This is a genomic window from Streptomyces sp. NPDC047971 (genome assembly GCF_040653355.1).
GTDB lineage: Bacteria > Actinomycetota > Actinomycetes > Streptomycetales > Streptomycetaceae > Streptomyces.
Map to the genome: position 1 here is coordinate 113001 of NZ_JBEZNW010000016.1, position 51363 is coordinate 164363.

Annotated in this window: 55 protein-coding genes, 1 tRNA gene and 1 pseudogene; 10 read left to right on the forward strand and 47 right to left on the reverse strand. The window is 68.4% G+C overall.

Annotated features, from left to right (window positions below; translation table 11 throughout):
* Positions 1–78: 78 nt before the first annotated feature.
* The 26 genes from rpmJ to rpsJ all read right to left on the reverse strand — a co-directional run bounded on the left by rpmJ (position 79) and on the right by rpsJ (position 13395).
* Positions 79–192, reverse strand: a complete 114-nt coding sequence (gene rpmJ / locus AB0D99_RS17545; RefSeq protein WP_003956441.1) for a 50S ribosomal protein L36 — start codon at positions 190–192, stop codon at positions 79–81.
* 62 nt (positions 193–254) lie between these two features.
* Positions 255–476 carry a translation initiation factor IF-1 gene (infA, locus tag AB0D99_RS17550; protein WP_003956442.1) on the reverse strand — a complete coding sequence of 74 codons (222 nt, stop codon included), beginning with the start codon at positions 474–476 and terminating at the stop codon, positions 255–257.
* A gap of 161 nt (positions 477–637) precedes the next feature.
* The gene (map, locus tag AB0D99_RS17555) at positions 638–1474 is read right to left on the reverse strand and encodes a type I methionyl aminopeptidase (RefSeq protein ID WP_362362234.1); all 837 of its coding nucleotides are present in this window, start codon (positions 1472–1474) and stop codon (positions 638–640) included.
* Positions 1475–1571: 97 nt separating this feature from the next.
* Positions 1572–2219, reverse strand: a complete 648-nt coding sequence (locus tag AB0D99_RS17560; RefSeq protein WP_362362147.1) for an adenylate kinase — start codon at positions 2217–2219, stop codon at positions 1572–1574.
* A complete protein-coding gene (gene secY / locus AB0D99_RS17565; RefSeq protein ID WP_362362150.1) occupies positions 2219–3538 on the reverse strand; it encodes a preprotein translocase subunit SecY in 1320 nt (439 codons plus the stop codon). Before secY ends, AB0D99_RS17560 begins: the two co-directional genes overlap by 1 nt.
* A 211-nt stretch (positions 3539–3749) precedes the next feature.
* The gene (gene rplO / locus AB0D99_RS17570) at positions 3750–4205 is read right to left on the reverse strand and encodes a 50S ribosomal protein L15 (RefSeq protein ID WP_128985125.1); all 456 of its coding nucleotides are present in this window, start codon (positions 4203–4205) and stop codon (positions 3750–3752) included.
* A 1-nt stretch (position 4206) separates the two neighbouring features.
* Complete coding sequence (gene rpmD, locus AB0D99_RS17575; protein ID WP_005313525.1) at positions 4207–4389, reverse strand: 50S ribosomal protein L30; 183 nt, start codon at positions 4387–4389, stop codon at positions 4207–4209.
* The gene (gene rpsE, locus AB0D99_RS17580) at positions 4389–4991 is read right to left on the reverse strand and encodes a 30S ribosomal protein S5 (protein WP_015035588.1); all 603 of its coding nucleotides are present in this window, start codon (positions 4989–4991) and stop codon (positions 4389–4391) included. Before rpsE ends, rpmD begins: the two co-directional genes overlap by 1 nt.
* Before the next feature lie 46 nt (positions 4992–5037).
* Entirely contained in the window at positions 5038–5421 is a 384-nt protein-coding gene (gene rplR, locus AB0D99_RS17585) for a 50S ribosomal protein L18 (protein ID WP_015035587.1), read from the reverse strand.
* 3 nt (positions 5422–5424) lie between these two features.
* Positions 5425–5964 carry a 50S ribosomal protein L6 gene (gene rplF, locus AB0D99_RS17590; RefSeq protein WP_361667570.1) on the reverse strand — a complete coding sequence of 180 codons (540 nt, stop codon included), beginning with the start codon at positions 5962–5964 and terminating at the stop codon, positions 5425–5427.
* Between the two features lie 21 nt (positions 5965–5985).
* Positions 5986–6384: a 30S ribosomal protein S8 gene (rpsH, locus tag AB0D99_RS17595; RefSeq protein WP_158989430.1), complete on the reverse strand. Its 399-nt coding sequence runs from the start codon at positions 6382–6384 to the stop codon at positions 5986–5988.
* Positions 6385–6593: 209 nt separating this feature from the next.
* Positions 6594–6779 carry a type Z 30S ribosomal protein S14 gene (locus AB0D99_RS17600; protein WP_003948630.1) on the reverse strand — a complete coding sequence of 62 codons (186 nt, stop codon included), beginning with the start codon at positions 6777–6779 and terminating at the stop codon, positions 6594–6596.
* A 5-nt stretch (positions 6780–6784) separates the two neighbouring features.
* The gene (gene rplE / locus AB0D99_RS17605) at positions 6785–7342 is read right to left on the reverse strand and encodes a 50S ribosomal protein L5 (protein ID WP_260229393.1); all 558 of its coding nucleotides are present in this window, start codon (positions 7340–7342) and stop codon (positions 6785–6787) included.
* A complete protein-coding gene (gene rplX, locus AB0D99_RS17610) occupies positions 7342–7653 on the reverse strand; it encodes a 50S ribosomal protein L24 (RefSeq protein ID WP_015035583.1) in 312 nt (103 codons plus the stop codon). Before rplX ends, rplE begins: the two co-directional genes overlap by 1 nt.
* Positions 7654–7655: 2 nt before the next feature.
* Positions 7656–8024, reverse strand: coding sequence for a 50S ribosomal protein L14 (rplN, locus tag AB0D99_RS17615; RefSeq protein WP_003956455.1), 369 nt, complete (start codon positions 8022–8024; stop codon positions 7656–7658).
* A gap of 100 nt (positions 8025–8124) precedes the next feature.
* A complete protein-coding gene (gene rpsQ, locus AB0D99_RS17620; RefSeq protein ID WP_362362156.1) occupies positions 8125–8406 on the reverse strand; it encodes a 30S ribosomal protein S17 in 282 nt (93 codons plus the stop codon).
* A complete protein-coding gene (rpmC, locus tag AB0D99_RS17625; protein ID WP_361445390.1) occupies positions 8406–8630 on the reverse strand; it encodes a 50S ribosomal protein L29 in 225 nt (74 codons plus the stop codon). The genes rpsQ and rpmC overlap by 1 nt, the downstream gene beginning before the upstream one ends.
* Positions 8630–9049 carry a 50S ribosomal protein L16 gene (gene rplP, locus AB0D99_RS17630; protein ID WP_015035580.1) on the reverse strand — a complete coding sequence of 140 codons (420 nt, stop codon included), beginning with the start codon at positions 9047–9049 and terminating at the stop codon, positions 8630–8632. The genes rpmC and rplP overlap by 1 nt, the downstream gene beginning before the upstream one ends.
* 5 nt (positions 9050–9054) lie before the next feature.
* Positions 9055–9891: a 30S ribosomal protein S3 gene (gene rpsC, locus AB0D99_RS17635; protein ID WP_260229395.1), complete on the reverse strand. Its 837-nt coding sequence runs from the start codon at positions 9889–9891 to the stop codon at positions 9055–9057.
* A complete protein-coding gene (gene rplV / locus AB0D99_RS17640) occupies positions 9891–10238 on the reverse strand; it encodes a 50S ribosomal protein L22 (RefSeq protein WP_041662774.1) in 348 nt (115 codons plus the stop codon). The genes rpsC and rplV overlap by 1 nt, the downstream gene beginning before the upstream one ends.
* A gap of 42 nt (positions 10239–10280) precedes the next feature.
* Positions 10281–10562 (reverse strand): 30S ribosomal protein S19, encoded by a 282-nt coding sequence (rpsS, locus tag AB0D99_RS17645; RefSeq protein ID WP_015035577.1) that lies wholly within the window; start codon positions 10560–10562, stop codon positions 10281–10283.
* Positions 10563–10574: 12 nt separating this feature from the next.
* Positions 10575–11411: a 50S ribosomal protein L2 gene (gene rplB, locus AB0D99_RS17650; protein ID WP_352188386.1), complete on the reverse strand. Its 837-nt coding sequence runs from the start codon at positions 11409–11411 to the stop codon at positions 10575–10577.
* Positions 11412–11450: 39 nt separating this feature from the next.
* Complete coding sequence (gene rplW, locus AB0D99_RS17655) at positions 11451–11774, reverse strand: 50S ribosomal protein L23 (RefSeq protein ID WP_352188385.1); 324 nt, start codon at positions 11772–11774, stop codon at positions 11451–11453.
* Positions 11774–12424: a 50S ribosomal protein L4 gene (gene rplD / locus AB0D99_RS17660; RefSeq protein WP_362362163.1), complete on the reverse strand. Its 651-nt coding sequence runs from the start codon at positions 12422–12424 to the stop codon at positions 11774–11776. Before rplD ends, rplW begins: the two co-directional genes overlap by 1 nt.
* Positions 12425–12428: 4 nt before the next feature.
* Positions 12429–13073, reverse strand: coding sequence for a 50S ribosomal protein L3 (rplC, locus tag AB0D99_RS17665; RefSeq protein ID WP_361965481.1), 645 nt, complete (start codon positions 13071–13073; stop codon positions 12429–12431).
* A 13-nt stretch (positions 13074–13086) separates the two neighbouring features.
* Positions 13087–13395 (reverse strand): 30S ribosomal protein S10, encoded by a 309-nt coding sequence (gene rpsJ, locus AB0D99_RS17670; protein ID WP_003948644.1) that lies wholly within the window; start codon positions 13393–13395, stop codon positions 13087–13089.
* Positions 13396–14039: 644 nt separating this feature from the next.
* Here rpsJ and AB0D99_RS17675 point away from each other — a divergent pair.
* From AB0D99_RS17675 to AB0D99_RS17695, 5 genes are all read left to right on the forward strand, one after another.
* Positions 14040–14630: a hypothetical protein gene (locus AB0D99_RS17675; protein WP_362362166.1), complete on the forward strand. Its 591-nt coding sequence runs from the start codon at positions 14040–14042 to the stop codon at positions 14628–14630.
* Positions 14627–15322 carry a hypothetical protein gene (locus AB0D99_RS17680; RefSeq protein ID WP_362362169.1) on the forward strand — a complete coding sequence of 232 codons (696 nt, stop codon included), beginning with the start codon at positions 14627–14629 and terminating at the stop codon, positions 15320–15322. Before AB0D99_RS17675 ends, AB0D99_RS17680 begins: the two co-directional genes overlap by 4 nt.
* Positions 15322–17559 (forward strand): putative T7SS-secreted protein, encoded by a 2238-nt coding sequence (locus tag AB0D99_RS17685; RefSeq protein WP_362362172.1) that lies wholly within the window; start codon positions 15322–15324, stop codon positions 17557–17559. Before AB0D99_RS17680 ends, AB0D99_RS17685 begins: the two co-directional genes overlap by 1 nt.
* A 477-nt stretch (positions 17560–18036) precedes the next feature.
* The gene (locus AB0D99_RS17690; protein ID WP_362362237.1) at positions 18037–19077 is read left to right on the forward strand and encodes an ADP-ribosylglycohydrolase family protein; all 1041 of its coding nucleotides are present in this window, start codon (positions 18037–18039) and stop codon (positions 19075–19077) included.
* Between the two features lie 15 nt (positions 19078–19092).
* On the forward strand, positions 19093–19779 hold the full coding sequence (locus tag AB0D99_RS17695; protein ID WP_362362174.1) for a toxin glutamine deamidase domain-containing protein: 687 nt from the start codon (positions 19093–19095) through the stop codon (positions 19777–19779).
* Between the two features lie 62 nt (positions 19780–19841).
* Here the strand turns inward: AB0D99_RS17695 and AB0D99_RS17700 are convergent, their stop codons facing one another.
* Entirely contained in the window at positions 19842–20558 is a 717-nt protein-coding gene (locus AB0D99_RS17700; protein WP_362362177.1) for a YoaK family protein, read from the reverse strand.
* Positions 20559–20713: 155 nt separating this feature from the next.
* Between AB0D99_RS17700 and AB0D99_RS17705 the strand changes: the two are divergent.
* Positions 20714–21505: pseudogene (locus AB0D99_RS17705) on the forward strand (RNA repair domain-containing protein); the annotation flags it as partial.
* A 128-nt stretch (positions 21506–21633) separates the two neighbouring features.
* Here AB0D99_RS17705 and AB0D99_RS17710 read toward each other — a convergent pair.
* A complete protein-coding gene (locus AB0D99_RS17710) occupies positions 21634–22575 on the reverse strand; it encodes a hypothetical protein (RefSeq protein ID WP_362362180.1) in 942 nt (313 codons plus the stop codon).
* Positions 22576–22897: 322 nt separating this feature from the next.
* Between AB0D99_RS17710 and AB0D99_RS17715 the strand changes: the two genes are divergently transcribed.
* A complete protein-coding gene (locus AB0D99_RS17715) occupies positions 22898–24901 on the forward strand; it encodes a PIG-L family deacetylase (protein ID WP_362362239.1) in 2004 nt (667 codons plus the stop codon).
* 107 nt (positions 24902–25008) lie between these two features.
* Here the strand turns inward: AB0D99_RS17715 and tuf are convergent, their stop codons facing one another.
* The 14 genes from tuf to AB0D99_RS17785 all read right to left on the reverse strand — a co-directional run bounded on the left by tuf (position 25009) and on the right by AB0D99_RS17785 (position 43071).
* Entirely contained in the window at positions 25009–26202 is a 1194-nt protein-coding gene (tuf, locus tag AB0D99_RS17720) for an elongation factor Tu (RefSeq protein WP_361965487.1), read from the reverse strand.
* A 151-nt stretch (positions 26203–26353) separates the two neighbouring features.
* Positions 26354–28483: an elongation factor G gene (gene fusA, locus AB0D99_RS17725; protein ID WP_355105089.1), complete on the reverse strand. Its 2130-nt coding sequence runs from the start codon at positions 28481–28483 to the stop codon at positions 26354–26356.
* Between the two features lie 39 nt (positions 28484–28522).
* Positions 28523–28993, reverse strand: a complete 471-nt coding sequence (gene rpsG / locus AB0D99_RS17730; RefSeq protein ID WP_003966970.1) for a 30S ribosomal protein S7 — start codon at positions 28991–28993, stop codon at positions 28523–28525.
* A 2-nt stretch (positions 28994–28995) separates the two neighbouring features.
* Entirely contained in the window at positions 28996–29367 is a 372-nt protein-coding gene (gene rpsL / locus AB0D99_RS17735) for a 30S ribosomal protein S12 (protein WP_003948652.1), read from the reverse strand.
* Between the two features lie 528 nt (positions 29368–29895).
* Positions 29896–33795, reverse strand: a complete 3900-nt coding sequence (locus AB0D99_RS17740) for a DNA-directed RNA polymerase subunit beta' (RefSeq protein ID WP_362362185.1) — start codon at positions 33793–33795, stop codon at positions 29896–29898.
* A gap of 107 nt (positions 33796–33902) precedes the next feature.
* Complete coding sequence (gene rpoB, locus AB0D99_RS17745; RefSeq protein WP_362362188.1) at positions 33903–37385, reverse strand: DNA-directed RNA polymerase subunit beta; 3483 nt, start codon at positions 37383–37385, stop codon at positions 33903–33905.
* A gap of 542 nt (positions 37386–37927) precedes the next feature.
* Positions 37928–38311, reverse strand: a complete 384-nt coding sequence (rplL, locus tag AB0D99_RS17750; RefSeq protein ID WP_352188357.1) for a 50S ribosomal protein L7/L12 — start codon at positions 38309–38311, stop codon at positions 37928–37930.
* 111 nt (positions 38312–38422) lie between these two features.
* On the reverse strand, positions 38423–38953 hold the full coding sequence (rplJ, locus tag AB0D99_RS17755; RefSeq protein ID WP_362362192.1) for a 50S ribosomal protein L10: 531 nt from the start codon (positions 38951–38953) through the stop codon (positions 38423–38425).
* A 268-nt stretch (positions 38954–39221) separates the two neighbouring features.
* Positions 39222–40136 carry a hypothetical protein gene (locus tag AB0D99_RS17760; protein WP_362362195.1) on the reverse strand — a complete coding sequence of 305 codons (915 nt, stop codon included), beginning with the start codon at positions 40134–40136 and terminating at the stop codon, positions 39222–39224.
* A 142-nt stretch (positions 40137–40278) separates the two neighbouring features.
* Positions 40279–41007, reverse strand: coding sequence for a 50S ribosomal protein L1 (gene rplA, locus AB0D99_RS17765; protein WP_362362198.1), 729 nt, complete (start codon positions 41005–41007; stop codon positions 40279–40281).
* A 78-nt stretch (positions 41008–41085) separates the two neighbouring features.
* Complete coding sequence (gene rplK, locus AB0D99_RS17770; RefSeq protein ID WP_015035536.1) at positions 41086–41520, reverse strand: 50S ribosomal protein L11; 435 nt, start codon at positions 41518–41520, stop codon at positions 41086–41088.
* 159 nt (positions 41521–41679) lie between these two features.
* Complete coding sequence (nusG, locus tag AB0D99_RS17775) at positions 41680–42564, reverse strand: transcription termination/antitermination protein NusG (RefSeq protein WP_362362203.1); 885 nt, start codon at positions 42562–42564, stop codon at positions 41680–41682.
* Between the two features lie 43 nt (positions 42565–42607).
* A complete protein-coding gene (gene secE / locus AB0D99_RS17780; protein WP_137993978.1) occupies positions 42608–42895 on the reverse strand; it encodes a preprotein translocase subunit SecE in 288 nt (95 codons plus the stop codon).
* 103 nt (positions 42896–42998) lie between these two features.
* A tRNA-Trp gene (locus AB0D99_RS17785) sits at positions 42999–43071 on the reverse strand.
* Positions 43072–43274: 203 nt separating this feature from the next.
* Here AB0D99_RS17785 and AB0D99_RS17790 point away from each other — a divergent pair.
* Complete coding sequence (locus AB0D99_RS17790; protein ID WP_362362206.1) at positions 43275–44501, forward strand: pyridoxal phosphate-dependent aminotransferase; 1227 nt, start codon at positions 43275–43277, stop codon at positions 44499–44501.
* 129 nt (positions 44502–44630) lie between these two features.
* Positions 44631–45674, forward strand: coding sequence for an adenosine deaminase (locus tag AB0D99_RS17795; RefSeq protein ID WP_362362209.1), 1044 nt, complete (start codon positions 44631–44633; stop codon positions 45672–45674).
* Here AB0D99_RS17795 and AB0D99_RS17800 read toward each other — a convergent pair.
* Both AB0D99_RS17800 and AB0D99_RS17805 read right to left on the reverse strand, forming a co-directional pair.
* Entirely contained in the window at positions 45619–46347 is a 729-nt protein-coding gene (locus tag AB0D99_RS17800; protein ID WP_362362212.1) for a hypothetical protein, read from the reverse strand. The genes AB0D99_RS17795 and AB0D99_RS17800 overlap by 56 nt on opposite strands.
* 38 nt (positions 46348–46385) lie before the next feature.
* Positions 46386–46991 (reverse strand): TetR/AcrR family transcriptional regulator, encoded by a 606-nt coding sequence (locus AB0D99_RS17805; protein WP_362362215.1) that lies wholly within the window; start codon positions 46989–46991, stop codon positions 46386–46388.
* Between the two features lie 94 nt (positions 46992–47085).
* Here AB0D99_RS17805 and AB0D99_RS17810 point away from each other — a divergent pair, with 94 nt between their 5' ends.
* Positions 47086–47718 carry an NAD(P)H-binding protein gene (locus AB0D99_RS17810; RefSeq protein WP_362362217.1) on the forward strand — a complete coding sequence of 211 codons (633 nt, stop codon included), beginning with the start codon at positions 47086–47088 and terminating at the stop codon, positions 47716–47718.
* A gap of 102 nt (positions 47719–47820) precedes the next feature.
* Here AB0D99_RS17810 and AB0D99_RS17815 read toward each other — a convergent pair whose 3' ends face one another.
* From AB0D99_RS17815 to AB0D99_RS17825, 3 genes are all read right to left on the reverse strand, one after another.
* A complete protein-coding gene (locus tag AB0D99_RS17815) occupies positions 47821–48981 on the reverse strand; it encodes a UDP-N-acetylmuramate dehydrogenase (protein ID WP_362362242.1) in 1161 nt (386 codons plus the stop codon).
* A gap of 5 nt (positions 48982–48986) precedes the next feature.
* Positions 48987–50417, reverse strand: coding sequence for an MFS transporter (locus AB0D99_RS17820; RefSeq protein ID WP_362362220.1), 1431 nt, complete (start codon positions 50415–50417; stop codon positions 48987–48989).
* A gap of 97 nt (positions 50418–50514) precedes the next feature.
* A complete protein-coding gene (locus tag AB0D99_RS17825) occupies positions 50515–51084 on the reverse strand; it encodes a helix-turn-helix domain-containing protein (RefSeq protein ID WP_362362223.1) in 570 nt (189 codons plus the stop codon).
* Positions 51085–51363: the final 279 nt, after the last annotated feature.

Sequence of the window (51363 nt, forward strand, 5' to 3'; positions counted from 1 at the left end):
GGGCTGGGCGGGCTCTGCGTATGTACGTATTGCTTGCGTCGCGCGAAGAACTGCGAAATGCAGGTCGGTCGGCGTGCGTCAGCCCTGGCGCTGCTTGTGGCGCAGGTTGTCGCAGATGACCATGACCCGACCGTGGCGGCGGATCACCTTGCACTTGTCGCAGATCTTCTTGACGCTCGGCTTGACCTTCATGGGTGTGAGGTTCTCCGGGTCAGTGCCACCACCCGCGCGCGGAGGCGGGGTGCGGGCAAGATCTACTTGTAGCGGTAGACGATCCGGCCACGCGTCAGGTCGTACGGAGAGAGCTCCACGACGACCCGGTCGTCCGGGAGGATTCGGATGTAGTGCATCCGCATCTTGCCGGAGATGTGCGCGAGGACCTTGTGACCGTTCTGGAGCTCCACCTTGAACATGGCGTTCGGGAGGGACTCGATCACGGTGCCCTCGATTTCGATGGCACCTTGCTTCTTGGCCACGCTTCGCCTTTCGAATCGGCTACCTTGATCGACTCTCGATCCACATGCGGACACACGGGTACACGAGAGCCGACGCATCAGTCTACGTCAGGCACCTGGAAAAGACGAATCCGGGAAGTTTGCCCACCGTGGAAGATCGTTACGCAAGCGACCGCGCCCCACTACCCCAGGGGATCCGGCGCCGCCACGACACCCAGCTCCGCCAGCTTCGCCTTGCCGCAGTCCGGAGCGGTCAGGACCAGGGGGCCCTCCTCCGTCAGGGCGACCGAGTGCTCCCAGTGGGAGGACCAGGTGCCGTCCGTGGAGACGACCGTCCAGTCGTCCGACAGGACCTCCGTGCGCGGCGTGCCGAGCGCGACCATCGGCTCGATCGCCAGGCAGAAGCCGGGGACGAGCTTGGGGCCCTTGCCGCGCTTGCGGGAGACGTAGTTCAGCAGGTGGGGGTCCATGTGCATCTCGGTGCCGATGCCGTGGCCGCCGTAGTCCTCGACGATCCCGTACTTGCCGCCGCCCGGCTTGGGCTGGCGGCGGATGTACGTCTCGATCGCCCGGGAGATGTCCACCAGCCGGTTGCCGGCCTTCATCGCGGCGATGCCGGCCCACATCGACTCCTCGGTCACCCGCGAGAGCTCGATCAGCTCCGGAGCGTGACCCGAACCCACGAACGCCGTGTACGCCGCGTCGCCGTGCCAGCCGTCGACGATCGCGCCGGCGTCGATGGAGATGATGTCGCCGTCCTTGAGGACGGTCTTCTCGTCCGGGATGCCGTGGACGACGACCTCGTTCACCGAGGTGCAGATCGTCGCGGGGAAGCCGCCGTACCCGAGGAAGTTCGACTTCGCCCCGTGGTCCGCGATCACCTTGCGGGCGACCTCGTCCAGGTCCTTCGTCGTGGCGCCGGGCACGGCCGCCTCACGGGTCGCCGCGTGGATGGCGGCGACGACCAGCCCCGCCTCACGCATCTTCGCGATCTGCTCGGGGGTCTTGATCTGCACCATCGTGGCGGGGGCCTTTCCTTGCGTGTACACGGGACAGAACAACGATACGGCCGCGGCGCCCCCGAGGGGCACCGCGGCCGTACCGAACGAACCGGGGTTACTTCTTGAGCGCGGCCATCGCCTTCGCGGTGACCTCGTCCACCTTGCCGAGCGCCGAGATCGTCACGACCAGGTTCTGCGCCCGGTAGTAGTCGATGATCGGCTCGGTCTGGGTGTGGTAGACCTCCAGGCGCCGGCGGACGGTCTCCTCGGAGTCGTCGTCGCGCTGGAAGAGCTCCCCGCCGCAGACGTCGCAGACGCCCGCGGTCTTCGGAGCGTTGTACGTCACGTGGAACACGTGCGCGCTGTCGTTGCGGCAGATGCGGCGACCCGCGATCCGCTTCACGACCTCGTCCTCGGGGACCTCCAGGTCCAGGACAGCGTCCAGCTGCATGTCCTCGGCCTTGAGGACCGTGTCCAGGGCCTCGGCCTGGGCCACGTTCCGCGGGAACCCGTCCAGCAGGAAGCCGTTGACGGCGTCCGGCTGCTCCATCCGGTCCTTGGCCATTCCGATGGTCACCTCGTCCGGGACAAGGTCGCCGGCGTCCATGTACGCCTTGGCCTTGAGGCCCAGCTCCGTGCCCTGCGAGATGTTGGCGCGGAACAGGTCACCCGTGGAGATGTGCGGAATGTCCAGGTTCTTGGCAAGGAACGCGGCCTGCGTACCCTTGCCCGCACCGGGCGGTCCGACGAGGACGATTCGCATCAGCGGAGGAACCCTTCGTAATTGCGCTGCTGGAGCTGGCTCTCGATCTGCTTCACGGTCTCCAGCCCCACACCCACGATGATGAGGATGCTCGTCCCGCCGAACGGGAAGTTGGCATTGGCGCCACCGAAGCCTGCCAACGCCATCGTCGGCACAAGAGCGATCAGACCCAGATACAGCGAGCCCGGCCAAGTGATCCGGTTGAGCACGTAGCTCAGATACTCGGCAGTAGGTCGACCAGCCCGGATACCCGGGATGAAGCCACCATACTTCTTCATGTTGTCGGCAACTTCCTCGGGGTTGAACGAGATCGCCACGTAGAAGAAGGCGAAGAACACGATCAGGAGGAAGTACGTCGCGATGTAGTAGGGGTGGTCACCCTTGACGAAGTGGGCTTCGATCCAGGTCTTCCACCCTGCGGTGGAGTTCGAGAACTGCGCGATCAAGGCCGGGATGTAGAGCAGCGACGAGGCGAAGATGACAGGAATCACACCCGCCTGGTTCACCTTGAGCGGGATATAAGTGGACGTTCCGCCGTAGGACCTGCGGCCGATCATGCGCTTCGCGTACTGCACGGGGATGCGGCGCTGGGCCTGCTCGACGAAGACGACGAGCGCCACCATGACGAAGCCGATCAGGATGACGGTGCCGAACTCGATCCAGCCCTTGGCGAGCTTGCCGCTCTCCTTGATGGCCCACAGGGCGCCCGGGAAGCCGGCGGCGATCGAGATGAACATCAGGATCGACATGCCGTTGCCGATGCCGCGGTCGGTGATGAGCTCACCGAGCCACATGACGACGGCGGTGCCCGCGGTCATCGTGATGACCATCGTGGCGATGGTGAACACGGACGGGTCCGGCACGACCTGGTTGGCCACCGTGCAGCCGCTGAACAGCGCACCGCTCTTGGCGGTGGCGACGAGACCGGTGCCCTGGAGGATGGCGAGGGCGATCGTCAGGTAACGCGTGTACTGCGTGATCTTCGCGGTGCCCGACTGCCCCTCCTTCTTGAGGGCTTCCAGGCGCGGAATCACGACGGTCAGCAGCTGCAGGATGATGCTCGCCGTGATGTACGGCATGATGCCGAGCGCGAAGATGGTGATCTGCAGCAGCGCTCCGCCACTGAACATGTTCACCAGGCCGAACAGGGAGTTGTTGCCCTGGCTCGCCTGGTCCACACACTGCTGTACGGCCTGGTAGCTGACACCGGGTACGGGGATGTGTGCCCCGAGCCGGTACAGCACGATGATGCCGAGCGTGAAGAGCAGCTTCTTGCGCAGGTCGGGCGTCTTGAACGCCCGGGCGAACGCGGTGAGCACGGTGCCTCCTGCGACCCCCGCGCCATGCGCCAGAGGTGACGGTCTTGAGGTTCGACGAATGGTTACCAGTCAAAAACCGTGCGGGCATACCGCACGGAGCATAGACAGTGCACGCCACCTTACCGGCGGACATGCCCCCCTAGGAACGACCAACCGGGGATGCCCCATTTGAGAGGCATCCCCGGTCGGATGTTCAGGCCATCGAGTCGTCTCAGACGAGCTCGGTGACGGTGCCGCCGGCGGCGGCGATCTTCTCCTTGGCGGAGCCGGAGACGGCGTCGACCGTCACCTGCAGCGCCACGGAGACCTCGCCCTGGCCCAGGACCTTGACGAGCTGGTTCTTACGAACCGCACCCTTGGCGACCAGGTCGGCCACCGTGACCTCGCCACCCTGCGGGTAGAGCGCGGCCAGCTTGTCCAGGTTCACGACCTGGTACTCGGTGCGGAACGGGTTCTTGAAGCCCTTGAGCTTCGGGAGGCGCATGTGGAGGGGCATCTGCCCACCCTCGAAGCGCTCCGGAACCTGGTAACGGGCCTTGGTGCCCTTGGTACCACGACCGGCCGTCTTACCCTTCGACGCCTCACCACGACCCACACGGGTCTTGGCGGTCTTGGCGCCCGGGGCGGGACGGAGGTTGTGGACCTTCAGCGGGTTGTTCTCCGCCATGTCAGTCGACCTCCTCGACCGTCACGAGGTGGCGGACGGTGTGCACCATTCCGCGGAACTCGGGGCGGTCCTCCTTGACGACCACGTCGTTCAGGCGCTTGAGCCCGAGCGAACGCAGGGTGTCGCGGTGGTTCTGCTTGCTACCGATGTACGACTTCGTCTGCGTGATCTTGAGGCGAGCCATTACGCACCCGCTCCCGCACGCGCACGGAGCAGAGCCGCGGGAGCGACGTCCTCGAGGGGCAGACCACGGCGAGCCGCGATCTCCTCGGGACGCTGCAGACCCTTCAGGGCCTCCACGGTCGCGTGCACGATGTTGATCGCGTTGTCGGAGCCGAGCGACTTCGACAGGATGTCGTGAACGCCGGCGCACTCGAGCACGGCACGCACCGGGCCACCGGCGATAACACCGGTACCGGGGGAAGCCGGCTTGAGCAGGACGACGCCCGCGGCCTTCTCGCCCTGGATCGGGTGAGGGATGGTGCCCTGGATGCGCGGAACCTTGAAGAAGTTCTTCTTGGCTTCCTCGACGCCCTTGGCGATGGCCGCGGGAACTTCCTTGGCCTTGCCGTAACCGACACCTACGGTGCCGTCACCGTCACCCACCACGACCAGCGCGGTGAAGGAGAAACGACGACCACCCTTGACAACCTTGGCGACGCGGTTGATCGCGACAACGCGCTCAACGTACGCGGTCTTCTCGGCGGCAGCGCCACCGTCGCGACCCTTCCGGTCCCGCCGCTCGCCGCCACCGGCACCGCTTCCGCGGCGCTGGGGTCCAGCCATTGGATTTACCTCTCTCTGTTACGTCCGTTAGTCCCGGAACCGGGGCTTAGAACTTCAGCCCGGCTTCGCGGGCGGCGTCAGCCAGAGCGGCAATGCGCCCGGCGTACCTGTTGCCACCACGGTCGAACACGACAGCCTCGACACCCGCGGCCTTGGCGCGCTCGGCGACGAGAGCGCCGACCTGCTTGGCCTGCGCCGACTTGTCACCCTCGCCACCGCGGATCGACGCGTCCAGGTTCGACGCGGACGCAAGGGTGTGACCCTTGAGGTCGTCGATGACCTGAGCGGTGATACCGCGGTTCGAACGCGTCACGACGAGGCGCGGACGCTCCGCCGTACCCGACACGTTCTTGCGGATGCGGATGTGACGGCGGGCCTTGGCCGCACGCTTGTAAGCGTCGCCCTTGGCGATCTTCACACCGTATGCCATGGCTTACTTACCAGCCTTTCCGACCTTGCGGCGGATGACCTCGCCGGCGTACTTGACGCCCTTGGCCTTGTACGGGTCGGGCTTCCGCAGCTTGCGGATGTTCGCCGCGACCTCGCCGACCTTCTGCTTGTCGATGCCCTCGACCGAGAACTTGGTCGGCGACTCGACCTTGAAGGAGATGCCCTCGGGCGCCTCCACCAGGATCGGGTGGCTGTAGCCGAGCTGGAACTCCAGGTTGGAGCCCTTCGCGGCGACGCGGTAACCGACACCGCTGATCTCGAGCGCCTTCACGTAACCCTGGGTCACACCGGTGATCATGTTGGCCACCAGCGTGCGGGACAGGCCGTGGAGGGCCTTGTTCTGACGCTCGTCGTTCGGACGGGTGACGTTGAGAACGCCGTCCTCGCCCTTAACGATCTCGATCGGCGCGGCAACGGTGTGGGTCAGGGTGCCCTTGGAACCCTTGACCGTGACCGAGCGGCCCTCGATGGTGACGTCCACGCCGGCGGGAACCTGGATAGGCAGCTTGCCAATACGCGACATTAGCTATTCCTCCGTTCCCGACTACCAGACGTAGGCGAGGACTTCCCCACCTACGCCCTTCTTGCCTGCCTGCTGGCCGGTCAGGAGACCGTGGGACGTGGAGATGATCGCCACGCCCAGGCCGCCGAGAACCTTCGGCAGGTTGGTGGACTTCGCGTAAACCCGGAGGCCCGGCTTCGAGATCCGCTTGATGCCCGCGATGGAGCGCTCACGGTTCGGACCGAACTTGAGCTCGAGGACGAGGTTCTTGCCGACCTCGGCGTCCTCGACCTTCCAGCCCGTGATGAAGCCCTCCTGCTGGAGGATTTCCGCGATGTGAGACTTGATCTTGCTGTGCGGCATCGACACGGAGTCGTGGTACGCCGAGTTCGCGTTACGCAGACGCGTGAGCATGTCTGCGATGGGATCAGTCATGGTCATGAATTGGCCTTCGGCCTCTCTCGCCGGGGTTTCCTGTATGCGCCATCCCTCTCCCCACACAGGGGCGGGACGGGTGCGGCGCGGGGACCTACGGCGTAGTAAGTCGTACGGGCGGCGGACGCCCAACCCTCCTAGCCTAAGCCATGGAGGGGCGGGCCTCCGCCAACCCTCTGCTTACCGAGAGACTCCGGTATCCCTGAAGTGAGGGACTACCAGGAGCTCTTGGTCACGCCCGGCAGCTCGCCACGGTGAGCCATCTCACGAAGGCACACGCGGCACAGGCCGAACTTGCGGTACACGGAGTGGGGACGACCACAGCGCTGGCAGCGCGTGTAGCCACGCACGCCGAACTTGGGCTTGCGGGCAGCCTTCGCGATGAGAGCCTTCTTCGCCATCTCGCTTACGCCTCCTTGAACGGGAAGCCGAGGTGACGGAGAAGGGCACGGCCCTCAGCGTCGTTGGTCGCCGTGGTCACCACGGTGATGTCCATACCCCGGACACGGTCGATCTTGTCCTGGTCGATCTCGTGGAACATGACCTGCTCCGTGAGACCGAAGGTGTAGTTGCCACGCCCGTCGAACTGCTTGGGGGACAGACCACGGAAGTCGCGGATGCGCGGAAGCGCGAGCGACAGGGTGCGGTCCAGGAACTCCCACATGCGGTCGCCACGGAGGGTGACGTGCGCACCGATCGGCTGGCCCTCACGCAGCTTGAACTGCGCGATGGACTTGCGAGCCTTGGTGACGGCCGGCTTCTGACCGGTGATCGTGGTGAGGTCGCGGATGGCGCCCTCGATCAGCTTGGAGTCGCGGGCGGCGTCGCCCACACCCATGTTGACCACGACCTTGACCAGGCCGGGGATCTGCATGACGTTCTCGTAGGAGAACTCCTCACGCAGCTTGCCCGCGATCTCCTCGCGGTACTTCGTCTTGAGACGCGGAGTGGTGGTGGTAGCCATCAGATGTCCTCACCCGTCCGCTTGGCAACGCGGATCTTGTTGCCCTCGTCGTCGAAGCGGTAACCGACGCGCGTGACGACCTTCTTGCCGTCCTTCTCCACGACCAGCTGGACGTTGGAGACGTGGACCGGAGCCTCGGTCGTGACGATGCCACCGGCCTGCGAGGGGCCGGCCTTGGTGTGCTTCTTGACCCGGTTGACACCCTCGACCAGGACGCGGTTCTCGCGCGGGAAGGCCGTGATGACCTTGCCCTGCTTGCCCTTGTCCTTACCGGTGATGACCTGGACCAGGTCGCCCTTCTTGATCTTCATGCTTACAGCACCTCCGGCGCGAGCGAGATGATCTTCATGAACTTCTTCTCGCGCAGCTCACGGCCGACCGGGCCGAAGATGCGGGTGCCGCGAGGGTCGCCGTCGTTCTTGAGAATGACAGCGGCGTTCTCGTCAAAGCGGATGTACGAGCCGTCCTGGCGGCGGCGCTCCTTGACGGTGCGAACGATGACCGCCTTGACGACGTCACCCTTCTTCACGTTGCCACCGGGGATCGCGTCCTTGACGGTGGCGACGATGACGTCACCGATGCCCGCGTAGCGGCGACCGGAACCACCGAGAACACGGATGCAAAGGATCTCCTTGGCACCAGTGTTGTCGGCGACACGCAGTCGCGACTCCTGCTGGATCACGTCTATCTCCTGATTGTCTGCCGGTTCCCGGCCGGGGCTTCACGTGGAAGCCCCGACCGAGCCTGGCGGAACGAACTCGAAGGGTTACCCCTTCAAGTACTTACTTGGCCTTCTCGAGGATCTCGACGACGCGCCAGTGCTTCGTCGACGACAGCTTCCGGGTCTCCATCAGGAGGACGCGGTCGCCGACGCCGGCAGCGTTCTGCTCGTCGTGAGCCTTGAGCTTGTTCGTACGGCGGATGACCTTGCCGTACAGCGCGTGCTTGACGCGGTCCTCGACAGCGACGACGACGGTCTTGTCCATCTTGTCGCTGACGACGAGGCCCTCACGGACCTTGCGGGCGTTGCGCTCGGTCTTCTCAGTCACGTTGTTCTCGCTCATCAGGCGTTCTCCACCGTCTCGATGCCCAGCTCACGCTCGCGCATCAGGGTGTAGATCCGGGCGATGTCCTTACGGACGGACTTGAGCCGACCGTGGTTCTCGAGCTGACCGGTCGCCGCCTGGAAGCGGAGGTTGAACAGCTCTTCCTTGGCCTCGCGGAGCTTGGCGACAAGCTCCTCGTTGCCCAGCTCGCGCAGCTCGGACGCCTTGGTACCGGCGGTCATCACAGCTCACCTGCTTCGCGCTTAACGATCTTGCACTTCATCGGCAGCTTGTGGGCCGCACGGGTCAGGGCCTCGCGCGCGATCTTCTCGTTCGGGTAGGACAGCTCGAACATCACCCGACCGGGCTTGACGTTCGCGATCCACCACTCCGGCGAACCCTTACCGGAACCCATGCGGGTCTCGGCAGGCTTCTTGGTCAGCGGGCGGTCCGGGTAGATGTTGATCCAGACCTTGCCGCCACGCTTGATGTGGCGGGTCATCGCGATACGAGCCGCCTCGATCTGGCGGTTGGTCACGTACGCCGGAGTGAGGGCCTGAATGCCGTACTCGCCGAACGCAACCTGCGTACCACCCTTGGACATACCGCTGCGCTTCGGGTGGTGCTGCTTGCGGTGCTTGACCCTACGGGGGATCAGCATTTCGGTCAGGCCTCCGTTCCGGTGCTCTCAGCAGCCGGAGCGGCGGCGGGAGCGTCGGCCTTGGGGGCCTCGGCAGCCTGAGCCTGCTGCGGCTTGCGACCGCGACCGCCACGCTCGCCACCGCGACCACCACGGCCACCGGCCGGACGGTCACCGGCGCCACGGGCCGGGCGGTTACCCGCACGGGCCGCTGCGTTCTCGGCGCGGACCTCGGCGATGTTCTTGACATCGCCCTTGTAGATCCAGACCTTCACGCCGATGCGGCCGAAGGTCGTCTTGGCCTCGAAGAAGCCGTAGTCGACGTTCGCGCGGAGCGTGTGCAGGGGCACGCGGCCCTCGCGGTAGAACTCCGAGCGGGACATCTCGGCGCCGCCGAGGCGACCGCCGCACTGGATCTTGATGCCCTTGGCGCCGGCCTTCATCGTGCCCTGCATGCTCTTACGCATGGCGCGACGGAAGGAGACGCGGGAGGAGAGCTGCTCGGCAACGGCCTGAGCAACCAGCTGAGCGTCCATCTCGGGGTTCTTGACCTCGAGGATGTTCAGCTGGACCTGCTTGCCCGTGAGCTTCTCGAGGTCGCCGCGGATGCGGTCGGCCTCGGCGCCACGGCGGCCGATGACGATGCCGGGACGAGCGGTGTGGATGTCCACACGCACGCGGTCACGGGTGCGCTCGATCTCAACCTTCGAGATGCCGGCGCGCTCCATGCCGGACGTCATCATCCGACGGATGGCGACGTCTTCCTTGACGTAGTCCTTGTACAGCTTGTCGGCGTACCAGCGGGACTTGAAGTCCGTGGTGATGCCGAGCCGGAACCCATGCGGGTTAACCTTCTGGCCCATTACCGGGTTCCTTCCTTGCTGCTGACGACCACGGTGATGTGGCTGGTCCGCTTACGGATCCGGTAGGCACGGCCCTGAGCACGCGGACGGAACCGCTTCAGGGTCGGGCCCTCATCCACGAACGCCTCGCTGATGTACAGCGAAGAGGCGTCACTGTGGTCGTAGTTGTGCGCGGCGTTGGCAATGGCGCTGTCCAGCACCTTGCCCACCGGCACGCTCGCGGCCTGCGGGGCGAAACGCAGGACCGCCTGAGCCTCCGTGGCGTCCATGCCACGGATAAGGTCCACCACTCGGCGGGCCTTCATGGGCGTGACGCGGATGTACCGCGCCTGGGCCCTGGCTTCCATGGTTGTCCTTCCAGTGTCTGTCATGGTCATTCCACCCCGCTACTAGCGGCGCTTCGACTTCCGGTCGTCCTTCACGTGACCCCGGAAGGTGCGCGTCGGCGAGAACTCGCCGAGCTTGTGGCCGACCATCGACTCGGTGACAAACACCGGAATGTGGGTCTTGCCGTTGTGCACCGCGATCGTGTGGCCGAGCATGGCCGGGATGATCATCGAGCGACGGGACCAGGTCTTGATGACGTTCTTGGTACCGGCTTCGTTCTGAGCGTCCACCTTCTTTACGAGGTGGCCGTCGACGAAGGGTCCCTTCTTGAGACTGCGCGGCATCTAAACCCGCTCCTAGCGCTTCTTGTTCGTCTTGCGGCGGCGGACGATGTACTTGTTCGAAGCCTTCTTCGGCGAACGAGTACGACCCTCCTTCTGACCCCACGGGGAGACCGGGTGGCGACCACCGGAGGTCTTGCCCTCACCACCACCGTGCGGGTGGTCGACCGGGTTCATCGCCACACCGCGAACGGTCGGGCGAACGCCCAGCCAGCGCTTGCGGCCGGCCTTGCCCCAGTTGATGTTCGACTGCTCGGCGTTGCCGACCTCACCAATGGTGGCGCGGCAGCGGGCGTCGACGAGACGGATCTCACCGGACGGCATACGAAGGTGGGCCATCGTGCCCTCCTTCGCCAGCAGCTGCACGGAGGCACCCGCGGAACGGGCGAACTTGGCGCCACCGCCGGGACGGAGCTCGATCGCGTGGATCGTGGTACCGACCGGGATGTTGCGGAGGGCCAGGTTGTTGCCGGGCTTGATGTCGGCCGTGGGGCCGTTCTCAATCCGGTCGCCCTGCGTGAGACCGCGCGGGGCGATGATGTAGCGCTTCTCGCCGTCCGCGTAGTGGAGCAGCGCGATGCGAGCGGTGCGGTTGGGGTCGTACTCGATGTGAGCGACCTTGGCCGGCACGCCGTCCTTGTCGTGACGACGGAAGTCGATCACGCGGTAGGCGCGCTTGTGGCCACCGCCCTGGTGACGGACGGTCACACGACCGGTGTTGTTACGGCCACCCTTGCTGTGCAGCGGGCGGACCAGCGACTTCTCCGGCGTGGACCGCGTGATCTCGACGAAGTCGGCTACGGAGGAGCCACGACGGCCCGGCGTAGTCGGCTTGTACTTGCGGATTCCCATTTCTCAGTCCTCGTCCGATTCCGGACGACTCGACCGCCGTCAGGCGGTCGGGCCGCCGAAGATGTCGATACGGTTGCCCTCGGCAAGGGTCACGATGGCGCGCTTGGTGTTGGCGCGCTTGCCGAAACCGGTGCGGGTGCGCTTGCGCTTGCCCTGACGGTTGATCGTGTTGACCCCGGTGACCTTGACCGAGAAGACCGCCTCGACGGCCTGCTTGATCTGGGTCTTGTTGGCGCCGGGCGCAACGATGAACGTGTACTTGTTCTCGTCGAGCAGCGCGTAGCTCTTCTCGGAAACAACCGGCTTGACGAGGATGTCACGCGGGTCCGTGAAGGTCTTGCTGGTGATCGTGGCCTCGGACATCAGGCCTCGCTCCCTTCGTTGTCAGCGGCCTTGGGGCCAGACACGAAGGACTCGAGGGCGGCCTGGGTGAAGACCACGTCGTCGGATCGCATCACGTCGTACGTGTTCAGCTGGCCCGGCTCCAGGATGTGCACCTGGGGCAGGTTTCGGGCGGACAGCCACGCGGCCTCGTCGGAGCGCTCGGCGACCAGGAGCAGGTTCTTGCGCTCCGAGATCTTGCCGAACAGCGTCTTGGCGGCCTTGGTGGAGATGTCACCCTCGACCACGCCGGAGACGACGTGGATGCGGGAGTGGTTCGCCCGGTCGGAGAGGGCACCGCGGAGGGCGGCGGCCTTCATCTTCTTCGGGGTCCGCTGCGAGTAGTCACGCGGCACGGGACCGTGCACGACGCCACCACCGGCGAACTGCGGGGCGCGGGTCGAACCCTGACGGGCGCGGCCGGTGCCCTTCTGGCGGTAAGGCTTCTTGCCACCACCACGGACCTCGCCACGCGTCTTGACCTTGTGCGTGCCCTGACGGGCGGCGGCCAGCTGCGCGACGACGACCTGGTGGATCAGCGGGATGCTGACCTTGGCCTCGAAGATCTCGGCCGGGAGCTCGACGGTCCCGGTCTTGTCGCCGGAAGGCGACAGAATGTCAATGGTGCTCATATCCTCAGGCCCCCTTGGCCGCGGTGCGGACCAGGACGAGGCCGCCGTTCGGACCAGGAACCGCGCCCTTGATCAGGAGCAGGCCCTTCTCCGCGTCAACGGCGTGAACGGTCAGGTTCTGGGTGGTCACGCGCTCGTTACCCATGCGGCCGGCCATGCGCATGCCCTTGAAGACACGGCCCGGGGTGGCGCAGCCACCGATCGAACCGGGCTTGCGGTGCACGCGGTGGGCACCGTGGGAGGCCTTGCCACCACGGAAGTTGTGGCGCTTCATGACACCGGCGAAGCCCTTGCCCTTGCTCTTGCCGGTGACGTCGACCTTCACGCCGGCCTCGAAGACCTCGGCGGTGATCTCCTGGCCGAGCGTGTACTCGGAGGCGTCAGCGGTGCGGAGCTCCACCAGGTGGCGGCGCGGGGTGACGTCGGCCTTGGCGAAGTGGCCCTTGAGGGGCTTGTTCACCTTGCGCGGGTCGATCTCGCCGAAGGCGATCTGGACCGACTCGTAGCCGTCGATGTCGTTCGTACGCACCTGGGTCACGACATTGGGGCCGGCCTTGACGACGGTCACCGGGACGACCCGGTTGTTCTCGTCCCAGACCTGCGTCATGCCGAGCTTCTCGCCCAGGATGCCCTTGATGTTCTTAGCCATCTCGCGCGTCACCTCAGAGCTTGATCTCGATGTCGACGCCCGCCGGCAGGTCGAGACGCATGAGCGAGTCAACCGTCTTCGGCGTGGGGTCGAGGATGTCGATGAGGCGCTTGTGCGTGCGCATCTCGAAGTGCTCGCGCGAGTCCTTGTACTTGTGCGGCGACTTGATGACGCAGTACACGTTCTTCTCAGTGGGCAGCGGCACCGGGCCCGCGACCGACGCACCAGTGCGGGTCACCGTCTCGACGATCTTCTTCGCCGAGGAGTCGATGACCTCGTGGTCGTAGGCCTTGAGCCGGATGCGGATCTTCTGTCCCGCCATGGCTACTCAGTAGTCCTTTGTCTAGTAACGCTCTGGTACTCGGGGGATCTCATGACTTCGCCTCCGACCCACGCGGTCGGGCGTGTCGCACTCCCTCTACGCAGAAATCCCTAGGGATCTCCCAACCAAGGGGGTGCGGTCACCATGACCGCGAGTCCGGGGGCGAAACACCCACCGAGCGCCTGGTCAGCACCCCGCTGACGCTTCCCGGAAGATTCCCGTACGTCCGCCCCTGAGAAGGAGCGACGAGTACTGTGGGACTCGCTTCCGGTCCCCCCGACGGGAGGCGCGCAGCATCGGCACTCAACCGAGCAACCCCGACAGTCTGCCATACGGGGCGCTGCGCTGGCCAATCGGGCCGAAGACCATACCCCCGGAGTGACGGAGATCAAACCCGGGGTGCGACACGCTCCTCGACCGCCGCCGGACGGCCCGGACGCGGACCTTCCCGGCCGCTCCACCGGCACACACACGGCGCACACACCGTCTTCGCATCGGCCCGCCCGGCATGCCCGGGCATGTACGGATTGCCGTCGCACGACTGGGAACCGTCTCTGCCGCTGTGCCATGGTGGCGCGGTGATCGATCACGGGGAGAGTTCGGACACGCCGTCGCGGCGGTTCCGGCTCGCAGACTACGCAGACATGCCCGTCGAGCCTCCGGGCGCGCCGACACGGGCGACCGACTCCGCGCCGGACCCGGCGCCCGCGGGGTGGTCGCCCCCACCGCCGCCCACCCCGTCGTGGGCTCCCCCACCGCCGTCTCCGTCCGGGCCGCGCGCCGCCGCCCCGTCGTCCTCGTTCCCCGGCGCGGCTCGCCCGGACGGGCCGGGCGCGCCGCAGGATGCGGAGGCGGAGGCCCGGCGCGAGTTCGAAGCGGTGCTGGAGCTCTTCCGGACGACGGCCGTGGTCGTGCCGCGCCAGGACGATGCCTGGCTGACCGTCGACTTCGGCGGCGTGCGGTGGATCCTCGCGTTCTCCGACGAGTCGGCGCTGGCCCGGTACGCCCTCGCCCGAGGTGAGGGCGACCGGGACTGGGAGTACGAGACGGTGCTCGGGGCGCGGCTGCTGGACGTGTCCGTGCCGGCCGCGGGGGTGCCGTGCGGGGTGGCCGTGGACGCGGCGGACGGCGCCGAGCGCGCGGTCCTGTTCCCGCCGGTGACCGGGGTCGTACCGGCCGAAGCGGCGGTGGACGGAAACATCAGGGGAGTCATCGAGAGGGGGGCTGCGCGATGAGCGGGGGCGCGGGCGCGGGAAACGAGGACCTGGCCACCGGCGGACTGGACGAGATCGCGAACGGCCTGACGCTGGCGCTGAACGAACTCAAGGAACTCGGCGTGGACAGCATGGCGGGCGCCGGCCGCGGCTTCGGCGAGATCGCCCTGTCCGGCCTGACGCTGGGCCACGAAGGGCTGACCGGATCGTTCACGTCGTTCTGCGAGCGGTGGGAGTGGGGCGTACGGGACCTGATCAACGAGGGCAACCTCTTCGCCGCGGTGACGGGTCTGTCCGCCGGTACGTACTACGAGACCGAGCAGTACCTGGAGGGCACGTTCAAGATCGTGACCAACGCGGCCATCGGTAACCCGTACGCGACCGAGGACGAGGTCACGAAGAAGGGCTGGGGCGACATCGCCACGTCCGGGGTCTTCGGCGGACCGGACTACAGCAAGGAGTCGTTCGAGCAGGCGAAGGACAACGCGGCCCAGGGCTGGAAGGACGCCGGCCGGGACGTGATGACCTCCCAGACGGTCGGTCTGCCCGGCATGAACCCGCAGAACCTGCACTCCTCCGTCGGGGTCTCCGACGCCCAGTACGAGGAGATGCTCGACGACATGTTCGGGCCCTCGCCCGAGGAGCGCGCCGCCGCGGCCCAGCAGCAACAGCAGCAGGCCGTGCCGCCCCAGCAGCGGGGCGGTGAACGCTGATGGGCGGCCTGCTCGACGACCTCGGCAAGGGGCTCAGCGATGTCGGCAAAGGCATCGAGGACGGCATCAACGAGGGTCTCGGCGCCATCGAGGACGGCATCGACTCCGGCAAGAAGGCGCTGGGCGAGACCGTCGACTGGGCAACGGACGAGGCCGGTGAACGCCTCGACCGCTACGGCCTGCACGACGCCGCCGACGTGGTCACGGACTGGGGGGACGGTGTCGCGTCCGACCTCGGCGCGACACCCGGCGAGAAGCAGCTCGGCCAGACCGAGGAGGCGAACGAGCTCGTCCACGGCAACCCCGGCAAGATCCTCGAGAGCGCGGCACACCTGAAGGACTTCCGGGCCGCGTTCGAGAAGGTCGGTCAGGGCATGAGGAAGGTCGACTCCTCGCGCTGGAAGGGCGAGGCCGGCGAAGCCTTCCGGGAGAAGTTCGGCCTCCACCCCACGAAATGGCTGCACGCGTCCGACGCATGCGAGACGGCCGCCGCCGCGCTCGAGGCCTACGCGGACACCGTGAAGTGGGCGCAGGCCCGGGCGAACGACGCGATCGACATGTACCGGAGCGGCAAGCGGGCCTCCGAGGAGGCCGCGGCGGCCGAGAAGGAGGCCGCCGCGGCCACCGACAAGGACGCCGGGGCAGCCGAGAAGGGTGCCGCGGCCGCCGAGGCACAGCGGGCCGCGAAGGCGCGCGTCGAAGAGGCCAGGGCCCTGCTCGCCGAGGCCCGCGAGCAGCGGAACGCCGCCGCGAGCGACGCGAAGGCCAGGGTCGACAAGGCTCTGGCCCACGCCCCGGCCGAACCGCCGCCGCTCGACCGCCTGGGCAACAACGTCGTCGACGGATTCCAGTCGTACAACATGGAACTGACTCACTTCGTGGGCGGCGTCCTCAAGGGAACGGCCGGGCTGGTCAACTTCGCCCGCGGCCTCATCCCGTTCGATCCGTACAACCTGACGCACCCGGCCGCGTACATGCAGAACGTCTCGACGACGCTCTCCGGCCTGGTCTCCACGGTCGCCCAGCCCGAGCGCGCGGTGTCGGCCGCCGTCGAGAGCTTCAAGAAGGACCCGTCCGAGTTCTTCGGCCGCCTCGTCCCCGAACTGATCGGCACGAAGGGCGGGGGCCTTGCCGCCGGCGGCCTCAAGTTCGCGGCCAAGGAGGGGCTGGAGGCGGGGGCGTCGAACCTGGCGTCGAGGAGCGTGAAGTACGGGGACGACCTCGCCGGCGCGCCGCACTCGCCCCCGACGGGCCTGGCGGACAACGCGATGTCGCCCACGCCGCCGACCGGGGTGGCCGACAACGCGGTCTCCCAGCTGCCCCCGGGTTGGACGATCGACCCCCCGACCGCCTGGCCGTCGCCGGCCGGGCTGGCCGACGACGCGGCGGGGGTCGCCCAGAAATGGGACGACCTCGCCCAGCCCACGCACCATGTGGACGAGGGTGCCGTCCACGCGGACTCGGTGGATCCCAAGACGGCTCAGGACTTCCTGGACGATCAGTATCCGGAGCTCAAGGACGTCAATGACGGGCCCGGCGGGCAGCCGGACAATGGATTCACGTACGAGCCGCACGCTTCGGCGGACGAGTTCAGGGGGCTCCCCGACGCGCAGAAGCATGATGTCGCGTTCAACGAGGTCAGCGACGGCGCCGTACGGTTCCCGGACGACGATGCCGCGATCGCCTACGGCAGGGAACACTGGAACGAGTACGCGGAGAACCTCCCTCCGGATGCCAAGAAGGCATTCCTCGACTACTCGGACGAGCACGGGGGCGCGCCGAGCCCGCACTACGCCACGTACAAGGAGATGAACGGATACCTCCGGAGCGGGGATGAGGGATTGGGAACCCCGGATGTCCTTCGTAACATCGAAGAGGTCGACAAGGCGCTGGCCGGTCGCCGTCTGCCGGAAGACGTCATGGTGGTGCGAGGGTCGGGAGTCGGTCACCTGGACTTCGACTCCCCCAGGGACCTGATCGGGCAGACGATGACCGACAAGGGCTACATGTCGACCTCGCTCGGGAACAACCCGGTGGCCGCCTTCAAGGACATGGACGCGGTGATGCATCTCCGTGTTCCCGAGGGAACGCCTGCCATGTGGATCGAGAAGGTCAGCCAGTTCGGAATGGGCGAACGGGAGCTGCTGCTCGGGCGTGGCACGCAATACACCATCACGCGGGCCTTCGAGTCCAACGGCCAGCTGCACATCTACGGCGAAGTGCTGCCGGGGAATTAGAAGAGGACGACGTCAATGAACCCCGAAAGGGAAAGCGACCCCCGCTTCGTCGAACGGACGACCAATCCCCGCTTCGAAGAGGACCTGCAGTTCCTGGTCGAGCCGGGCGGGCCGCAGCGGTACAACCGCGACAGCAGCAGGTCCGTCCAGTACGTCGCGGTGGCGAACGCCCAGGGCGTGGAGATCGGCTACGTGTGGGCCAACGACGAGGACGACGCCGCGGGCTGGATCGTCCGCAAGGACGGCGGCTCCGCAGCGGTCAACGAGGGCGACGTGTGGGTGGACCGGCTGTACGACGGCAAGGCGCGCGGAATCACGCCGTCCGAGGCGTTGGCCGAGATGATCCGCGACTCGCCCTTCGTCGAGTCGAGCCACGTCGTCCCCGACTCCCTTGCCACGGCTCCGAGCCCTGACGTACTCCGGGCACGTGCCGGGCAGCGTCCGAAGGGAGCCGCACGGCACGCGGCGAGCGGGGCGCTGTTCGGCCTCGCCTTCGGGGATGCCATGGGGTACCCGACGGAGTTTCTGAACATGGAGCAGATCGGTGCCACGTTCGGCCCGTGGCACACGATGGAGCTCCCCCTCTCCCCGGGCGGCGTCGTGCGGGTGACCGACGACACGCAGATGATGCTGGCCGTCGGCGAAGCGCTGGCCGAGGTCACCGGAGACACGGGAGGGACCCGGGGGGAGCGCGGGACACGAGGGGCGGCGCGCGAAGGAGCGGCCCCGCTCACGCCCGCCGCCGTGGAAGCGGCTCTGCGGCGACGCTTCGTGTCCTGGCTGCACGACCCGGACAACAACCGGGCCCCAGGTCAGACGTGCCTGGACGCGTGCGCAGCGCTGGAGCGCGACATCCCCTGGCAGGCCGCGAGCGTCCTCCCGTCCAAGGGATGCGGCGCGAACATGCGGGTGGCCCCCGTCGCGCTCGTGCCCGGCCTGTCGGCCGAGCAGCGCGCGGGCATCGCGCAGCTGCAAGCAGCCCTGACCCACGGACACCCGACGGCGCTCGCGGCGAGCGACCTGACGGCCCACGCCGTGTGGCTCCTCGCCAACTCCTGCCCCCTGACGAGCCTCGTCGACGAGCTGCGGAGCTATGCGCGGGAATCGCGGCGGGTGTACCACGTCGACTGGCTGGGCGACCTCGCCCGGCGGGCAGGCGCACCGGACCCCGAGACGTACATCGCCTTCGGCTGGGACGAATGTCTGCGCGCCCTCGACCGCGTGACCGAGGCGCTGCGCGAGCCGGACGTGGACCGGGACCCCAGCGAGGCGGTCGGAGCCGGCTGGGTCGCCGAGGAAGCCCTCGCGACCGCCCTGTACTGCTTCCTGGTCGTCGACGGCCATGCCCGCCCCGCGCTGCAACGCGCCGCGCACACGTCGGGAGACTCCGACTCGATCGCGGCCCTGGCAGGCGCCTTCGCCGGGGCACGACACGGCATCAAGTTCTGGCCGCCGGAGTGGCGCGAGGTGATCGAGTACCGCGACCGCCTCGGTGCCCTGGGCACGGCCTGGGACTGAGAACGCACCTCACCGATGCAGACACAGAACCCCATGCGCCGGGCGACCGCCTGGCTGGACGCGATCTACGGCGGGCTCGTCGAGCTCGCCGTGCCGCACCCGGTGCACGAGACGGACACGGCCTGGCTGCTGTCCTGCCAGGCTCTCCCGCAGCCCGGCTATCCGCGTTCGCCGATGCTCGCGGCCTCGCTCGTGGTGCCCAAGGACGGCGGCTCTCCGTTCCACCCTTCCTCCAGCGCGCCGCTGGCGGACCTGGAGCGGGGGGCCGCTCGCGAGACCATCGCTCGTGTCCGGAACCAGGCGCGTCGCATCAACGCGCGCGGTTGCGTGGCCGCGCTGCACTCCACGCTCGGCGGGCACCGGTCGGTCGCCCTGCCCTGGCGCCCGGCCCATGAGGCCCCCGCTTGGTGGGACCGTCTGAACCGCCGGTACTTCCCGGGTTTCACGCCCGTGCCGGTGGCCGACTGGAACGACGTGATCAGGGCCCTTCAGGGGCCGGGGCCGGACACGCGCGGGCTGGTGTGGGTACGCCGCGAGGTCGGCGGCCAGGAAGCGACGGGGAACCTGATCTACACCCACAACAACAACGGCCAGGTCGTCCTCCTGGACGGCATCACGGCAGCCCTGGCCGAGCTGGACGCCACATACGTACGCGAGCTGACCCTCCTCCGGGCGGAGGCACCGCCGGCCTCCGCCCCGTGAAGGACGGGTCCGTACGCCCGTTCAGCACAGGCCCCCGAACCGCGAGACCTGCGACCGCGGCCTCACCCCGCCTCCGACGGATGCCGGCGTTGGTCCGCCCAGCTCGCCGCGCCCAGGGCCAGGACCACGGCGGCGGGCAGGGCCAGGACCGCCGCCGGGCTCACCTCCTCGTGCAGCAGCCAGGCGCCCAGCACGCCGCCCGCGAACATCGCTCCGATCGAGGCGAACCGGCGGCCCTCGTGGCGGGCGCCCTCGCCGGTGCGGGGGGCCGTGAGGTGCGGCAGGCCGCCGACGAAGGCCGTCAGGGCGCGGGTGGAGAGCGTCGTCGACACGTGCGGGACCCGTACCCGCAGGGTCGTGACGTTGCGCATCCCCATGGCCGCCGCGACCAGCGCCACGGCGGCGAAGTGGTGTCCGGCGACGGGCCCGCCCGGCCCGTCGACATCGCCCTGCCACGCAACCAGCGCCCCGAGGCCGAGCAGCAGCCCCTCGCCGAGCAGCGCCGGGGCGAACCACGGGCGACCGTGCGTGTTCACGCTCGACTCCAGCAGCGAGCCGAGCACCGCGCCCACCACGAAGCCGGCGCAGGAGACTCCCGCGGCGACCGGCGACAGCCCGGCGGCTCCCGTGAGCGCGAACGCCAGCAGGAGCAGGTTCCCCGTCTGCATCGCGGTGAAGGCGGGCCCGAGCGCGAGAAAACAGACGGCCTCGATCACACCGGTCGTCAACGTCAGCACGACCATGATCGAGGTGAACGCGCCCCCGGCCCTGGGCTCCATACCCGGACCCTAAGGCGCGTCCGATCACGTCGCGCGCCAGGACAGGGGGCGTGGGCGGGCGCGCCCCCGCGACGTACGGCCTGCGTCCGTGTGTCCTGAGCGGCCGCGCCCGCCGCGGCCGACTGAGGGACCGCTTTCGGGGCAGTCGCCCAGGCGTGCACACCAGCGACGAGATCTACCACCGCGTGCTGTGGGACGCGCGCTTCGACCCCGAGCGGTTCGTGATGGGGATCCACGAGCGGGGCGTCCGCGAGCCGACGCGGGTGCCGCTGGTGGATTTCGTGCCGGGCGGTGAGATCCCCTGGCATCGGGTGATCTTCTTCGAGGCCGACGGCGAGCTGGTCTGGGACCGTGCGACGGGAGTGGACCGGCTCGACGAGACCGTGGCGGTGGAGGCCGAGCCGGTGCCGCCCGAGGAGGTCCTCGCGGTGCCCGCGACGAACCGGACGGCGGTGGCCTGGCTCCCGCCGCGCCGGCTGTGGCCCGCCATCCAGCACATCCGGCGCGTGCACGACCGGCAGATCCACCGCTGGCCCCCGCACGTCAACGTCCTCTTCGGCTTCGTACCGGAGTCCGAGTTCGAGCGGGCCACCCCGCTGGTCGCCGCGGCGGCGCGCGGCAGCCAACCGTTCCGGGCCCGGCTGGAGGGCGTCCACTGGTTCGGGCACCGCGAGGACGCCACGGTCTGGCTCGACCCCTGCGCGGCCGGCGAGCAGCCGTGGGCCCGGCTGCGGGAGGCCCTGGAGCTCCGCTTCCCGCTGTGCGGCGGGCGGGTCAAGGGCTTCACGCCGCACCTCTCCCTCGGCCGCAGCCGCGACCCGCACGCCCTCGCCACCACCTCGGAGGCGTTGCTCGGCTCCCTGACGGCCCGGGTGTCCGAGCTGGTGCTGCTGTCCCGCCGCGAGGACGGCCCGATGCGGGTACGGGCGACGGTGGCGCTCGGGACCGGTGGAGTCCACCGGCCCGAGGACGTCGCCGCCGCCTAGGCGGTGCCCCTCGGACCGGGCCGGATCAGGCCGCGGCCCACCAGGATCCACGGGATCCGCGGGACGCGCCCCGAGCCGGCGCCGGCCCGTCAGGTGCGCGAGCTCGTCCCGCACTCCTGCGGCAGGTCGTCGAGGTTCTTGCTGCGGTCGTACGGGTCCACGACCGGACCCGTCGCCGCCGCGTCGGGCACGGCCGCCATGTCCTCGTCGAACATCGGGTGGAAGAAGCCGTCCACCGGGCGGTCGCAGTCGTCGTTGCCGGCGTTCGAACTCCACTCGTGCACCGACAACTTGCCCTTGGTCACGACGAATTCGGCGGGGTCGGGCAGCGCGAAGGTGATCTGGCGGCGCACGATCGTCCGCGTCACCTCGTCGGCGCCCGGGCGCACCTTCACGACGGGGTACACGAAGGTGTAGTCGGTGCGGACGAGCACCGTGTCGGCGTTCTCGCCCTTGCCGGCCTCCACGGTCATCCGTCCCCGGGTCTTCACCACGGAGCCCGCGAGGCGTACCTCCTTCGGGCTGAACCGGCTGAACAGCAGCGTGGGGTCGTTCTCCTCGGTGGCCTTGACCAGGCTCTTCTCCATGTCCGAGCGGACGTCGGGCTGCTTCGGGTCGAGGAGGGCGAGCGCCGCCGCTGGCTTGTCGCCCTTGATCACGGCCGGGTCGAGGTTGGCGGCGACGAGGAAGTCCTTCGTCGTCCTCAGCGCGGCCGCGACCTCGTCCTTCGACATCCAGCCCACCGCCGTGGCCCGCGGCGTCTCGATCCCCGCGGCTCCGTCGGCCCAGCGGAGCGCCGGTGAGCCCTTGAACGGCTCGCGCAGCGTCGGCCGGTCCGGGAACACCTCCTCGGACGGCGCGGCGGACGGCCGCGCGGTCTCCGCCGCGAGCGGCTGCGTGTCACCGCTCGCGCGCCACGGCATCAGCTCCGGTCTCACCACGAGGACCGCGAGGCCGGCGACGACCACGATCCCGAAAGCCCCGGAGACGGCCCGCGACGCACCGCTCCGGCCGTTGTTGTCCCAGCTCATGTACCCCACCCCTGGTTCATCGGGGCCATGACAGACGTCGGCCCCGCGCATCGTGCGCAGCGGAGCGTCTCACAGCCCTCGGACACACCCGATGCCGACCCTGTTGTTCGACTCACGAATGCCCGTTCGCGCACAACCCCTCGTGCCGCCGAACCGTCTTGTAAGTCGCGGATCTCGGCCCCGACCTGGCCGTCCGCCGTTTCAGGGGACTTTCAGGGACCGGTACGGACCGGTGGGCGGCACGGGGGAAGCAGCGGTGGACGACATATCCAGGCCCGCTACGGGCGGCCTGCCCCGGCGACGCGGTGTTCTCGCGGCCGCCGTGGCTCTCGGTACGGCAACCGTCGCGGGCTCGCTCGCCGGGTGCTCCGTACCCGCTCCGCGCCGCACCGGGCCCACCGCCGACCCCGCTCCCGGGATGCCGATCGCCAGTACGCGCCGCGCGCAGCTCCTGCAGTTCGCCGCACACCCGGACGACGACCTGTACTTCATGAATCCGGACACGCAGCGGATGCTCGACGCCGGTGTCCCCCTGGTCTCCGTCTATGTCACCGCGGGTGAGCACACGGGCCGCAATCGCGTCGCGGGGATGCCCGACGCTCCCCCGGACAGGGCCGCCTACTCCTCCGCCCGCCACCAGGGCCTGCGCCAGGCGTACGCGACGCTTCTCGGACTCGACGCGTTCACGCCCTGGCAGCGGGCCGTCATCACCCTCCGCGGCGGGCGGCGGGCCGAGATCGACACGCTCGTGCACGACGGCCGCCGGGTCGAACTGATCTTCCTCAATCTGCCGATGCACACCACGCGGCGGTACATGGCGGTGCCCGCCCTGTGGCACGACCGCGCGCTCGAACTGCGTACACACCTCTCCGCGGGCTCCCCCGTCGACCGGTCGGACACCTACGACCACGACCAGCTGATCGACGTCCTCGTCGGACTCCTCGACCGCTACCGGCCGACCGTCGTCCAGACCCTGGACCCGGACCCCGACATCCAGGTCTCGGCCGAGGCCACCCGCAAGCGCGACAGCGAGCAGCCCGGCTACTCCGACCACGGCGATCACACGGCCGTCGCCTGCTTCTCCTGGGCGGCGCTGATCCGCTGGGTGGCCGAGGCGCAGCAGGGCCCGGGGGCGATACCGGCGTTCGTCGCGACCGCGTTCCGCGGCTACTACAACCGCCACTGGCCGAAGAACCTCCCGCCCCAGGTCCTGGCGGAGAAGGCCGCGCATCTCGTCCCGTACGGCGGCGATCCGTCGTGGCGGTGCGGCAATCCGTCGGGCTGCGGGGACTACGGCGTGGGCGGGGACCGTCCCCTCACCAACACGAAGGGCTGGGTGCGGGCCACCCACCACCGCTGGCCGGGCACGGGGCCGGCCGTCGTGGCGCGCCCGGGTGAGCGGCTCGACGCCTACGGGGTGCTGGGGCTGCGTGCCGTCCGCTGGCGGGAGACGGAGCGGGGCTCCGGTCTGTGGGGCGCCCCGGAGGACCTCGGTGGCGGGCCGCTCGCGCCCGCGCTGGGTTCCGCCACCCTGCCCGACGGCCGGGTGCTCCTCTTCGGCGTACGGTTCGCCGCCTTCGACGGCCACGGCGGCGCGAACAGGCGGGAGGTCGTCCTCCTGGAGCAGCGCTCCCCCGGCGGCCCGTTCCTCGCGTGGCGTGGACTCGGCAATCCGGAGCGGGGCGACGACCGGGGGCGCCGGATCGGTGTGCCGGTGGCCGTGACGGCTCCCGACGGCCGGGTCCATCTCTTCGTACGGGACGCCGACAAGGGTGTGTCGACGCGCGTGCGGGCCGCCGACGGGAGCTGGTCGTCGTGGCGGCGCCTGCCCGGGACCGGCACCGACGCCGACGCGGTCCAGGACGGCCTGGACGCCGTCGTCGACAGCGCCGGACGCGTCCATCTGCTCGCCGCGGGCCGGGGGTCCGTCCGGCACTGGATCGACGGCGTGGAGGTCGCCCCGCTCCCCGGCGCGGGCGATCCCGTCGCCGCCGTCCCGGGCGCCGGAACCGGCGCGCTGGAGGTGTACTACCGCGAGCCCGCGGCGAAGGAGCTGCTGTCCGGGCGGGGGAACGCGTCCTTCGACGGGTACGGCCCGGTGGCCGCGGCGGCCGACGGGGCCGGGCACGTGCTGCTCGGCCGGGACCTGCGCGGCCGGATCCAGCTGCGGCGGGGCGGCCGGCTCTGGACCCGTACGCAGGGGACGGCGCCCGTCCAGGCGGCGGCGCTGCGGCTCGACGCGGACGGCCCGCTGGCCGTGGGCTTGGGCGCGGACGCCCACCCGTGGGTGTGGCGCCCGGCGGACCGGGCCGCCGCCTCGGAGTAGCGGGCACTGGCGGGAAACGACGAGGGCCCCCGGTCCGCCGCGAACGGCGGCCCGGGGGCCCTCTTATGACGCTCCGTCAGGAGCGGCACAGGTCAAACGATCGACAATTACTTGTTGATCTTGACGACCTGGCCGGCGCCCACGGTCCGACCACCCTCACGGATGGCGAACTTCAGGCCCTCCTCCATGGCGACGGGCTGGATCAGCTCGACGGTCATGGAGGTGTTGTCGCCCGGCATGACCATCTCGGTGCCCTCGGGGAGGGTCACGACGCCGGTCACGTCCGTGGTACGGAAGTAGAACTGCGGGCGGTAGTTGTTGAAGAACGGGGTGTGACGGCCACCCTCGTCCTTCGACAGGATGTAGGCCTGGGCCTCGAACTCGGTGTGCGGCGTGACCGAACCGGGCTTGATGATGACCTGGCCGCGCTCGACGTCCTCGCGCTTGATGCCACGGAGGAGCAGACCGACGTTCTCACCGGCCTGGCCCTCGTCGAGCAGCTTGCGGAACATCTCGATGCCGGTGACCGTGGTGGTGACCTTCTCGGTCTTGATACCGACGATGTCGACGGTCTCGTTGACCTTGAGGACACCACGCTCGATACGACCGGTGACGACGGTGCCACGACCGGTGATCGTGAAGACGTCCTCGATCGGCATCAGGAACGGCTTGTCGACGTCACGCTCGGGCTGCGGGATCGCCTCGTCGACGGCGGCCATCAGGTTCAGGACCGACTGGCCCCACTCCTTGTCGCCCTCGAGCGCCTTGAGCGCCGAGACCTTGACGACCGGCAGGTCGTCGCCCGGGAACTCGTACTCGGAGAGGAGCTCACGGACCTCGAGCTCGACGAGCTCCAGGATCTCCTCGTCGTCCACCATGTCGGCCTTGTTCAGGGCGACGACGATGTACGGAACGCCGACCTGGCGGGCCAGGAGCACGTGCTCCTTGGTCTGCGGCATCGGGCCGTCGGTGGCGGCGACCACGAGGATGGCGCCGTCCATCTGCGCGGCACCCGTGATCATGTTCTTGATGTAGTCCGCGTGACCGGGGCAGTCGACGTGGGCGTAGTGACGCGACTCGGTCTGGTACTCGACGTGCGCGATGGAGATGGTGATACCGCGCTGGCGCTCCTCGGGAGCCTTGTCGATCTGGTCGAAGGCCGAGGCCTCGTTCAGGTCCGGGTACGCGTCGTGCAGCACCTTGGTAATGGCGGCCGTGAGGGTCGTCTTACCGTGGTCAATGTGACCGATGGTGCCGATGTTGACGTGCGGCTTAGTCCGCTCGAACTTCGCCTTCGCCACTGGGGTCCTCCTGGAGTGGTTCTGAACGCCTTGCTTCATCGGCGCCAGGTGATCTTTGCTGGGATGCCAGGCGCCGGAGCCCGATCCCTCGGGTTTCGGGGGACGAAGCCCCGGCGACTGGTGTCAAGCCTAAAGCGTGCACTCGGGTGAGTTACTCGCCCTTGGCCTTCGCGATGATCTCCTCGGCGACGTTCCGGGGAACCTCGGCGTAGGAGTCGAACTGCATCGAGTAGCTTGCGCGACCCGAGGTCTTGCTGCGGAGGTCTCCGACGTAGCCGAACATCTCCGAGAGGGGCACGAGGCCCTTCACGACGCGAGCGCCGCTGCGCTCCTCCATGGCCTGGATCTGGCCACGGCGGGAGTTGATGTCGCCGATGACCTCACCCATGTAGTCCTCGGGCGTGACGACCTCAACGGCCATCATCGGCTCAAGGATGACGGGGGAAGCCTTGCGCGCGGCCTCCTTGAAGGCCTGCGAACCGGCGATCTTGAACGCGAGCTCGGAGGAGTCGACCTCGTGGTAGGCACCGTCGAGAAGGATGACGCGGACGCCAGTCATCTCGTAGCCGGCCAGGATGCCGAACTGCATGGCCTCCTGCGCACCCGCGTCGACCGAAGGGATGTACTCCTTCGGGATGCGGCCACCGGTGACCTTGTTCACGAACTCGTACGAGGCGTCGCCGCCCTCGATGGGCTCGATCGCGATCTGCACCTTGGCGAACTGACCGGTACCACCGGTCTGCTTCTTGTGGGTGAAGTCCACGCGCTCGACGGCCTTGCGGATCGTCTCGCGGTACGCGACCTGCGGCTTGCCGACGTTCGCCTCGACCTTGAACTCGCGACGCATACGGTCGACGAGGATGTCGAGGTGAAGCTCGCCCATACCACCGATGATGGTCTGGCCGGTCTCCTCGTCAGAGTGGACCTGGAAGGAGGGGTCCTCCTCCGCGAGACGCTGGATGGCGACACCCAGCTTCTCCTGGTCACCCTTGGACTTGGGCTCGATCGCGACCTGGATGACCGGCGCCGGGAAGTCCATGGACTCCAGGATGACCGGGTTCTTCTCGTCGCACAGCGTCTCACCGGTGGTGGTCTGCTTCAGGCCCATGACGGCGACGATGTCGCCGGCGCCCACCGAGTCGATCTCCTCACGCTTGTTCGCGTGCATACGGTAGATCTTGCCGATGCGCTCCTTCTTGCCCTTGACGGAGTTCAGCACCGAGGTGCCGGCCTCCAGGCGACCGGAGTAGATCCGGACGAAGGTGAGCTTGCCGAGGTGCGGGTCGCTCGCGATCTTGAAGGCGAGCGCGGAGAGCGGCTCGTCCTCGGAAGGCTTGCGCTTCACGACGACCTCGGCGTCCTTGACGTCGTGGCCCTCGATGGCCTCGACGTCCAGGGGGGACGGCAGGTAGCGGACGACCGCGTCGAGCAGGGGCTGAACGCCCTTGTTCTTGAAGGCGGTGCCACAGAAGACGGGGGTGATCGTCTTCTCGCCGCCACCCTTGCCGGAGGCAATGGTGATACGACGGATCGCGGCGTACAGCTGCTCCTCGGTGGGCTCCTGGCCCTCGAGGAAGAGCTCCATGATCTCTTCGTCGTTCTCGGCGACGGTCTCGACCAGCTTGCCGCGCCACTCTTCAGCGGCCTCGGTGTGCGTGGCCGGGATGTCGACGACGTCGTACATCTCGCCCTTGGTCGCCTCGGCGGACCAGACCAGAGCCTTCATGCGGACGAGGTCCACGACACCCTGGAAGTCCATCTCGGAACCGATGGGGAGCTGCATGACGATCGGGACGGCGCCGAGGCGGTCCACGATCATGTCGACGCAGCGGTGGAACTCGGCACCCGTGCGGTCGAGCTTGTTGACGAAGCAGATACGCGGAACGCCGTAGCGGTCCGCCTGACGCCAGACAGTCTCGGACTGGGGCTCGACACCGGCGACGCCGTCGAACACCGTCACGGCACCGTCGAGCACGCGGAGCGAACGCTCCACCTCGACGGTGAAGTCGACGTGGCCCGGGGTGTCGATGATGTTGATGGTGTGGTCGACGTCCTCGAGCGGCCAGTGGCAGGTCGTCGCGGCGGACGTGATGGTGATGCCGCGCTCCTGCTCCTGCTCCATCCAGTCCATCGTGGCAGCGCCGTCGTGGACTTCACCGATCTTGTACGAGACGCCGGTGTAGAACAGGATCCGCTCGGTGGTGGTCGTCTTGCCCGCGTCGATGTGAGCCATGATGCCGATGTTGCGCACCTTGGCAAGGTCAAGCGAAGTGGTAGCCATATCGGCTCAGTCTTCTCTCGGTCTCGATGTGGGTTGCGACTACCAGCGGTAGTGCGCGAAGGCCTTGTTGGACTCGGCCATCTTGTGCGTGTCCTCACGCTTCTTGACCGAAGCACCGAGGCCGTTGGAGGCGTCGAGGAGCTCGTTCATGAGGCGCTCGGTCATGGTCTTCTCGCGGCGGGCGCGGGAGTAACCCACGAGCCAGCGCAGAGCGAGGGTGGAGGCGCGACCGGGCTTGACCTCGATCGGCACCTGGTAGGTAGCGCCACCGACACGGCGGGACTTGACCTCGAGGGACGGCTTGACGTTCTCGAGCGCGCGCTTCAGCGTGATGACCGGGTCGTTGCCGGTCTTCTCGCGGAGGCCTTCCATGGCGCCGTAGACGATGCGCTCGGCGGTGGAACGCTTGCCGTCCAGCAGGATCTTGTTGATCAGCGAGGTGACAAGAGGAGAGCTGTAGACCGGGTCGATGATGACCGGGCGCTTCGGGGCGGGGCCCTTACGAGGCATTCTTACTTCTCCTTCTTGGCGCCGTAGCGGCTGCGAGCCTGCTTACGGTTCTTGACGCCCTGCGTGTCGAGGGAACCGCGGATGATCTTGTAACGAACACCCGGCAGGTCCTTCACACGGCCACCGCGCACGAGCACGATGGAGTGCTCCTGCAGGTTGTGACCCTCACCCGGGATGTAGGCCGTGACCTCGATGCCCGAGGTCAGACGCACACGCGCGACCTTACGGAGGGCCGAGTTCGGCTTCTTCGGGGTGGTCGTGAACACACGCGTGCAGACGCCGCGACGCTGAGGAGAACCCTCGAGTGCGGGCGTCTTGTTCTTCTCGACCTTGTCCTGCCGGCCCTTCCGGACCAGCTGCTGGATCGTAGGCACTACTTCTCCGGTTTCTGTGTGCCGTCGTAAAACTAACCTGGAACCCATCACCGACCCACGCGGTCGGGTGTGTCGAATACTGCGGACCTCCGCCGTCAGCGGAAAAGGCGCAGATTGCGGTGGCCGTTGATGAACTCACCGTGCGGCTGATGACACGCACAGGAGCCCAGGCACACCCCAGGCACAAGGTCTGAGCGTACCTACCGCATGGACTCCGGTCAAAACAAATGCCCCGTCGACCGGGCGCCCGGGGGCGGCGGACGACCGGAGAGGTCCCGCTGCGGGCACGTCGGGGCCCCCTCCGAGGCCCGCGCGCGAACCCGACCCTCAACCGCGGCCGTACCCGAGCGCGAGCCGGAGCCCGCGCCATGCCCTGGAAGGCCCTCAGAGTCCCGTACGGCACGTGAGGGACCGCCCATGCCCCGGATGCCCCCCAGCGCGCCACCCGTACCGCTCTGCGCCCCCGGAGCGCGACATGCCGAAGGGCGGCACCCCGGTGTCGGGGTGCCGCCCTTCGGTTCGCCCTACTTACTGGTTGTACGGACCGTAGTCGTAGTCCTCCAGCGGAACGGCCTGGCCGGAGCCGGTGCCGAACGGCGAGTAGTCGATGTCGTCGTAGCCGACGGCCGAGTACATCGCGGCCTTGGCCTCCTCGGTCGGCTCGACCCGGATGTTGCGGTAGCGGGACAGACCCGTACCGGCCGGGATGAGCTTACCGATGATGACGTTCTCCTTGAGGCCGATGAGGCTGTCGGACTTGGCGTTGATCGCCGCGTCCGTCAGCACTCGGGTCGTCTCCTGGAAGGAGGCGGCCGACAGCCAGGACTCCGTCGCCAGCGAGGCCTTGGTGATACCCATCAGCTGCGGACGGCCGGAGGCGGGGTGACCGCCCTCGGTGACCACACGACGGTTCTCGGTCTCGAACTTCGAGCGCTCGACGAGCTCGCCCGGCAGCAGCTCCGCGTCGCCGGACTCGATGATCGTCACGCGGCGCAGCATCTGCCGGATGATGATCTCGATGTGCTTGTCGTGGATCGACACACCCTGCGAGTTGTAGACCTTCTGGACCTCGCCGACCAGGTGGACCTGGACCGCGCGCTGACCGAGGATCCGCAGCACGTCGTGCGGGTTGGTGGCACCCACGGTGAGCTTCTGGCCCACCTCGACGTGGTCGCCCTCGCCCACCAGCAGACGGGCACGCTTCGAGATCGGGAACGCCGTCTCGTCGCTGCCGTCGTCCGGGGTGACGACGATCTTCTTGGTCTTCTCGGTCTCCTCGATGCGGACGCGGCCGGCCGCCTCCGAGATCGGGGCGACACCCTTGGGCTGACGAGCCTCGAAGAGCTCGACGACACGGGGCAGACCCTGGGTGATGTCGTCACCGGCCACACCACCGGTGTGGAAGGTACGCATCGTCAGCTGGGTACCGGGCTCACCGATGGACTGGGCGGCGATGATGCCGACCGCCTCACCGATGTCGACCAGCTTGCCGGTGGCCAGCGAACGGCCGTAGCAGAAGGCACAGGTGCCGACGGCGGACTCACAGGTCAGGACCGAGCGGGTCTTGACCTCCTCCACGCCGGCGCCCACGAGGGCGTCGATGAGCACGTCACCCAGGTCGACGTTGGCCGGCGCGATGACCTTGCCGTCCACGACGACGTCCTCGGCGAGCATCCGCGCGTACACGGAGGTCTCGACGTCGTCCGTCTTCCGCAGGATGCCGTCGGCACCCCTCTCGGCGATCCGCAGCTTCAGGCCGCGCTCGGTGCCGCAGTCCTCCTCGCGGATGATGACGTCCTGCGAGACGTCCACCAGACGACGGGTCAGGTAACCCGAGTCGGCGGTACGCAGGGCGGTGTCGGCCAGACCCTTACGGGCACCGTGCGTCGAGATGAAGTACTCGAGGACGGAGAGACCCTCACGGAAGGACGCCTTGATGGGACGCGGGATCGTCTCGTTCTTGGCGTTCGACACCAGACCACGCATACCGGCGATCTGACGCATCTGCATCATGTTTCCTCGGGCACCCGAGTCAACCATCATGAAGATGGGGTTCGTCTTGGGGAAGTTCTCGTTCATCGCCTCGGCGACCTCGTTGGTCGCCTTGGTCCAGATGTTGATGAGCTCCTGAGTGCGCTCTTCCTTGGTGATGAGACCGCGCTCGTACTGCTTCTGGACCTTCTCGTCCTGCTCTTCCCAGCCCTTGACGATCGCCTTCTTGGCCTCGGGGACGACGACGTCCGAGATGGCCACGGTGACGCCGGAACGGGTCGCCCAGTAGAAGCCCGCCGCCTTCAGGTTGTCGAGCGTCGCCGCCACGATGACCTTGGGGTAGCGCTCGGCGAGGTCGTTGACGATCTCGGAGAGCTGCTTCTTGCCGACCGAGTAGTCGACGAACGGGTAGTCCTCGGGCAGCAGCTCGTTGAAGAGCGCGCGGCCCAGCGAGGTGCGCAGGCGGAACGAGTCACCCTGCTGCCACTCCGGCTCGCCCTCCTCGGCGACCGGGGGGACCCAGCCGCGCGGCGGAACGGTGCCGATCGGGAAGCGGATGTCGATCTGCGACTGCAGCGCGAGCTCGCCGGCGTCGAACGCCATGATCGCCTCGGCCGTGGAGCCGAACGCGCGGCCCTCGCCCTTGGTGTCACGGAGCTCACCGTCGGTGGTCAGGAAGAACAGACCGAGGACCATGTCCTGGGTCGGCATCGTGACCGGACGGCCGTCGGCCGGCTTGAGGATGTTGTTCGAGGACAGCATCAGGATGCGGGCCTCGGCCTGCGCCTCCGCGGAGAGCGGCAGGTGGACGGCCATCTGGTCACCGTCGAAGTCCGCGTTGAACGCGGTGCAGACGAGCGGGTGGATCTGGATGGCCTTGCCCTCGACCAGCTGCGGCTCGAAGGCCTGGATGCCGAGGCGGTGCAGCGTGGGCGCACGGTTCAGCAGAACCGGGTGCTCGGCGATGACCTCTTCGAGGACGTCGTACACGACCGTGCGGCCGCGCTCGACCATCCGCTTGGCGCTCTTGATGTTCTGCGCGTGGTTCAGGTCGACCAGGCGCTTCATCACGAACGGCTTGAAGAGCTCCAGCGCCATGGCCTTGGGCAGACCGCACTGGTGCAGCTTCAGCTGCGGACCGACGACGATGACGGAACGCGCGGAGTAGTCCACACGCTTACCGAGCAGGTTCTGACGGAATCGACCCTGCTTACCCTTCAGCATGTCGCTGAGGGACTTCAGCGGACGGTTGCCGGGGCCCGTGACCGGGCGACCACGACGGCCGTTGTCGAAGAGGGCGTCGACCGCCTCCTGGAGCATCCGCTTCTCGTTGTTCACGATGATCTCGGGGGCACCGAGGTCGAGCAGACGCTTCAGACGGTTGTTGCGGTTGATCACACGGCGGTACAGGTCGTTCAGGTCGGAGGTCGCGAAGCGGCCACCGTCCAGCTGCACCATCGGACGCAGGTCCGGCGGGATCACCGGCACGCAGTCGAGAACCATGCCCTTGGGGCTGTTCGCGGTCTGCAGGAACGCGGAGACGACCTTGAGGCGCTTGAGCGCACGGGTCTTCTTCTGGCCCTTGCCGGTACGGATGATCTCGCGGAGGCGCTCGGCCTCCTCCTCCAGGTCGAAGGACTCCAGGCGCTTCTGCAGCGCCGCGGCACCCATCGAACCGTCGAAGTACGTGCCGAAGCGGTCACGCAGCTCGCGGTAGAGGAGCTCGTCGCCCTCCAGGTCCTGGACCTTGAGGTTCTTGAAGCGGTTCCAGACCTCGTCGAGGCGGTCGATCTCGCGCTGCGCGCGGTCGCGCAGCTGCTTCATCTCACGCTCGGCGCCCTCGCGCACCTTGCGGCGCACGTCGGCCTTGGCGCCCTCGGCCTCCAGCTCGGCCAGGTCGGTCTCGAGCTTCTTGGCGCGGGCCTCGAGGTCGGCGTCGCGGCGGTTCTCGATCTGCTGACGCTCGACGGAGACGTGCGCCTCCAGCGAGGGCAGGTCACGCGTGCGACGCTCGTCGTCGACGAACGTGATCATGTACGCGGCGAAGTAGATGACCTTCTCGAGGTCCTTCGGCGCGAGGTCGAGCAGGTATCCGAGGCGCGACGGGACGCCCTTGAAGTACCAGATGTGGGTGACGGGGGCGGCGAGCTCGATGTGGCCCATCCGCTCACGGCGCACCTTGGCGCGGGTGACCTCGACGCCACACCGCTCACAGATGATGCCCTTGAAGCGGACACGCTTGTACTTGCCGCAGTAGCACTCCCAGTCCCGGGTCGGACCGAAGATCTTCTCGCAGAAGAGTCCGTCCTTTTCGGGCTTCAGGGTGCGGTAGTTGATGGTCTCGGGCTTCTTGACCTCGCCGTGGCTCCACTGACGGATGTCGTCAGCGGTGGCCAGACCGATCCGGAGCTCATCGAAGAAGTTGACGTCGAGCACTATGCGTCAATCCCTCTCAGGGTTGTAAGTCTTGGGGTCTGAAACGGGGGTCCTGGGGCCGGCCGGGGACTCAGCGGAATGCACCGAGTCCCCGTACCGGACTCCCGTCAGACCTCTTCGACGCTGCTCGGCTCGCGCCGGGACAGGTCGATACCGAGCTCCTCCGCTGCGCGGAAGACGTCCTCGTCGGTGTCGCGCATCTCGATGGACATGCCGTCCGAGGACAGCACCTCCACGTTGAGGCACAGGGACTGCATCTCCTTGATGAGCACCTTGAAGGACTCGGGGATGCCGGGCTCAGGGATGTTCTCGCCCTTGACGATGGCCTCGTAGACCTTCACGCGGCCGGTCACGTCGTCGGACTTGATCGTCAGCAGCTCCTGGAGGGCGTACGCGGCGCCGTAAGCCTCCAGCGCCCACACCTCCATCTCACCGAAGCGCTGGCCACCGAACTGGGCCTTACCACCCAGCGGCTGCTGGGTGATCATCGAGTACGGACCGGTCGACCGGGCGTGCAGCTTGTCGTCGACCAGGTGGTGGAGCTTGAGGATGTACATGTACCCGACCGAGATCGGGTCCGGGAACGGCTCGCCGGAGCGGCCGTCGAACAGACGCGCCTTGCCGGAGGGGAGCACCATGCGCTCGCCGTCGCGGTTCGGGATCGTGTGCTGGAGCAGACCCGCGAGCTCGTCCTCACGCGCACCGTCGAAGACGGGGGTGGCGACGTTGGTGCCCGGGGCGACCTGGTCGGCGCCGATGGCCTGCAGGCGCTGCGCCCAGTCGTCCGCGAGACCGGAGACGTCCCAGCCGCGGCTGGCGAGCCAGCCGAGGTGGATCTCCAGGACCTGTCCCGGGTTCATTCGGGACGGGACACCCAGCGGGTTGAGGATGATGTCGACCGGGGTGCCGTCCTCGAGGAAGGGCATGTCCTCGATCGGAAGGATCTTGGAGATGACACCCTTGTTGCCGTGACGGCCGGCGAGCTTGTCACCATCGGTGATCTTGCGCTTCTGGGCGACGTAGACGCGGACCAGCTGGTTCACGCCCGGGGGAAGCTCGTCGCCCTCCTCGCGGTCGAAGACGCGGACGCCGATGACCTTGCCGGTCTCGCCGTGCGGCACCTTCAGCGAGGTGTCACGGACCTCACGCGCCTTCTCACCGAAGATCGCGCGGAGCAGGCGCTCCTCCGGGGTCAGCTCGGTCTCACCCTTGGGCGTGACCTTGCCGACGAGGATGTCGCCGGCGACGACCTCGGCACCGATACGGATGATGCCGCGCTCGTCGAGGTCGGCGAGGACCTCCTCGGAGACGTTCGGGATGTCCCGGGTGATCTCCTCCGGGCCGAGCTTGGTGTCACGGGCGTCGACCTCGTGCTCCTCGATGTGGATCGAGGAGAGGACGTCGTCCTGCACGAGGCGCTGCGACAGGATGATCGCGTCCTCGTAGTTGTGACCCTCCCACGGCATGAACGCCACGAGCAGGTTCTTGCCGAGCGCCATCTCACCGTTCTCGGTGGCCGGACCGTCGGCGAGGACCTGGCCCTCGATGACCCGGTCGCCCTCGGAGACGACGACCTTCTGGTTGACCGAGGTGCCCTGGTTCGAGCGGGAGAACTTGGCCATCCGGTACGTGGTGTACGTGCCGTCGTCGTTGGCGACGGTGATGTAGTCGGCCGAGACCTCCTGGACGACACCGTCCTTGTCGGCCTTCGGCACGTCACCGGCGTCGGTGGCGCAGCGGTACTCCATGCCGGTGCCGACGAGCGGGGCCTCCGACTTAATCAGCGGCACCGCCTGACGCATCATGTTCGCGCCCATGAGGGCACGGTTGGCGTCGTCGTGCTCGAGGAAGGGGATCATGGCCGTCGCGACCGACACCATCTGGCGCGGCGAGACGTCCATGTAGTCGACCTCGGCCGGCGGGACGTAGTCGACCTCGCCACCACGGCGGCGGACCAGAACGCGCGGCTCGGTGAAGCGGAGCTCGTCGTTCAGGGTCGCGTTCGCCTGGGCGATGACGAAGCGGTCCTCCTCGTCGGCGGTGATGTAGTCGACCTCGTCGGTGACCTGGCCCTCGACGACCTTGCGGTACGGCGTCTCGATGAAGCCGAACGCGTTGACGCGGCCGTACGAGGCGAGCGAACCGATCAGACCGATGTTCGGGCCTTCGGGGGTCTCGATCGGGCACATGCGTCCGTAGTGGGACGGGTGCACGTCTCGGACCTCGAAGCCGGCCCGCTCACGGGACAGACCACCGGGACCCAGCGCCGAGAGACGACGCTTGTGCGTCAGACCCGACAGCGGGTTGTTCTGGTCCATGAACTGCGACAGCTGGCTGGTGCCGAAGAACTCCTTGATGGAGGCGACGACCGGCCGGATGTTGATCAGGGTCTGCGGCGTGATCGCCTCGACGTCCTGGGTGGTCATGCGCTCGCGCACGACGCGCTCCATACGAGCCAGACCCGTACGGACCTGGTTCTGGATGAGCTCGCCGACGTTGCGCAGACGACGGTTGCCGAAGTGGTCGATGTCGTCGGTCTCGACGACGATCTCGCGGCCGGACTCGCCGATCGTCTCGGTCTCGCCCGCGTGGAGCTTCACGAGGTACTTGATCGTGGCGATGACGTCGTCGGTGGTCAGGACACCGGCGTCCAGCGGCTCGTCCGCGCCGAGCTTCTTGTTCACCTTGTAGCGGCCGACCTTCGCGAGGTCGTAGCGCTTCGGGTTGAAGTAGAGGTTCTCGAGCAGCGTCTGAGCGGCCTCGCGGGTCGGCGGCTCGCCCGGACGGAGCTTGCGGTAGATGTCGAGCAGCGCGTCGTCCTGGCCCTGGGTGTGGTCCTTCTCCAGGGTGGCGCGCATGGACTCGTACTCGCCGAACTCCTGCAGGATCTGCTCGGTGGTCCAGCCGAGGGCCTTCAGGAGGACGGTCACGGACTGCTTGCGCTTGCGGTCGATGCGGACACCGACCATGTCGCGCTTGTCGATCTCCATCTCCAGCCAGGCACCCCGGGACGGGATGATCTTGGCCGAGAAGATGTCCTTGTCGGACGTCTTGTCGATCGAGGAGTCGAAGTAGACGCCCGGGGAACGGACGAGCTGCGAGACGACGACACGCTCGGTGCCGTTGATGACGAAGGTGCCCTTGTTCGTCATGAGCGGGAAGTCGCCCATGAAGACCGTCTGGGACTTGATCTCGCCGGTCTCGTTGTTGGTGAACTCGGCGGTGACGAAGAGCGGGGCGCCGTACGTGAAGTCACGGTCCTTGCACTCGTCGATCGAGTTCTTCGGGGGCTCGAAGCGGTGGTCGCGGAAGGTCAGCGACATCGACCCGGAGAAGTCCTCGATCGGGGAGATCTCCTCGAAGATCTCCTCCAGACCCGACTTCCTGGGGACGTCCTGTCCCGACTCGAGAGCTGCCTCGACGCGAGCCTTCCAGGCGGCGTTGCCGAGCAGCCAGTCAAAGCTCTCGGTCTGCAGCGCGAGGAGGTTCGGAACCTCGAGGGGCTCCTTGATCTTTGCAAAGGAGATGCGCAGCGGGGCGGTGCTGGCGCCGTTGTTCGTATTGGTCGAGGCGTTGCGCGAGGCGGCCAAGAGGGGGTCCTTCCGAGGGCTCGGACTCACTACGCGCGTACCGGTCCCCAGCGACGCACGGGGACAGACGATTCCTGATGGGGCCAAACGCCCAGGTCAGGTCAGGTCTGCCGACAATGCTGTCGCGAGGGTATGCCCCTGGTGACGGGCAGGGGGCAGCTAACAGGCAGCGCAAAGGGTCAGTGTAGCCACTTGGCCCACTGATGTCCAGGGCGAGTTTTTCGCGACCCTCGTTGTTCTCAACTCCGCGGTACCTCGCGCCGTGCGGCGCACCTCGATACTGCCCGTTCCGCCGTCGATCCATGCCTCGGATACGGATCGTTGTGACGACGCGTCCTGAGAATTGCGCGCTGCGTGCGGTTCGTCAAGGCCCCCCGGTCACCGGGGGCGCACGGCGAAGATCACCATACTCCGCTCCGCGGGGCTCGCACGACCCCCGCCACGCCCTTCCCGGGTACGCCGAAGGGCGACCACCCGGATGGGTGATCGCCCTTCGAAGGCGCCTGAGAGGCGCCTGAGCGAGTCAGGAGACCCGCAGGGTCTTACTTGACCGTGACGGAGGCGCCGGCGGCCTTGAGGGACTCGGCAGCCTTCTCCGCGGCCTCCTTGGCGACCTTCTCGAGGACCGGCTTCGGGGTGCCGTCGACGAGGTCCTTGGCCTCCTTCAGGCCCAGGGAGGTGAGCTCACGCACGACCTTGATGACCTGGATCTTCTTGTCGCCCGCACCCTCGAGGATGACGTCGAACTCGTCCTGCTCCTCGGCGGCCTCGGGGGCAGCGCCACCCTGGGCGGGGCCGGCAACGGCGACGGCCGCGGCGGCGGTGACGTCGAACTTCTCCTCGAAGGCCTTCACGAACTCGGAGAGCTCGATGAGGGTCATCTCCTCGAACTGCGCGAGCAGGTCGTCCTGGGACAGCTTCGCCATGATGGCGTCCTTCCACTAATTCGGCAGGTGCCGGATGTACATGTAGGCGGGCGTACGTTCGGCCCGCTGCGACCGTCGTCCTAGTGGACGGCGATCATTGCGCGAGCCGAATTACTCGGCACCGCCCTGCTCGGCGAGCTTGACGCGAAGCGCCTCCGCGGTGCGGACGAACTTCGACGGCAGCGCCTGGAGCAGCGAGGCAGTCTGGGACTGCTTGCCCTTGAACGCGCCGGCCAGCTTGCTGAGCAGAACCTCGCGGGACTCGAGGTCCGCAAGCTTCTTGAACTCGTCGGCGGTCAGCGCCTTGCCATCAAGGACACCGCCCTTGATGACGAGGTTCGGGTTGTCCTTGGCGAAGTCACGCAGAGCCTTCGCCGACTCCACCGGGTCACCGGTGACGAAGGCGGCCGCGGTCGAACCAGCGAGCTGGTCGTCGAGCGACGCGATCCCGGCCTGGTTGGCCGCAATCTTGGTCAGCGTGTTCTTCACCACGGCGTACTGGGCGTTCTCACCGAGCGAACGACGCAGCGTCTTGAGCTGCGCCACGGTGAGCCCCGTGTACGAGGTCAGCACGACGGCGTTCGAGCTGCGGAACTTGTCCTCCAGCTCGGCTACCGCGGCAGCCTTGTCGGGCCTTGCCATAGAGCGTCGGCCTCCTTCCGGGTGATGAGGACCGCTCAGAAGGGGCTGAACAAAGAGAAACGCCCCGGCGCAGGCGCACGGGGCTCAGCTCGACCGGATCGAAACGAACCGGGAACTCTTCCACGAATCACCTGCGCGGGCCGTCCGCATATCAGCGAACCTTCGGCCACCGGACCCTCTTGCGAGAGCACGGCAACGACCAGCGGTCTTTGGCTTCTGTGGAAGAGTACGCGACGGTCGGGGCGGGGAGCAAATCCGCCCGTACGGATCAGCTGTCGCCGAGGCCCTTCAGCATCTCGGAGAGGTCGTACGTGTCCTTGGCCGGCGGCGCCTTGACGACCGCCTTGGGGCCGTAGTCGGTGTAGTCGGCGTTCATGTGCACCGTCCCCACGGCCGTGGTCATGCCGACGACCATGCGGACCGGATAGCCCGCCTCGTCGACCCAGACCTCGGTGTCGTACCCCTTCATGCCGATCTTCTCGACGTTGGCGACGAGCTTCTCGCGCTCCTGCTTCGAGAGGGTCGCGGACTTCGCCTTGTTGGAGTCCAGCATCTGCTCGAAGCTGAGGGTGCCCTTGTAGTGCTGGGCCTGGACGCCGTTGATCTTCTCGGCGCCCAGGTGCTTGAGGTTCGGGGACTCCAGGAGCAGGGCGAGCTGCTGGGCCGGGTCCTGGTTGACGCTGCTCTGCAGGCCGCCGAGGCCGTCCTGGCCCTTCTGTCCCTTGAGGTCGACCTTCATCCAGCGCTTGCCGTCCATCTCGGCGGCCCGCTCGGCGCCCACGTCCATGTACATGGCCTCACCGAGCATGATCATGCGCATCTGCTCGGGGGCGTCCGGGTCGCCGGCCTGTACCAGCGAGCCCTTCATGGTGATGTCCATGGCCCCCGGGTTCCAGCCCTGGACACCGGTCATCTCCATCGTGCCGCCGCCGTCCATGGCGGCCGGCATCGTGATGGTCATCCGGAGCTTCGCGGACTTGGCGTCCGAGGTCTTCTTGTAGGCGGCCTCGATGACCTTCGTGGCGGCGTCGTGGGTCTGGAGCTGCGGCTCCGCCTTCGCCGTCGCCGGGGCCTGTGCGGCGGGCTTCTTGGCCTCCTCGCCGTCCTGACAGCCCGCGACACCGGCGATGACGGCCACCGCCGTCAGCGAGACGCCCGCGCGCTTCCATGCGGTCATGCCCATCGAGTCCCCACCCCTTGCTTCCGTTCGTCGTACGAACTGAACGGTAACCCAGGGGTCTGACGGTGTCGCACGAAAAACCGGCCCCCCGCCCCTCCGAGGAGGGACAGGGGGCCGGTTGACCACTTCAGCGAGCCTGATGGGCTCAGACCGCGGCCGGGTCCTCCTCGACGAGGAGGTTGCGGGTGCGGTTGGAGTCCAGCGGGATGCCGGGGCCCATCGTCGTCGTCAGGGTCGCCTTCTTGATGTAGCGGCCCTTGGCGGCGGACGGCTTCAGACGGAGGATCTCCTCCAGAGCCGCGGCGTAGTTCTCGACCAGCTTCGTCTCGTCGAAGGAGACCTTGCCGATGATGAAGTGCAGGTTCGAGTGCTTGTCGACGCGGAACTCGATCTTGCCGCCCTTGATGTCGTTGACAGCCTTCGCGACATCGGGGGTGACGGTGCCGGTCTTCGGGTTCGGCATGAGACCACGCGGGCCGAGGACGCGGCCGAGGCGGCCGACCTTGCCCATGAGGTCCGGGGTGGCGACGACGGCGTCGAACTCGTTCAGGCGGTTGCCCTTGGAGATCTCGTCGATGAGCTCGTCGGAACCGACGATGTCGGCGCCAGCGGCAACTGCGGCCTCGGCACGGTCACCGGTCGCGAAGACCAGGACCCGGGCGGTCTTACCGGTGCCGTGCGGGAGGTTCACGGTGCCACGGACCATCTGGTCGGCCTTGCGCGGGTCGACGCCCAGGCGGAAGGCGACCTCGACGGTGCCGTCGAACTTGGTGGTGGCGGTGTCCTTGGCGAGACGGACGGCCTCGAGGGGGGCGTAGTTCCGCTCCCGGTCGACCTTGGCGTCCGCGCTGCGGAGAGCCTTGCTGCGCTTCACTTCTGCTCCTGTTGGTTCAGGTATGGAGTCGTGGTGCGGGCCGCGCCGGCCCTACCACTGAGGTCACGAGGGGGGTGATCAGCCCTCGACCGTGATGCCCATGGAGCGGGCGGTGCCGGCGATGATCTTCGACGCGGCGTCGAGGTCGTTGGCGTTCAGGTCGGGGAGCTTGACCGTGGCGATCTCGCGGACCTGGGCGGCCGTGAGCTTGGCGACCTTGGTCTTGTGCGGCTCGCCGGAGCCCTTGTCCACACCCGCGGCCTTGAGGATCAGCTTGGCGGCCGGCGGAGTCTTGGTGATGAAGGTGAAGGTGCGGTCCTCGTAGACCGTGATCTCCACCGGCACGACCATGCCACGCTGCGACTCGGTCGCGGCGTTGTAGGCCTTGCAGAACTCCATGATGTTGACGCCGTGCTGGCCCAGCGCGGGACCGACCGGCGGGGCCGGGTTGGCCGCACCAGCGTTGATCTGGAGCTTGATAAGCCCCGTGACCTTCTTCTTCTTGGGAGGCATTGCTCTCTCCGGGTCCTAGTGAGAGTGTTCAGCCCGCCATCCGGTCATCCGGATGGAGGCATACCGCACCACGATAACGGGTATAGCAGTGCGGCTAAAAACCGAGCAGGTCAGAGCGGCTACGAGAGCCACTCTGACCTGGTCGGAAACCTGTGAGGGTCAGTTCTTCTGGATCTGGTCGAAGCTGAGCTCGACCGGGGTCTCGCGACCGAAGATCTCGACGAGGCCCTTGACCTTCTTCGAGTCGGCGTTGATCTCGTTGATCGTGGCCTGGAGGGTGGCGAAGGGGCCGTCGGTGACGGTGACCGAGTCGCCGACCTCGAAGTCCAGGACCTCGACGGTGACCTTGCGGGCCGGAGCCGGCTTGCCCTCGGCCTCGGCGGCCTCGCGGGCGGCCTTCTCCTCGGCCTCGGGGGCGAGCATCTTGACGATCTCGTCCAGGGTCAGCGGGTACGGGTCGTAGGCGTTGCCCACGAAGCCGGTGACGCCGGGGGTGTTGCGGACGACGCCCCAGGACTCGTTCGTCAGATCCATGCGGACGAGAACGTAACCGGGCAGCTTGTTCTGCCGGACGTTCTTGCGCTCGCCGTTCTTGATCTGGACGATCTCTTCCTCGGGGACCTCGGCCTGGTAGATGAACTCCTCGACGTTCAGCGAGACGGCGCGCTGTTCGAGGTTGGCCTTCACGCGCTTCTCGTAGCCCGCGTAGGTGTGGATGACGTACCACTCGCCGGGCAGGCCGCGGAGTTCGTCACGGAGGGCCTGGATGGGGTCGACCGGAGCGGCGGGCTCCTCGTCGGCCTCCTCGATCTCCTCGACCTCGGCCTCGACGTCGGTGTCCTCGCCGGACTCGTCCTCGACGTCCTCGTCCGCCTCGACCTCGGAGTCGTCCTCGACCTCGGAGTCGTCCTCGATGGTCAGGGCGGCCTCTTCGGCAGCCTCGCCCGCAGCGGCGTCAGCAGCCTCAGCCTGGTCCTCGTCGGCCGCCTCGAGGATGTCGAGCTCGTCCTCGGAAACGGACTCGTTCAGGTTCGGGTCAGACACGGTGGCTGCTTCTTCCTGGATACAGATGGGGTGGAACAAGAAGTCAGCCGAAGACGTACTTGACTGCTTCCTGGAAGCCATAGTCAATCACGGTCACAAGGCCGATCATGATGACAACGAAGACAATCACTACCGTGGTGTACGTCGTCAGCTGGCTGCGAGTGGGCCAGACGACCTTGCGAAGCTCCGCGACGATCTGGCGGTAGAAGAGCGCGAGGCGGCCCAGAGGGCCCTTCTTTCCGCGCTTGCCGCCCTTACGGGCCTTCTTCTTCGAGTCCGGCGCCTCGTCCTCGGCATCAGGCATGTCGATGGAGCCCACGGCGTCCGTCACGCTACTCACCTGATCCCGGGTCATGGCAGTGCCGTGCCGGGTGGATCCGCACGGCGGTGCATTGAAGTACGTACATGCGCACACATCCTGGCGGTGTGTGTAGCAGGGCCGGAGGGACTTGAACCCCCAACCGCCGGTTTTGGAGACCGGTGCTCTACCAATTGAGCTACGACCCTTTGTGGCTCCCCCAACCTACCGCATCGTGAGACGTGGTCGGTGAGGGCCAACGAGCAGTGAGTGTACGTGTTCATGGGCGCCGCGTCGAACAGAAAGCACGTGGGAGCCCTCGCGGACCCTCGTACGACCAGGATTGACCGTTCCTGTCCGCTCCCTGAAACCTGTGTGCCGGGCGGGAAGACGGTCTGGGACCATGGGCCGTATGAGCGCTGCTACTCCTCCGACCGAGCGCCGGGTCTCCGCCCGCATCGGTGCGATCTCCGAGTCCGCGACCCTCGCCGTCGACGCCAAGGCCAAGGCCCTCAAGGCCGCCGGGCGCCCGGTGATCGGTTTCGGCGCGGGTGAGCCCGACTTCCCGACCCCGGACTACATCGTCGACGCCGCCGTCGAGGCGTGCAAGAACCCGAAGTACCACCGCTACACGCCGGCGGGTGGTCTGCCGGAGCTGAAGGCCGCGATCGCCGCCAAGACGCTGCGCGACTCCGGCTACGAGATCGACGCCTCCCAGGTTCTGGTGACCAACGGCGGCAAGCAGGCCATCTACGAGGCGTTCGCCGCGATCCTCGACCCGGGCGACGAGGTCATCGTCCCGGCCCCGTACTGGACGACGTACCCCGAGTCGATCCGGCTCGCGGGCGGTGTCCCGGTCGAGGTCGTCGCCGACGAGACCACCGGCTACCGCGTCTCGGTGGAGCAGCTGGAGGCGGCGCGCACGGAGAAGACCAAGGTCGTCCTCTTCGTCTCCCCGTCCAACCCGACCGGCGCCGTCTACAGCGAGGCCGAGACCGAGGCGATCGGCCGCTGGGCCGTCGAGCACGGTCTGTGGGTCCTGACGGACGAGATCTACGAGCACCTGGTCTACGGCGGCGCTTCCGCGGTCTCCCTGCCGTCGGTCATGCCGGAGCTGCGCGACAAGTGCATCGTCGTCAACGGTGTCGCGAAGACGTACGCGATGACCGGCTGGCGCGTGGGGTGGATCATCGGCCCGAAGGACGTCGTGAAGGCCGCGACCAACCTGCAGTCGCACGCCACGTCCAACGTGAGCAACGTGGCGCAGGTGGCCGCGCTCGCCGCCGTCGAGGGCGACCTGGACGCCGTCGCCGAGATGGGCCGCGCCTTCGACCGGCGCCGCCAGACGATCGTGCGGATGCTCAACGAGATCGAGGGCGTGCTGTGCCCGACCCCGGAGGGCGCGTTCTACGTGTACCCGTCGGTGAAGGCGCTGCTCGGCAAGGAGATCCGCGGCAAGCGCCCGCAGAACTCGGTCGAGCTCGCCGCGCTGATCCTGGACGAGGCCGAGGTCGCGGTCGTCCCCGGTGAGGCCTTCGGCACCCCCGGCTACCTGCGGCTCTCGTACGCGCTGGGTGACGAGGACCTGGTGGAGGGCGTCTCCCGGATGCAGAAGCTGCTGGCCGAGGCGCGCGACTGAGTCCACCGTGACGTTCACGGCCGACGGGCCCCTGGTTCTCCGGAACCGGGGCCCGTTTTTGCGTTCTAGCAAGGTCCCGATCGGGGAAAGGGGCTGTATTCGTCCATTCGGGTGCGGCAAGATCCTTCAATGGAGCACGTTTCCGAGCACGCCTTCCGTGACATCAACCTGCTGCCCAAGGCCCATCTGCACCTGCACTTCACGGGTTCGATGCGGCCCACGACCCTCCTGGAACTGGCCGACAAGTACGGCGTCCACCTTCCGGAGGCGCTGAGCAGCGGCACACCGCCCAAGCTGCGGGCGACCGACGAGCGCGGCTGGTTCCGGTTCCAGCGCCTGTACGACATCGCCCGGTCCTGCCTGCGGGAGCCCGAGGACATCCAGCGGCTGGTCCGCGAGGCCGCCCAGGAGGACGTGCGGGACGGTTCGGGGTGGCTGGAGATCCAGGTCGACCCGACGTCGTACGCCCCGCTGCTCGGGGGTCTGATCCCGGCCATGGAGGTCATCCTGGACGCGGTCGACGCGGCCGCGCGCGAGACCGGGCTCGGGATGCGGGTCCTGGTGGCCGCGAACCGGATGAAGCACCCCCTGGAGGCGCGCACGCTTGCGCGGCTCGCGGTCCGGTACGCGGACCGGGGCGTGGTCGGGTTCGGGCTCTCCAACGACGAGCGCCGGGGCATGGCCCGCGACTTCGACCGCGCCTTCGCGATCGCCCGTGAGGGCGGTCTGCTGGCGGCCCCGCACGGCGGGGAGCTGACGGGCCCGTCGTCCGTACGGGACTGCCTCGACGACCTCCGGGCGGCCCGGGTGGGCCACGGGGTGCGGGCGGCGGAGGACCCGCGGGTGCTGCGCAAGCTCGCCGAGAGGGGCGTGACCTGCGAGGTCTGCCCGGCGTCCAACGTGGCCCTCGGTGTCTACGAGAAGCACGAGGACGTGCCGCTGCGCACGCTCTTCGAGGCGGGGGTCCCGATGGCGCTGGGCGCGGACGACCCGCTGCTCTTCGGTTCGCGTCTCGCCGCGCAGTACGAGATCGCCCGTCGCCACCACGGCTTCACGGACGCGGAACTGGCCGAGCTGGCCCGGCAGTCGATCCGCGCCTCGGCGGCTCCGGAGGACGTCAGCCGGAAGCTCCTGTCCGGTGTCGACGACTGGCTGGCCGCCCCGGCGGTGTGAAGCGGTGCAGGGGCGGGTGGGCCTGGAAGCCGATGTCGAGTTCGGCGCGGTCCCACCGGCCGTCGGAGCTCGGTTCCAGGAGCGGGGTGAGCGAGCCGGTCAGGGCGTCGTGGCCCTGGCGGGCGCGCCTGTGCAGCGGACCGAAGCCGGCCGCGGCCTCGAAGGTGGTGGCGGCGGCGGAGAAGACGTCGCGACCGCCGAGGAGGAAGAGCGTGCGGGCGTGGACCGCGGGGCGGAGCCATTCGCTCGCCCGCCAGTGACGCCGTTCCCACTCCGTCTGCCAGGCGGCCGCGTGCGCGGCGGTGCGGGCCTCGTCCGTACGGATGGTCAGCGGGGTGCCGCCCGTGCGGAGCCGGGCGCGGAGGTCCGGCCAGGCGGAGGGGCGCAGGCCGGGTGTGCCGTGGGCGAGGACGAGATCGACGGGTGTTCCGGGGGCGAAGCTCCTGGGGAGACTCTCGCGCAGCGGCACGTGGACGATCGTGTGCCGGGAGAAGGCGGCGAAGGAGAAGAGCGCGGCGAGCCGGGAGAGCCCGTCGTGGTCGCCGAGGAGGTAGCCCCAGCGCTCGCCGAGCGGGTCGTTGAGCGTGGTGTGCCGGAGCGGGTGCCAGGGCTGGACGACGCGGTACGGGCGCGACCCCGTGCGGAGCCTGAATTCGCGGCACTTGAGACGCATGCGGTCAGCGTGTCCGGGGCCCGGGGGCGGCCGCAACGTCATTTCCGTACGGCGATCCCGGCCACCAGGGTCCGGGCGATCGACGCCGCGAAGGTGTCGAGGTCCTGCGGCGGCTGCTTGCCCACCTTCGCGTCGTAGGCGAAGGCGCGCTGCGAGCAGGCGCCGAGCAGCAGGGACGCCGCCGCGAACGTGTCGGCGCCGGCGTCGATGCGTCCCGCCTCCTGCTCCGCCCGCAGATACGCGTCGAGGCTCTCCAGGGGCCGGTGCGGACCCGCGTCGAGTCGCCGCATCGACGCGTCGTGGCGGGCCTTGAGCCGGGTCTCGGCGTACAGGGAGGCGGCGATCGGGAAGCTCTCGGCGTAGAAGAGCGCGGCCCGGCGGGCGATCTCCGTGAGGTTCTCCTGCACGGTGCGCCGGCCCGGTGCGGCGGTGAGCGATTCGAGGAGCGGCGCCAGTTCGGGGAGGCGCTCGCCGAGGACGGCGACGAAGAGTTCCTCCTTGCCCGCGAAGTACTTGTAGAGCGCCGCCTCCGAGCAGCCGGCGCCCCGGGCGATCTCCTTCGTGGTCGTACGGGCGAGGCCCACGGTGGTCCACAGCTCGTGTGCCGCGTCGAGGATCCGTTCACGCGTGGGCTTCTGTTCCATGGCCGCTCCTGCTCCAACTGGCTTGACGCAAGGGTGAGTACACACTCACTCTAGGGGTGAGTGAACACTCACCCACCCTCAAGCAGGAGGTGCCATGAAGCTCACGGTCTTCGGTGCGACCGGCGGCATCGGTCGGGAGATCGTCCGCCAGGGGCTGGCCTCGGGCCACGAGGTCACGGCGGTGGTGCGGGATCCGGCGCGCTTCACGGTCACCGGTGAGCGCCTGACGGTCCACCGGGCGGACCTCACCGCCCCCGACACCCTGCGTCCGGCCGTCGCGGGCAGGGACGCGGTGCTCTCCGGGCTCGGCGCGCGCAGCCGCGCGGACGCCGGCGTCGCCGCCGGGCTGACCCGCTCGGTCCTGACCGCCATGGACGCGGAGGGCGTCCGGCGCCTGCTGGTGGTCAGCGCCGCCCCGCTCGGCCCCACCCCGGACGGACAGACCGTCTTCGACCGGACGGTGCTCGCGATCGTCAACTCCGTCCTGAAGGGCGTCTACGACGACCTGCGCGCGATGGAACGCGACCTGGCGGCGAGCGCCACGGACTGGACGTCCGTACGCCCGCCCAAGCTGACCGACGGACCGCTCACCGGCCGCTACCGCTCGGTCGTCGGCGGCAATCCGCCCCGCGGCCGCTCCCTGGCCCGCGCCGACGTCGCCCACGCCATGCTGGCGATGGTCGACGACCCGGCGACGGTGAAGCAGGGCGTGGGGCTCGCCTACTGACCGGCGCCCGGACGGCCGTCGCACCGGCCCTCCACGCGCGGGTGCGCATCCCCCGCCGCCCGGACCGGCCGCGTCCGGCGGGCCCGCCCCGGGGTCGTCCGCTCAGATGCTGACGCCGACCGTCACCGGCTCGTTGACGAGCGTGATCCCGAAGACGTCCCGGACGCCGGCGACGACCTCGCGGGCGAGCGCGAGGAGGTCCTCGGTGGTGGCCTCGCCGCGGTTGGTGAGCGCGAGGGTGTGCTTGGTGGAGATACGGGCGGGGCCGGAGCCGTACCCCTTGGTGAACCCGGCCTTGTCGATCAGCCAGGCGGCCGAGGTCTTGACCGCGCCGTCGGCCCCCGCGGGGAACGCCGGCGGGGTCACGTCGGCGCCGAGCCGCACGGTCACCCGGGCGAGGAAGGTCTCGTACTCCCCCGCGGTCAGGATCGGGTTGGTGAAGAAGGAGCCGGCCGACCAGGTGTCGTGGTCGTCGGCGTCCAGGACCATGCCCTTCCCGGCCCGCAGCCTGAGGACGGTCTCCCGGGCCTGCGCGAGCGGGACGCGGTCACCCGCCTCGACGCCGAGGGCGCGGGCGGTCTCGGCGTACTTGATCGGAGCGGAGAGCCCCGCCGCGTCCTCCAGCTCGAAGCGGACGCGCAGGACGACGTAGCGGTCCGGGTCGCCCTTGAACCGGCTGTGGCGGTACGAGAAGGCGCACTCGGCGTTGGTGAGGGTGACCGTCTCGTCGGCCCTGCGGTCGTAGGCGACGACCTCGGTGATGGTGGCGGAGACCTCCTGGCCGTACGCGCCGACGTTCTGGATCGGGGTGGCGCCCGCGGAACCGGGGATCCCGGCCAGGCACTCGATCCCGGCGAGCCCGGCCTCGACGGTCCGTGCCACGGCGTCCGTCCAGACCTCGCCCGCCGCCAGCTCCAGCGTCGTGCCGTCGAGGGCGAAGCCCTCGGTCGCGATGCGCAGCGCGGTGCCGTCGAAGCCCTTGTCGCCGATGACCAGGTTGGATCCGCCGCCGATGACCAGCAGCGGGGTGCCGGTGGCGTCGGCCTCGCGGACGGCGGCGATCACCTCGTCGTCGGTCGTGGCCGTGACGAGCCGGGCCGCGGGACCGCCGAGCCGGAAGGTGGTCAGGGGGGCGAGGGGGGCGTCGTGGAGTTCCTGCACGCGCTCAAGAGTACGGGCTCGTCGCCCGGGCGACGGGGGCCGGGCCGCCGGCCCGGCCCCGTGGGGACAGGGGCGGCGGCCCGGTCCCGGCGGGCCCGCCAGGGCCGTCACACCGCTGCGACCGGGAGCTTCTCGGGGTCCTTCGCCGGAGGGGCCGGCACCGCCCGGCGCCGAGGGATGACGAGGGAGGCCACGGCCCCCAGGGCCACCGCGCCCGATCCGACCCACAGCGCCGGGACCAGGCCGTCGACGAAGCTCTGGCCGGACTCGTACCCGCCCTGCGCGGCGAAGATCGAGGCCATCACCGCGACGCCCAGCGCTCCGCCGACCTCGCGCAGGGCGTTGTTGGCGCCGGACGCGATGCCCTGCTCCGAGGGGCGGACGCTGGACATGACGATGTTGGCGGCCGGAGCGAAGTACAGCGCCATGCCGACGCCGCTCACGACCAGCGCGGGGAGCTGGACGGCGTACGAGGCGTCGGGGCTCAGGACGAGCGCGAACCAGGCGAGGCCGATCGCCTGGAGGGCGAGGCCCGCGGCGACGACCGGGCGGCCGCCGATCCGGTCGGAGAGGGCGCCCGCGAGCGGGGCGACGATCATCGGCATGCCGGTCCAGGGCAGCATCCGCAGACCCGCCTCGGTCGGCGAGTAGCCGAGCACGCCCTGCATGTACTGGCTGAGCAGGAAGATCGAGCCGAACATGCCGAGGAACATCAGCAGGCTGGCCGCGTTGATCCCGGAGAAGGCACGGTCGCGGAAGAGCCGCATCGGCAGCATCGGCGCCTTGCCGCGGATGCCGTGGTGGACGAAGCCGCCGAGGAGCGCGGCGCCGCCGATCAGGCCGAGGAGGACGGTCAGGGAGGTCCAGCCGTCGATCGGCCCCCGGATCAGCCCGTACACGATGCCGAACAGGCCGCCGCTGGCGAGGAGCGTGCCGACGGCGTCGAGGCGGGCTCCGGTGCCGTACGACTCGGCGAGCCGCAGCCGTGCGAGCGGCAGCAGGGCGAGGCCGAGCGGGACGTTCAGCCAGAAGATCCACTGCCAGGAGATGTGCTCGGTGAGGGTGCCGCCGATGAGCGGGCCCGCGGCGACGGCGAGACCGTTGACGGCGCCCCAGATGCCGAACGCCATACCCCGCTTGGCGGCCGGGACGGCCGCGGTGAGCAGGGTGAGGGTGAGCGGCATCATGATCGCGGCTCCGACGCCCTGGACGGCGCGCGCGGCGATCAGCGCGTCGATGCCGGGGGCGAGCGCGGCCGCGGCGGAGGCGGCGGTGAAGACGGCGACCCCGACGCCGAAGAGCCGGCGCCGGCCGAAACGGTCGCCGAGGGCCGCGCCGAACATCAGCAGGACGGCGAAGGTGAGGGTGTAGGCGCTCACCGTCCATTCGAGGTCGTGCAGGGCTCCTCCGAGGTCCTCACGGATCGACGGCAGGGCGGTGGTGACGACGAGGTTGTCGAGAGCCGCCATGAAGCCGGCGACGCTGGTGATGACGAGGGCCCAGGCGGTGGAACCGCGGCGGGCTGCTGGCTGGTTCATTGCTGCCCCTCAGATCTCAGGTTAGTTATTGATGACTAACTTTCACGACCATGGAAACCCGTACGGACGCCACCGGCACACGGGGTACCGGCGGGCGCTACTTCTCCAGACGGCCGAGGCGGCGGGCGGAGGGGTAGAACCCCTCCCAGACCCGGTGCTCGGGCGGGAAGCCCATGGCGACGAGGGTGTTGACGAGCATCCCGTACGCCAGGAAGGTCGTGGTCTCGCCGACGTCCGCGCCGAGCGCGAGGTGGACGGTCTCCCAGAGCCCCATCCAGCCGGCCCGCACGGCCTCGCCGAACTCGTGGTCACCGGTCGCCTCGGCGGCGGCGACGGCGACGTACACCTGCATCTGCATCAGCAGCCGGTCGGGCTGCTCGGCGATGATCCGGGTGTACGCGTTGGCCATGGCATGCAGGGCCTCCTCGCCGGACAGCCCCTCCGCGGCCTCCTCGAAGACGCGGATCGTGTCACTGAGGCAACGCTCGGAGGCGGCCAGGAAGATGGCCTTCTTGCTCGGGAAGAGCCGGAAGAGGTACGGCTGCGAGACACCGACGCGCTTGGCGATCGCCTCGGTGGACGTGCCGTAGTACCCGCCGCGGGCGAACTCGCTCATCGCCGCGCGGATGACGCTCTCGCGCCGCTCCTCCGCACTCATCCTGACCATGTGACTAAGTTAGTACTCAATCACTAACTTAGCAACGGCGGAGTCGAACCCGGTTCCCGGGCGGGGCCCGACGCGGAAAGAGGAGTGGGACCCGATTCCGGGGCCGGAGCCCGAAGCGGAAGAGATTCCGGGGCCGGAGCCCGAAGCGGTAGAGAGAGGGGGGGGGGGGGGGGGGGGCGCGCCCCCCCCCCCCCCCCCCGCCCACCACCCCCCCCCCCCCCACCCCCCCCGGCGGTAAGCGCGAGAGAAGATAAAGCGCGGCGCAGAAAAAAAAAAGAG

Coding starts and splice junctions, on each gene's coding strand:
- rpmJ (WP_003956441.1), bottom strand. CDS start 192: ATGAAGGTCAAGCCGAGCGTCAAGAAGATCTGCGACAAGTGCAAGGTG.
- map (WP_362362234.1), bottom strand. CDS start 1,474: ATGGTGCAGATCAAGACCCCCGAGCAGATCGCGAAGATGCGTGAGGCG.
- AB0D99_RS17560 (WP_362362147.1), bottom strand. CDS start 2,219: ATGCGAATCGTCCTCGTCGGACCGCCCGGTGCGGGCAAGGGTACGCAG.
- rplO (WP_128985125.1), bottom strand. CDS start 4,205: ATGGCGGAGAACAACCCGCTGAAGGTCCACAACCTCCGTCCCGCCCCG.
- rpmD (WP_005313525.1), bottom strand. CDS start 4,389: ATGGCTCGCCTCAAGATCACGCAGACGAAGTCGTACATCGGTAGCAAG.
- rpsE (WP_015035588.1), bottom strand. CDS start 4,991: ATGGCTGGACCCCAGCGCCGCGGAAGCGGTGCCGGTGGCGGCGAGCGG.
- rplR (WP_015035587.1), bottom strand. CDS start 5,421: ATGGCATACGGTGTGAAGATCGCCAAGGGCGACGCTTACAAGCGTGCG.
- rplF (WP_361667570.1), bottom strand. CDS start 5,964: ATGTCGCGTATTGGCAAGCTGCCTATCCAGGTTCCCGCCGGCGTGGAC.
- rpsH (WP_158989430.1), bottom strand. CDS start 6,384: ATGACCATGACTGATCCCATCGCAGACATGCTCACGCGTCTGCGTAAC.
- AB0D99_RS17600 (WP_003948630.1), bottom strand. CDS start 6,779: ATGGCGAAGAAGGCTCTCATCGCGAAGGCTGCCCGCAAGCCCAAGTTC.
- rplE (WP_260229393.1), bottom strand. CDS start 7,342: ATGGCTACCACCACCACTCCGCGTCTCAAGACGAAGTACCGCGAGGAG.
- rplX (WP_015035583.1), bottom strand. CDS start 7,653: ATGAAGATCAAGAAGGGCGACCTGGTCCAGGTCATCACCGGTAAGGAC.
- rpsQ (WP_362362156.1), bottom strand. CDS start 8,406: ATGAGCGAGAACAACGTGACTGAGAAGACCGAGCGCAACGCCCGCAAG.
- rpmC (WP_361445390.1), bottom strand. CDS start 8,630: ATGACCGCCGGTACCAAGGCGTCCGAGCTGCGCGAGCTGGGCAACGAG.
- rplP (WP_015035580.1), bottom strand. CDS start 9,049: ATGCTGATCCCCCGTAGGGTCAAGCACCGCAAGCAGCACCACCCGAAG.
- rpsC (WP_260229395.1), bottom strand. CDS start 9,891: ATGGGCCAGAAGGTTAACCCGCATGGGTTCCGGCTCGGCATCACCACG.
- rplV (WP_041662774.1), bottom strand. CDS start 10,238: ATGGAAGCCAGGGCCCAGGCGCGGTACATCCGCGTCACGCCCATGAAG.
- rpsS (WP_015035577.1), bottom strand. CDS start 10,562: ATGCCGCGCAGTCTCAAGAAGGGACCCTTCGTCGACGGCCACCTCGTA.
- rplB (WP_352188386.1), bottom strand. CDS start 11,411: ATGGGAATCCGCAAGTACAAGCCGACTACGCCGGGCCGTCGTGGCTCC.
- rplW (WP_352188385.1), bottom strand. CDS start 11,774: ATGTCCGAGGCCACGATCACCAGCAAGACCTTCACGGACCCGCGTGAC.
- rplD (WP_362362163.1), bottom strand. CDS start 12,424: ATGAGCACCATTGACATTCTGTCGCCTTCCGGCGACAAGACCGGGACC.
- rplC (WP_361965481.1), bottom strand. CDS start 13,073: ATGGCTAAGAACATCAAGGGCATCCTGGGCGAGAAGCTCGGCATGACG.
- rpsJ (WP_003948644.1), bottom strand. CDS start 13,395: ATGGCGGGACAGAAGATCCGCATCCGGCTCAAGGCCTACGACCACGAG.
- AB0D99_RS17675 (WP_362362166.1), top strand. CDS start 14,040: ATGCCCGTCGAGCCTCCGGGCGCGCCGACACGGGCGACCGACTCCGCG.
- AB0D99_RS17680 (WP_362362169.1), top strand. CDS start 14,627: ATGAGCGGGGGCGCGGGCGCGGGAAACGAGGACCTGGCCACCGGCGGA.
- AB0D99_RS17685 (WP_362362172.1), top strand. CDS start 15,322: ATGGGCGGCCTGCTCGACGACCTCGGCAAGGGGCTCAGCGATGTCGGC.
- AB0D99_RS17695 (WP_362362174.1), top strand. CDS start 19,093: ATGCAGACACAGAACCCCATGCGCCGGGCGACCGCCTGGCTGGACGCG.
- AB0D99_RS17700 (WP_362362177.1), bottom strand. CDS start 20,558: ATGGAGCCCAGGGCCGGGGGCGCGTTCACCTCGATCATGGTCGTGCTG.
- AB0D99_RS17710 (WP_362362180.1), bottom strand. CDS start 22,575: ATGAGCTGGGACAACAACGGCCGGAGCGGTGCGTCGCGGGCCGTCTCC.
- fusA (WP_355105089.1), bottom strand. CDS start 28,483: ATGGCTACCACTTCGCTTGACCTTGCCAAGGTGCGCAACATCGGCATC.
- rpsG (WP_003966970.1), bottom strand. CDS start 28,993: ATGCCTCGTAAGGGCCCCGCCCCGAAGCGCCCGGTCATCATCGACCCG.
- rplL (WP_352188357.1), bottom strand. CDS start 38,311: ATGGCGAAGCTGTCCCAGGACGACCTGCTCGCGCAGTTCGAGGAGATG.
- rplJ (WP_362362192.1), bottom strand. CDS start 38,953: ATGGCAAGGCCCGACAAGGCTGCCGCGGTAGCCGAGCTGGAGGACAAG.
- AB0D99_RS17760 (WP_362362195.1), bottom strand. CDS start 40,136: ATGGGCATGACCGCATGGAAGCGCGCGGGCGTCTCGCTGACGGCGGTG.
- rplK (WP_015035536.1), bottom strand. CDS start 41,520: ATGCCTCCCAAGAAGAAGAAGGTCACGGGGCTTATCAAGCTCCAGATC.
- AB0D99_RS17790 (WP_362362206.1), top strand. CDS start 43,275: ATGAGCGCTGCTACTCCTCCGACCGAGCGCCGGGTCTCCGCCCGCATC.
- AB0D99_RS17795 (WP_362362209.1), top strand. CDS start 44,631: ATGGAGCACGTTTCCGAGCACGCCTTCCGTGACATCAACCTGCTGCCC.
- AB0D99_RS17800 (WP_362362212.1), bottom strand. CDS start 46,347: ATGCGTCTCAAGTGCCGCGAATTCAGGCTCCGCACGGGGTCGCGCCCG.
- AB0D99_RS17805 (WP_362362215.1), bottom strand. CDS start 46,991: ATGGAACAGAAGCCCACGCGTGAACGGATCCTCGACGCGGCACACGAG.
- AB0D99_RS17810 (WP_362362217.1), top strand. CDS start 47,086: ATGAAGCTCACGGTCTTCGGTGCGACCGGCGGCATCGGTCGGGAGATC.
- AB0D99_RS17820 (WP_362362220.1), bottom strand. CDS start 50,417: ATGAACCAGCCAGCAGCCCGCCGCGGTTCCACCGCCTGGGCCCTCGTC.
- AB0D99_RS17825 (WP_362362223.1), bottom strand. CDS start 51,084: ATGGTCAGGATGAGTGCGGAGGAGCGGCGCGAGAGCGTCATCCGCGCG.